Source organism: Micromonospora fiedleri (genome assembly GCF_016774385.1).
GTDB classification, from domain to species: Bacteria; Actinomycetota; Actinomycetes; order Mycobacteriales; family Micromonosporaceae; genus Micromonospora; species Micromonospora gifhornensis.
This window is the reverse complement of the sequence record NZ_JAETXL010000002.1, coordinates 57,672-115,096: the sequence shown is the minus strand read 5'-3', so window position 1 is coordinate 115,096 and position 57,425 is coordinate 57,672. Positions and strand designations below refer to the sequence as shown.

The 57,425-nt window shown below is 68.8% G+C and carries 55 protein-coding genes and 1 pseudogene (2 of these 56 cut by a window edge); 36 read left to right on the top strand and 20 right to left on the bottom strand.

The features are described 5' to 3' along the window. The 3 genes in view from ngcE to JMF97_RS04560 are tightly spaced (at most 35 nt apart) and all read left to right on the top strand, a layout consistent with a single transcriptional unit that may run on beyond the window. Positions 1–662, top strand: the end of a protein-coding gene (gene ngcE, locus JMF97_RS04570; RefSeq protein ID WP_013734838.1) for an N-acetylglucosamine/diacetylchitobiose ABC transporter substrate-binding protein. 742 nt of this gene lie to the left of the window's left edge; only the last 662 of its 1,404 coding nucleotides appear in the window; its start codon lies beyond the left edge, outside the window; the stop codon is at positions 660–662. Between the two features lie 35 nt (positions 663–697). Continuing rightward, positions 698–1,639, top strand: coding sequence for a carbohydrate ABC transporter permease (locus tag JMF97_RS04565; RefSeq protein ID WP_013734837.1), 942 nt, complete (start codon positions 698–700; stop codon positions 1,637–1,639). A 13-nt stretch (positions 1,640–1,652) separates the two neighbouring features. Continuing rightward, entirely contained in the window at positions 1,653–2,606 is a 954-nt protein-coding gene (locus JMF97_RS04560; RefSeq protein WP_203220398.1) for a carbohydrate ABC transporter permease, read from the top strand. A gap of 99 nt (positions 2,607–2,705) precedes the next feature. On the opposite strand, the gene JMF97_RS04555 is transcribed toward JMF97_RS04560, so the two are convergent. Further along, positions 2,706–3,161, bottom strand: a complete 456-nt coding sequence (locus tag JMF97_RS04555) for a carboxymuconolactone decarboxylase family protein (protein ID WP_203220397.1) — start codon at positions 3,159–3,161, stop codon at positions 2,706–2,708. Positions 3,162–3,305: 144 nt separating this feature from the next. Here JMF97_RS04555 and JMF97_RS04550 point away from each other — a divergent pair, with 144 nt between their 5' ends. The 7 genes from JMF97_RS04550 to JMF97_RS04520 all read left to right on the top strand — a co-directional run bounded on the left by JMF97_RS04550 (position 3,306) and on the right by JMF97_RS04520 (position 9,693). After that, positions 3,306–4,178, top strand: a complete 873-nt coding sequence (locus JMF97_RS04550) for a sigma-70 family RNA polymerase sigma factor (protein WP_203220396.1) — start codon at positions 3,306–3,308, stop codon at positions 4,176–4,178. 130 nt (positions 4,179–4,308) lie between these two features. Then, a complete protein-coding gene (locus tag JMF97_RS04545; protein ID WP_013734833.1) occupies positions 4,309–4,689 on the top strand; it encodes a hypothetical protein in 381 nt (126 codons plus the stop codon). Positions 4,690–4,716: 27 nt separating this feature from the next. After that, positions 4,717–5,106 carry a hypothetical protein gene (locus tag JMF97_RS04540; RefSeq protein WP_233579338.1) on the top strand — a complete coding sequence of 130 codons (390 nt, stop codon included), beginning with the start codon at positions 4,717–4,719 and terminating at the stop codon, positions 5,104–5,106. Positions 5,107–5,173: 67 nt separating this feature from the next. Next, positions 5,174–6,850: a bifunctional 3'-5' exonuclease/DNA polymerase gene (locus JMF97_RS04535; RefSeq protein ID WP_203220395.1), complete on the top strand. Its 1,677-nt coding sequence runs from the start codon at positions 5,174–5,176 to the stop codon at positions 6,848–6,850. A gap of 85 nt (positions 6,851–6,935) precedes the next feature. Next, on the top strand, positions 6,936–8,042 hold the full coding sequence (locus tag JMF97_RS04530; RefSeq protein ID WP_203220394.1) for a hypothetical protein: 1,107 nt from the start codon (positions 6,936–6,938) through the stop codon (positions 8,040–8,042). Positions 8,043–8,158: 116 nt separating this feature from the next. Continuing rightward, the gene (locus JMF97_RS04525; protein ID WP_203220393.1) at positions 8,159–8,656 is read left to right on the top strand and encodes a SigE family RNA polymerase sigma factor; all 498 of its coding nucleotides are present in this window, start codon (positions 8,159–8,161) and stop codon (positions 8,654–8,656) included. After that, on the top strand, positions 8,653–9,693 hold the full coding sequence (locus tag JMF97_RS04520; RefSeq protein WP_203220392.1) for a hypothetical protein: 1,041 nt from the start codon (positions 8,653–8,655) through the stop codon (positions 9,691–9,693). Before JMF97_RS04525 ends, JMF97_RS04520 begins: the two co-directional genes overlap by 4 nt. Positions 9,694–9,707: 14 nt before the next feature. On the opposite strand, the gene JMF97_RS04515 is transcribed toward JMF97_RS04520, so the two are convergent. Continuing rightward, positions 9,708–10,427, bottom strand: a complete 720-nt coding sequence (locus JMF97_RS04515) for an alpha/beta fold hydrolase (RefSeq protein ID WP_013734827.1) — start codon at positions 10,425–10,427, stop codon at positions 9,708–9,710. A 289-nt stretch (positions 10,428–10,716) separates the two neighbouring features. On the opposite strand from JMF97_RS04515, the gene JMF97_RS04510 reads away from it, so the two are divergent. Further along, positions 10,717–11,310, top strand: a complete 594-nt coding sequence (locus JMF97_RS04510) for a nucleotidyltransferase family protein (RefSeq protein ID WP_013734826.1) — start codon at positions 10,717–10,719, stop codon at positions 11,308–11,310. A gap of 142 nt (positions 11,311–11,452) precedes the next feature. On the opposite strand, the gene JMF97_RS04505 is transcribed toward JMF97_RS04510, so the two are convergent. The 4 genes from JMF97_RS04505 to JMF97_RS04490 all read right to left on the bottom strand — a co-directional run bounded on the left by JMF97_RS04505 (position 11,453) and on the right by JMF97_RS04490 (position 17,212). Then, on the bottom strand, positions 11,453–12,850 hold the full coding sequence (locus tag JMF97_RS04505; protein WP_203220391.1) for a GH1 family beta-glucosidase: 1,398 nt from the start codon (positions 12,848–12,850) through the stop codon (positions 11,453–11,455). Beyond that, on the bottom strand, positions 12,847–15,078 hold the full coding sequence (gene yicI / locus JMF97_RS04500) for an alpha-xylosidase (RefSeq protein ID WP_203220390.1): 2,232 nt from the start codon (positions 15,076–15,078) through the stop codon (positions 12,847–12,849). The genes JMF97_RS04505 and yicI overlap by 4 nt, the downstream gene beginning before the upstream one ends. Before the next feature lie 41 nt (positions 15,079–15,119). Further along, positions 15,120–16,229 (bottom strand): LacI family DNA-binding transcriptional regulator, encoded by a 1,110-nt coding sequence (locus JMF97_RS04495; RefSeq protein ID WP_203220389.1) that lies wholly within the window; start codon positions 16,227–16,229, stop codon positions 15,120–15,122. A 173-nt stretch (positions 16,230–16,402) separates the two neighbouring features. Then, positions 16,403–17,212 (bottom strand): metal-dependent hydrolase, encoded by an 810-nt coding sequence (locus JMF97_RS04490; protein WP_203220388.1) that lies wholly within the window; start codon positions 17,210–17,212, stop codon positions 16,403–16,405. A 572-nt stretch (positions 17,213–17,784) separates the two neighbouring features. Here JMF97_RS04490 and JMF97_RS04485 point away from each other — a divergent pair. The 5 genes and pseudogenes from JMF97_RS04485 (at position 17,785) to JMF97_RS04465 (ending at position 21,661) form a co-directional block, all read left to right on the top strand. Next, the gene (locus JMF97_RS04485) at positions 17,785–18,465 is read left to right on the top strand and encodes a hypothetical protein (protein ID WP_203220387.1); all 681 of its coding nucleotides are present in this window, start codon (positions 17,785–17,787) and stop codon (positions 18,463–18,465) included. Positions 18,466–18,716: 251 nt separating this feature from the next. Next, a pseudogene (locus JMF97_RS04480) lies at positions 18,717–19,010 on the top strand (DUF6244 family protein); the annotation flags it as partial. A 191-nt stretch (positions 19,011–19,201) separates the two neighbouring features. Then, positions 19,202–19,600: a CdiA C-terminal domain-containing protein gene (locus tag JMF97_RS04475; protein WP_203220863.1), complete on the top strand. Its 399-nt coding sequence runs from the start codon at positions 19,202–19,204 to the stop codon at positions 19,598–19,600. Continuing rightward, on the top strand, positions 19,600–20,052 hold the full coding sequence (locus tag JMF97_RS04470; protein ID WP_203220385.1) for a SitI3 family protein: 453 nt from the start codon (positions 19,600–19,602) through the stop codon (positions 20,050–20,052). The genes JMF97_RS04475 and JMF97_RS04470 overlap by 1 nt, the downstream gene beginning before the upstream one ends. 175 nt (positions 20,053–20,227) lie before the next feature. Continuing rightward, positions 20,228–21,661: a tetratricopeptide repeat protein gene (locus JMF97_RS04465; protein ID WP_203220384.1), complete on the top strand. Its 1,434-nt coding sequence runs from the start codon at positions 20,228–20,230 to the stop codon at positions 21,659–21,661. 7 nt (positions 21,662–21,668) lie between these two features. Here the strand turns inward: JMF97_RS04465 and JMF97_RS04460 are convergent, their stop codons facing one another. The 5 genes from JMF97_RS04460 to JMF97_RS04440 all read right to left on the bottom strand — a co-directional run bounded on the left by JMF97_RS04460 (position 21,669) and on the right by JMF97_RS04440 (position 25,605). Then, positions 21,669–22,277, bottom strand: coding sequence for a metallophosphoesterase (locus tag JMF97_RS04460; protein WP_203220383.1), 609 nt, complete (start codon positions 22,275–22,277; stop codon positions 21,669–21,671). Beyond that, positions 22,274–23,053 (bottom strand): nucleotidyltransferase domain-containing protein, encoded by a 780-nt coding sequence (locus tag JMF97_RS04455; protein WP_203220862.1) that lies wholly within the window; start codon positions 23,051–23,053, stop codon positions 22,274–22,276. Before JMF97_RS04455 ends, JMF97_RS04460 begins: the two co-directional genes overlap by 4 nt. A 76-nt stretch (positions 23,054–23,129) precedes the next feature. Continuing rightward, the gene (locus JMF97_RS04450) at positions 23,130–24,266 is read right to left on the bottom strand and encodes a hypothetical protein (protein ID WP_203220382.1); all 1,137 of its coding nucleotides are present in this window, start codon (positions 24,264–24,266) and stop codon (positions 23,130–23,132) included. A gap of 249 nt (positions 24,267–24,515) precedes the next feature. After that, positions 24,516–24,713: a DUF397 domain-containing protein gene (locus JMF97_RS04445; RefSeq protein WP_203220381.1), complete on the bottom strand. Its 198-nt coding sequence runs from the start codon at positions 24,711–24,713 to the stop codon at positions 24,516–24,518. Further along, a complete protein-coding gene (locus tag JMF97_RS04440; RefSeq protein WP_232510834.1) occupies positions 24,706–25,605 on the bottom strand; it encodes a helix-turn-helix domain-containing protein in 900 nt (299 codons plus the stop codon). Before JMF97_RS04440 ends, JMF97_RS04445 begins: the two co-directional genes overlap by 8 nt. A gap of 629 nt (positions 25,606–26,234) precedes the next feature. Between JMF97_RS04440 and JMF97_RS04435 the strand changes: the two genes are divergently transcribed. The 6 genes from JMF97_RS04435 to JMF97_RS04410 are packed head-to-tail and all read left to right on the top strand — an operon-like array spanning position 26,235 to position 30,703. Further along, positions 26,235–26,489, top strand: coding sequence for a hypothetical protein (locus JMF97_RS04435; RefSeq protein ID WP_307816764.1), 255 nt, complete (start codon positions 26,235–26,237; stop codon positions 26,487–26,489). After that, complete coding sequence (locus tag JMF97_RS04430; protein WP_203220380.1) at positions 26,486–26,713, top strand: hypothetical protein; 228 nt, start codon at positions 26,486–26,488, stop codon at positions 26,711–26,713. The genes JMF97_RS04435 and JMF97_RS04430 overlap by 4 nt, the downstream gene beginning before the upstream one ends. Further along, a complete protein-coding gene (locus tag JMF97_RS04425; RefSeq protein WP_203220379.1) occupies positions 26,710–27,444 on the top strand; it encodes a GOLPH3/VPS74 family protein in 735 nt (244 codons plus the stop codon). Before JMF97_RS04430 ends, JMF97_RS04425 begins: the two co-directional genes overlap by 4 nt. A 38-nt stretch (positions 27,445–27,482) precedes the next feature. After that, positions 27,483–28,976, top strand: a complete 1,494-nt coding sequence (locus JMF97_RS04420; RefSeq protein ID WP_203220378.1) for an APC family permease — start codon at positions 27,483–27,485, stop codon at positions 28,974–28,976. A gap of 13 nt (positions 28,977–28,989) precedes the next feature. Then, positions 28,990–29,646: a GNAT family N-acetyltransferase gene (locus JMF97_RS04415; RefSeq protein ID WP_203220377.1), complete on the top strand. Its 657-nt coding sequence runs from the start codon at positions 28,990–28,992 to the stop codon at positions 29,644–29,646. A 58-nt stretch (positions 29,647–29,704) separates the two neighbouring features. After that, entirely contained in the window at positions 29,705–30,703 is a 999-nt protein-coding gene (locus JMF97_RS04410) for an endonuclease/exonuclease/phosphatase family protein (RefSeq protein WP_203220376.1), read from the top strand. Between the two features lie 70 nt (positions 30,704–30,773). Here the strand turns inward: JMF97_RS04410 and JMF97_RS04405 are convergent, their stop codons facing one another. Then, positions 30,774–31,343 (bottom strand): TetR/AcrR family transcriptional regulator, encoded by a 570-nt coding sequence (locus JMF97_RS04405; RefSeq protein ID WP_203220375.1) that lies wholly within the window; start codon positions 31,341–31,343, stop codon positions 30,774–30,776. A 93-nt stretch (positions 31,344–31,436) separates the two neighbouring features. Here JMF97_RS04405 and JMF97_RS04400 point away from each other — a divergent pair, with 93 nt between their 5' ends. After that, positions 31,437–32,387, top strand: coding sequence for an NmrA family NAD(P)-binding protein (locus JMF97_RS04400; protein ID WP_203220374.1), 951 nt, complete (start codon positions 31,437–31,439; stop codon positions 32,385–32,387). A gap of 88 nt (positions 32,388–32,475) precedes the next feature. Here the strand turns inward: JMF97_RS04400 and JMF97_RS04395 are convergent, their stop codons facing one another. Together JMF97_RS04395 and JMF97_RS04390 are read right to left on the bottom strand one after the other, a co-directional pair. Then, positions 32,476–33,063 (bottom strand): DUF1707 SHOCT-like domain-containing protein, encoded by a 588-nt coding sequence (locus tag JMF97_RS04395; protein WP_203220373.1) that lies wholly within the window; start codon positions 33,061–33,063, stop codon positions 32,476–32,478. A gap of 90 nt (positions 33,064–33,153) precedes the next feature. Then, on the bottom strand, positions 33,154–34,482 hold the full coding sequence (locus JMF97_RS04390; protein WP_203220372.1) for a glycosyltransferase family 4 protein: 1,329 nt from the start codon (positions 34,480–34,482) through the stop codon (positions 33,154–33,156). 362 nt (positions 34,483–34,844) lie between these two features. On the opposite strand from JMF97_RS04390, the gene JMF97_RS04385 reads away from it, so the two are divergent. After that, complete coding sequence (locus JMF97_RS04385; protein WP_203220371.1) at positions 34,845–36,755, top strand: Xaa-Pro dipeptidyl-peptidase; 1,911 nt, start codon at positions 34,845–34,847, stop codon at positions 36,753–36,755. 72 nt (positions 36,756–36,827) lie between these two features. Here JMF97_RS04385 and JMF97_RS04380 read toward each other — a convergent pair whose 3' ends face one another. After that, positions 36,828–38,762 (bottom strand): amylo-alpha-1,6-glucosidase, encoded by a 1,935-nt coding sequence (locus JMF97_RS04380; protein ID WP_203220370.1) that lies wholly within the window; start codon positions 38,760–38,762, stop codon positions 36,828–36,830. 42 nt (positions 38,763–38,804) lie between these two features. Here JMF97_RS04380 and JMF97_RS04375 point away from each other — a divergent pair, with 42 nt between their 5' ends. From JMF97_RS04375 to JMF97_RS04360, 4 genes are all read left to right on the top strand, one after another. Further along, a complete protein-coding gene (locus JMF97_RS04375; protein ID WP_203220369.1) occupies positions 38,805–41,504 on the top strand; it encodes an MGH1-like glycoside hydrolase domain-containing protein in 2,700 nt (899 codons plus the stop codon). Positions 41,505–41,973: 469 nt separating this feature from the next. Continuing rightward, positions 41,974–42,546 (top strand): TetR/AcrR family transcriptional regulator, encoded by a 573-nt coding sequence (locus JMF97_RS31920; protein ID WP_307816762.1) that lies wholly within the window; start codon positions 41,974–41,976, stop codon positions 42,544–42,546. Positions 42,547–42,767: 221 nt separating this feature from the next. Beyond that, positions 42,768–43,463 carry an HAD family hydrolase gene (locus JMF97_RS04365; RefSeq protein ID WP_203220859.1) on the top strand — a complete coding sequence of 232 codons (696 nt, stop codon included), beginning with the start codon at positions 42,768–42,770 and terminating at the stop codon, positions 43,461–43,463. Between the two features lie 519 nt (positions 43,464–43,982). Beyond that, the gene (locus JMF97_RS04360; RefSeq protein WP_203220368.1) at positions 43,983–44,543 is read left to right on the top strand and encodes a cysteine hydrolase family protein; all 561 of its coding nucleotides are present in this window, start codon (positions 43,983–43,985) and stop codon (positions 44,541–44,543) included. 275 nt (positions 44,544–44,818) lie between these two features. Here the strand turns inward: JMF97_RS04360 and JMF97_RS04355 are convergent, their stop codons facing one another. The 3 genes from JMF97_RS04355 to JMF97_RS04345 all read right to left on the bottom strand — a co-directional run bounded on the left by JMF97_RS04355 (position 44,819) and on the right by JMF97_RS04345 (position 46,560). Continuing rightward, a complete protein-coding gene (locus JMF97_RS04355) occupies positions 44,819–45,088 on the bottom strand; it encodes a hypothetical protein (protein WP_013734790.1) in 270 nt (89 codons plus the stop codon). A 47-nt stretch (positions 45,089–45,135) separates the two neighbouring features. Then, positions 45,136–45,567 (bottom strand): RusA family crossover junction endodeoxyribonuclease, encoded by a 432-nt coding sequence (locus JMF97_RS04350; RefSeq protein ID WP_043725147.1) that lies wholly within the window; start codon positions 45,565–45,567, stop codon positions 45,136–45,138. Between the two features lie 414 nt (positions 45,568–45,981). Further along, positions 45,982–46,560 (bottom strand): DsbA family protein, encoded by a 579-nt coding sequence (locus tag JMF97_RS04345; RefSeq protein ID WP_126710585.1) that lies wholly within the window; start codon positions 46,558–46,560, stop codon positions 45,982–45,984. Between the two features lie 248 nt (positions 46,561–46,808). On the opposite strand from JMF97_RS04345, the gene JMF97_RS04340 reads away from it, so the two are divergent. The 5 genes from JMF97_RS04340 to JMF97_RS04320 all read left to right on the top strand — a co-directional run bounded on the left by JMF97_RS04340 (position 46,809) and on the right by JMF97_RS04320 (position 52,920). Next, positions 46,809–48,095 (top strand): ABC transporter substrate-binding protein, encoded by a 1,287-nt coding sequence (locus JMF97_RS04340; RefSeq protein ID WP_203220367.1) that lies wholly within the window; start codon positions 46,809–46,811, stop codon positions 48,093–48,095. Between the two features lie 28 nt (positions 48,096–48,123). Next, positions 48,124–49,125, top strand: a complete 1,002-nt coding sequence (locus JMF97_RS04335; protein ID WP_238358770.1) for a carbohydrate ABC transporter permease — start codon at positions 48,124–48,126, stop codon at positions 49,123–49,125. A 1-nt stretch (position 49,126) separates the two neighbouring features. Beyond that, positions 49,127–49,963 (top strand): carbohydrate ABC transporter permease, encoded by an 837-nt coding sequence (locus tag JMF97_RS04330; protein ID WP_013734785.1) that lies wholly within the window; start codon positions 49,127–49,129, stop codon positions 49,961–49,963. 11 nt (positions 49,964–49,974) lie between these two features. Beyond that, positions 49,975–51,177 (top strand): ABC transporter ATP-binding protein, encoded by a 1,203-nt coding sequence (locus tag JMF97_RS04325; RefSeq protein WP_203220366.1) that lies wholly within the window; start codon positions 49,975–49,977, stop codon positions 51,175–51,177. Between the two features lie 153 nt (positions 51,178–51,330). Then, positions 51,331–52,920, top strand: a complete 1,590-nt coding sequence (locus tag JMF97_RS04320; protein WP_203220365.1) for a hypothetical protein — start codon at positions 51,331–51,333, stop codon at positions 52,918–52,920. 164 nt (positions 52,921–53,084) lie between these two features. Here JMF97_RS04320 and JMF97_RS04315 read toward each other — a convergent pair whose 3' ends face one another. Beyond that, entirely contained in the window at positions 53,085–54,929 is a 1,845-nt protein-coding gene (locus JMF97_RS04315; protein WP_203220364.1) for an L-lactate permease, read from the bottom strand. A gap of 232 nt (positions 54,930–55,161) precedes the next feature. Here JMF97_RS04315 and JMF97_RS04310 point away from each other — a divergent pair, with 232 nt between their 5' ends. From JMF97_RS04310 to JMF97_RS04300, 3 genes are all read left to right on the top strand, one after another. Further along, complete coding sequence (locus JMF97_RS04310) at positions 55,162–55,575, top strand: pyridoxamine 5'-phosphate oxidase family protein (protein ID WP_203220363.1); 414 nt, start codon at positions 55,162–55,164, stop codon at positions 55,573–55,575. A 274-nt stretch (positions 55,576–55,849) separates the two neighbouring features. Further along, positions 55,850–56,755 (top strand): chymotrypsin family serine protease, encoded by a 906-nt coding sequence (locus tag JMF97_RS04305; protein WP_203220362.1) that lies wholly within the window; start codon positions 55,850–55,852, stop codon positions 56,753–56,755. A gap of 128 nt (positions 56,756–56,883) precedes the next feature. Next, entirely contained in the window at positions 56,884–57,294 is a 411-nt protein-coding gene (locus JMF97_RS04300) for a hypothetical protein (protein ID WP_203220361.1), read from the top strand. On the opposite strand, the gene JMF97_RS04295 is transcribed toward JMF97_RS04300, so the two are convergent. Continuing rightward, positions 57,278–57,425 carry the 3' portion of a winged helix DNA-binding domain-containing protein gene (locus JMF97_RS04295; RefSeq protein ID WP_203220857.1) on the bottom strand. The gene runs 923 nt beyond the window's last position, so 148 of the gene's 1,071 nt are visible here — the last part of the coding sequence; the start codon falls outside the window, past its right edge — the gene reads right to left on this strand; the stop codon is at positions 57,278–57,280. The two genes, JMF97_RS04300 and JMF97_RS04295, sit on opposite strands and share 17 nt — an antisense overlap.

Here is a 57,425-nt window from a genome sequence, read left to right as displayed (position 1 = left end):
ACATCGACAACCTGAAGGAGAACGCCTGGCGGGCCGAGGGCGTGCTGCCCGCGTTGGAGCAGTGGGAGAAGGTGGTCAAGGACAAGCTGGTGCTGCCCGGCCGGCTCGACCACACCCAGTCGCAGCAGGCCTGGCTGGACGGCAAGGCTGCCTTCATCCAGGTCGGCACCTGGCTGAAGAACGAGATGGCGGCGACCATCCCGCCCGGCTTCGAGATGAAGATCTCCGACTACTGGGGTCTGGGTGCCACCGACAAGGCCCCCAACGACGTCTACGCCGGTGCCGGCGAGAACATCGTGGTGCCGAGCAAGGCCCCGAACAAGGCGGCGGCGAAGGAGTTCCTGCGGGCGGTGCTCTCCAAGGCCGGTTCGGCGAAGTTCGCCGAGCTGACCAAGTCGCTCGCCTCGACCGCGGGCTCCGGCGACAACGTGGACGACCCGACGCTGGCCAGCGCCAACGAGCTGATGAAGAACGCGCCGAAGGACCTGATCTCGACCAAGTTCTGGGACTTCTACGCCGACCTGGACAAGGAGAGCCAGAACCTCTCCCAGGAGCTGATGGCCGGTCGGGTCACCGCCGCGCAGTTCGTCGACAAGATGCAGGCCGCCGCCGACAAGGTGGCCAAGGACTCGTCGATCAAGAAGCAGACCCGCAACGCGTGACATCCCGATCTGACCGAACGAGGAAGTGAGCGGAAATGCGGCACGGTGTTGCGCGTTTCGTCACGGGTTTTCTGGCGCTGCCGGTCGGGCTGTACCTCTTCTACGTGGTGTGGCCCTTCCTGCAGGCGGCCGGATACTCGCTGACCGACTGGGGAGGCTACTCCGACCGGCAACAGTTCGTCGGGCTGGACAACTACCTCCGGCTGTTCTCCGACGAGCTGATCAGAAAGGCGTTCTGGCACAACGTCTTCTTCCTGGTCACCGTGCCGCTGTTCACCATCGCGCTGGCCCTGTTCCTCGCGTTCCTGCTCAACGTGGGCGGACGCGAGGACAAGGCCGGCATCCGGGGTGTCTTCGGCTCCGGCCTGTACAAGGTGATCTTCTTCTTCCCGCAGGTGCTGTCCCTGGTCGTCATCGCGGTGATGTGGCAACAAATCTACCGCGCGGACGGCCAGGGGCTGATCAACGGCGTACTGATGAAGATCGGTCTGGTCGACCCGGACGACCCGATCACCTTCGTGTACGACCCGGAGCCGTTCCTCGGCGTACCGGCGGTGTTGTGGTGGCTGCTGGTGATCGCGGTCTGGAGCGGCGCCGGCTTCTACATGGTGTTGTTCTCCGCCGCCATGCAGTCCATCCCGAAGGACATCTACGAGGCGGCCATCCTCGACGGCGCGGGCCGCTTCCACACCTTCTTCCGGATCACCCTGCCGCTGCTGCGCGACACCGTCTCGGTGGCCTGGGTCTACCTGGGCTTCATCGCGCTGGACATGTTCGCGCTCGTCTACGTCATGACGCCCAGCCAGGGCGGCCCGAACCACGCCAGCGAGATCTTCGCGTCGGTGATCAACTTCAACGCCTTCCAGAAGGGCCAGTTCGGCTACGCCTGCGCGATCGCGGTGGCCCTGGCGATCTTCACGATCCTGCTGGCCGCGTTGCAGCTGCGGATCACCCGTCGTGAGCGCATCGAGTACTGAGGAGACACCGACGATGAGCACGGTGACCCACATCCCGGCCGGGTCCGACCAGGCCCCACCGCCGGACCGTACGCCGGGCCCACGCACCGCCGTCGGCGGCAGCCGCGCCGGGGCGAAGATCTTCAACGGCTTCTCGCATCTCTTCCTGGCCGTCTGGGCGATCATGGTGGTCTACCCGCTGCTGTGGGTGGTGATGTCGGCGCTCAAGACCGACTCGGAGGTCATCCGCAAGCCGCTGTCGCTGTTCCCCGAGACGTTGCAGTGGGGCAACTTCACCCGGGCCTGGACCGAGGGCCACATCGGCGACTTCTTCCTCAACACCGTGCTGGTGCTGACCGGCAGCGTCTTCCTCACCATGCTGCTCGGCTCGATGGCCGCCTACGTGCTGGCCCGCTACGACTTCCCCGGCAACCGGTTGATCTACTACATGTTCCTGTCCGGGCTGACCCTGCCGGTCTACCTGGCCGCGGTGCCGCTGTTCAAGGGCGTCTACAACATGGGCGTCACGCTGCCCTTCCTCGGCCCGAACAAGCACCTCATGCTGATCCTGGTCTACGTGGCCTGGTCGTTGGCGTTCACCGTCTTCTTCATGCACTCGTTCTTCCGTACCCTGCCGAACGCGATCGCCGAGGCGGCCCTGGTCGACGGGGCGTCGCACAGCCGGATGTTCTTCAGCGTCATGCTGCCGATGGCCAAGCCCGGCCTGATCAGCATCGGCATCTTCAACGTCCTCGGCCAGTGGAACCAGTGGTACCTGCCGACCCTGCTGATGCAGTCGGTGGCCGGCGAGCCGAAGAACCAGGTGATCTCCCAGGGCCTGATCGAGCTCTCGGTCAACCAGGGCTACAAGTCCGACTGGTCCGGCCTGTTCGCCGGGGTCACCATGGCGATGTTGCCGGTGCTCATCGTCTACATCGTCTTCCAGCGTCAGGTGCAGTCCGGCCTCACCGCCGGCGTGAGCAAGTAACGGGACCCGGTTGATCAACTCCGTTTCGGCGGAATGGCGGGTTCTGCGCGGGCGGAAGACCGCCATTCCGCCGAAACGGTTCCGCTTCGCGGTCAGGTGTCAGTCCCAGCTTGTCCCGGCGGGGACCCGGAGGGTGGTGTTGATGCGGTTGAAAAGGTTGGTGATGCCGACCATCAGCACCAGTGCTCCGAGCTGCCGTTCGTCGTAGTGCTTCGCGGCGTCGGCCCAGATGTCGTCGGTGACCGCGCCAGGCCGGTCGGCGAGCCGGGTTGCGGCCTCGGCGAGCGCCAACGCGGCCCGCTCGGCGTCGTCGAAGAGCGGATTGTCGTACCAGGCGGCGAGGGTGAGCAGCTTCTCGTGGCGGACACCGGCTTTGGCCGCGCTTGTGGCACCGGCGTCGACACAGGCGCTGCAGCCGTTGATCTGACTCACTCGCAGGTGCACCAACTCCAGCGTGTGACGCGGCACACCGCCGGCGTACACCTGCTTGAACAGTTGCTGAATGCCGGCGGTGAGGTCGGGTTGGCTCGCCGCGTTCTGGACACGTGCTGTCATGTCTCCTCCAGGAACAGGTGGTCGGATCGTCGATGGACGGCACTACGACGTCTGGCCGGGGTGGGGGGTAACACCGGCTCCGGCGTTACCTCACCGGCGTGCGCCACGTCATGGTGGTGACAACGCCGTCCGCCGAGGAGAACCGTGACCGAGGAAGAACAGCTCGCCGCGCAGTTCGACAGCCACCGCTGCTACCTGCACGCGCTTGCGTACCGGATGGTCGGCTCGGCTGCGGACGCGGACGATGCCGTTCAGGAGGCGTGGTTGCGGCTGGCCCGCACCGGTGGAGATGAGATCGAGCACCTGCGTGGCTGGCTCACCACGGTGATCACCCGGATCTGTCTGGACGCATTACGCAAGCGCAGGGTCCGAGGCGAGCAGCCGCTCGAGTTCGAGCTCGGCTCGCTGCCGTGGGAGGCGGTGACGGGCCCACGCATGGACCCGGAGGAAGAAGCCGTGCTGGCCGAGTCCGTCGGCCTTGCGCTGTACGTCGTGATGGACGCCCTCACTCCGGCGGAGCGGGTGTCGTTCGTGCTCCACGACGTCTTCGAGATCCCGTTCGAGTCGATCGCGGCCATCCTCGGCCGCAGCACCGCCGCCACCAAGATGCTCGCCAGCCGGGCCCGAGGACGGCTGCGGCTCGGTGTGCCGCCGGCCGGTTCCCAGAGCGCAGCCCGGGACATCATCGAGGCGTTCTTCGCGGCGGCGGGCAGGGGTGACGTCGCCGCACTGCTGGCCGTCCTCGCCCCCGACGTCGAGATGCGGGCACGCGGCCCCGAACTGAACGTCGTCGTGCGTGGCGCGTCTGTGGTGGCGGGCCGAGCGACGATGTTCGCGCGCCCGGACGCCCGGATACATCCGGCGATCGTGGACGGCGTTCCAGGTGTCCTGGTCACAGTCGAACGGCGGCCTGTCACGGTCATGGCCTTCACGGTCACCAGCGGTGTCATCACGGCGATCCGCACCCTGACCGCCCCGAGCTGGCTGGCTCAGATCGTCCCGTCGTGGGTCACCTGACGCGAACGCGGTCAGGTCGTGGCGCTTTTCGCTGTCGGTAAGCGGATCACACCAGGTTCTTGACTCGTCAATATCTTAACGAGTAAGTTCGATGGGCATCGATACTTGTCTCACGGAAAGCAGGTGAAGGATGCTCAAACGCTTCGCTGCCGCCGCGGCCGTCGCAGGCGTGCTGGTCGCCGCCCCGCCCGCCTCGGCGGCAACCGCCGAGTCGGGGTGGGGGAGATATCTGCCCGGAAACTGCCTGCCGGGCACGTTCTGCGGCTGGCCCAACTGGGACCACCCGCCGGAGGGGCCCACCGCGACGCCCTCCCTGGTGACCACCACCGACTGGTCCGGCAGCGTCACGGTGTTCAACTTCTACAACTACACCTCCCGCAACGTCGACATCGACTGGTACCTGCCGGGGACGTCCTACGCCGGCACCGTCTGCGCCACCCCTGGCGACGCGGACCTGTACGTGCCGATGACCGTGACGAGGGTGGTCTTCCACACGCGCAACTGCCGGTGAATCCCCACTACGACAAGTAGGTGAATCGTGCTGAAGACCATGCTCAAGTCCCTCGCTGTCGCCGCGGCTGTCGCAGGCGTGCTGGCCACCGCCCCGCCCGCCTCGGCGGCAACCGCCCAGGCCTCAGACGGAATGTGGCCGTCCGGGAACTGCCCGCAGGGCGTGTTCTGCCTCTGGCCCGAATGGAACGAATGGATGACGCCGGCCCTGACGACCAACACCGACTGGTCCGGCGAGATCCCGGGATACCTGTTCTACAACAACACCTCTCGCAACGTCGACATCACCTTCCGCTGGCAGCATGACTCGCCGTGGGGCCCCTTCACCATCTGTCTCACCCCCGGCAACGGGCAGGACACGTACTGGCCCGGGATCGTGACGAACGTGAAGGTCCACACGCAGCCCTGCGTGTGGTGATCCCGTAGCACCTCCCGGACGGACCGAGACGCGCGAGCGTGTCGGTGGGTACGGGCAGGATGGGGGTGTGCTGGTCGCGGTGGTGGCGGGGGAGGGCGGTGCGGGCGTGCTGTGCCCGCTGCGCGCCGACGGGCAGTGCGCCGGCCAGCCCGAACCCGTCACCGACCTCGCCGCCGTCGTCGCCGCACGGGAGGCCGCCGACCGGCCCCGCTGGGTCTGGGCCTGTGGCGCGACCCTCTACCCCACCCTGCTGCGCGCCGGGGTCCGGGTCGAGCGCTGCCACGACGTCGAGCTGACCGAGTCGCTGCTGCTCGGCCACGCCGGCCGCTGGGGCGAGCCGCGTTCCCTGGCGGCGGCCTGGGCCCGGCTGACCGGCGCACCGGTGCCACCCGATCCGCCGCCGCGTGCCCCCGCCCCACCCGGGGCCGGGCAGGCCGCACTCTTCGACGCCGTGCCCGGGCCGCCGGGCCCCGGCATCACCGCGTTGACCCGCGTGTACGCCGACCAGCTCGACCGCATCGCGGCCACCGGGCATCCCGGCCGGTTCCGCCTGCTGGTGGCCGCCGAGTCGGCCGGCGCGCTGATCGCCGCCGAGATGGGGGCGGCCGGGCTGCCCTGGCGGGCCGACGTGCACGACGCGATACTGGCCGAACTGCTCGGGGAGCCCTCCCCGGTGGGTGGCCCACCACGCCGGCTGGCGGACCTCGCCGCGCAGATCGCCGAGGCGTTCGGCGTACGACAGGTGCACGCCGATTCCCCGGCCGAGCTGCTGCGGGCGTTCGCCCGTGCTGGCATCGACCTGCCCAACACCCGGTCCTGGGTGCTGCGCGGGGTCGACCACCCGGCGGTGCCACTGGTCCTGGAATACAAGGAGCTGTACCGGATCTGGACGGCGCACGGCCGGGCCTGGCGGGACGCCTGGGTCCGTGACGGCCGCTTCCAGCCGGAGTACGTGCCCGGCGGGGTGGTGTCGGGCCGGTGGGCCACCCGCGGCGGTGGCGCGTTGCAGATCCCGAAGGTGATCCGCCGTGCGGCGATGGCCGACCCGGGCTGGCGGTTCGTGGTGGCCGACGCGGGCCAACTGGAGCCCCGGGTGCTCGCTGCGGTCTCCGGTGACGCCCGGCTGGCCGCCGCCGGCGCGACCGGTGACCTCTACCAGGCGCTGGCCCGGGACGCGTTCGGCGGTGACCGGGGTCGGGCCAAGCTGGCCCTGCTCGGCGCGATGTACGGGCAGACCGGCGGGGAGGCGGTGCCGGCGCTGGCGGTGCTGCGGCGCAACTATCCGACGGCGTTCGGTTACGTCGAGGCGGCGGCGCGTACCGGTGAGGCGGGTGGGTTGGTGCGTTCGTGGCTGGGGCGTACCTGCCCGCCGGGTTCGGCGGGGTTCGCCACCGACGAGGGGGCGGCCGATCCGGACGCGGCCGGCGACCCGCAGTCGCCCCGGGCCCGGGCGGCGCGGTCGCGGGGTCGGTTCACCCGCAACTTCGTCATCCAGGCCACCGCCGCCGAGTGGGCCTCGACGCTGCTGGCGGTGCTTCGCGGCGAACTGGCCGGCACCGAGGCCGAGCTGGTCTTCTTCCAGCACGACGAGGTCATCGTGCACTGCCCGGCCGAGCAGGCCGAGCGGGTCGCCGAGGCGGTGCAGCGGGCCGGTCGACGGGCCACCGTGCTGCTGTTCGGTGACACCCCGGTGCGGTTCCCGCTCGACCTGTCGATCGTCGAGTGCTACGGCGACGCGGCCTGAGCAAACCGACGCACCCACGCTTTGCGTGTTGTTCATGTCCGGCTGCCAACCTGACCACCGCGATCGACATGGTGAAGGAGGCGGCATGGCCAGACGCGTGTACCTGCACATCGGTGCGCCGAAGACCGGCAGCACCTATGTGCAGAACGTGCTCTGGAGCAACCGCGACCGGTTGGCGCAGACGGGCATCCTGTTGCCGGGCAGCGCGGTGGCGCAGGACCAGGCGATGGCCGACCTGCGGGCCGCACCGTGGCGGGACCCCGAGGTGTACTGGACCTGGGATCGGCTGGCCGAGAAGGCCCGGCAGTGGCCCGGCGACGTGATCATCAGCAACGAGGGGCTGGGCGCGGCCACCGGCGAGCAGGCGGCCCGGGCGGTGGCGAGTCTCGGCGCGGGCGAGATCCACGTCATCGTGGTGGGACGTGACCTGTGGCGTACCTTCCCGTCGTTCTGGCAGCAGAGCGTGCGGGCCCGCAGCGGATGGCGTTTCGAGGAGTTCCTGCGGGCGGTCGAAGAGGGCCGGTGCGAGGTCTTCTGGGAGAACCACACCGCGGTACGGATGCTGCGCCGCTGGGGTGACCTGGTGCCCGCACAACGACGACATCTGGTGACCGTGCCGGCACCGGGTGCCCCGCCCGAGGTGCTGTGGCACCGCTTCGCCGGCATCGTCGGCATCGACGACGGACGGTGCGAGCTGACCGTACCGGCCGCGAACCCGTCACTGGGCGCCGTCGAGATCGAACTGCTGCGCCGGGTCAACCGGAAGCTGGGCGACCGCTACCCGCTACGCACCCCCTACCGACGGGTGGTGCACCGCCACCTCGTCGACGCGGTGCTCAAACAGCGGGCCGACCAGCAGCGCTTCGGCATCGGCCTGGACCGGGCCGACTGGGTGCTGGACCTGGCCGAGGCGCAGATCAAGGAACTGCGCGACTACCCCTGCCAGATCGTCGGCGACCTGGACGACCTGCGTCCGGCGAAGCTGACGCCCGCCGGCACCCCGGATGCCGTCGACGACGATCACCTGCTCGACGTCGCCATCGAGACCATCGTCGACCTGCTCGGCCACGCCCACACCCTCGACGAGCGGGCGGAGCAGCAGCCCGACGACGTCCTCACCCGGCTCAAGAACCGGGCGGCCGGCGGCGTGAAGCGCCGGCTGCGGCGCGTCATCCGCCGCGACGGGCGGTAGCTCGCGGGCGGTGCCGGGGGTCCGGGTGGCGAACCGGATCACCGTGCCAGGCAACCTTTCCTCGGATGCGGCCGGTACTACCGGTGAGGCGTCTTGCGGGGGAAGGGCGGGCACGGGTGAACACACCGGAGGGTTTCGACGACTTCGTCGCGACCCGGTCATCGCGGTTGCTGCGTACCGCCTTCCTGCTCACTCGGGACTGGACGCTGGCCGAGGACCTGTTGCAGACCGCGCTGGCGCGGGCCTGGGAGGCGTGGCGGCGCATCGACGGCGACCCGGAGCCGTACGTGCGACGGATCATCGTCAACACGTACGCCTCCTGGTGGCGGCGGCGGTGGCGCGGAGAGCTGCCCACGGCCGAGCTTCCCGAGGTGAGGGTGGCGGCGGATCCGCAGACCGGCTTCGACGACCGCGACCAGCTCTGGCGGGCTCTGGGGCGGCTGCCGCGCCGGCAGCGGGCCGTCCTGGTGCTGCGCTATTTCGAGGAGTTGTCCGAGCACGAGATCGCTGAGGCGCTCGGCTGCTCGGTCGGCACGGTCAAGAGCCAGGCCAGCCGGGCGCTGGCCAAGCTGCGACTGGACGAAACGCTGGCTCCGGAAGGGATGCCGCGATGAACCTGACCGATCTCAAGCGGGTGCTCGACGAGCGCTCCCGGGAAACGGCCGAGCAGGCCGTGCACCGGTCCCGGCTGCATGGCGTACGCGCCAAGGTGCGCGCGCGTCGTCGGCGGCGGATCGCGGCCTGGGCCACCGCCGGGGTCGCCGTGGCGGCGGCCGTGACCTTCGTCCTCCCCGGACTGCGTCCGGACCTGACACCCACTCCTGCGGTCAGTCCCTCGCCGACCCCGACCATCGAGGGATTCCCGGAGTACGCGAACGGTGCCCGCGTGGTGGCCGCCCGCAGTGCCCCGCTGTCGGCGCGTCAGGTCGAGGTGACCGTGGTGCCGACCACGCTCGACCTGGTCATCTTCACCCGCTGCGACGGCGTCGACGAGAACATCGCGGTGGAGCGGACGGTGCGGGTCGGAAGCCGGGTCGTCGCCGACGGAACGTGCCACGACGGCAGCCTGCATCCGGCCGACTGGGCGGGTCTGGGCGTCACGGTCGGCCAACCGGCCACCGTCGTGCTGACCATCACCGGTGCCTATCAATCCGGCGACGCGGGCGAAATGGGGGTGCCGGTCCCCGAGCGCGGGGAGGTCGGGCTCGCCATCGGCGCGCGGATGCCGTTCGACGACTATCCGCTGCCGCCCCGGCCGGGCGTGCTCACCCCGCTGAACCAGGCGTCGTGGCCGGCCGGGTGCAGCGAGGCGGTGTGCCAGAACGTCATCGTCATCCGGTCGGACCCGGACGACCCGACCCGCCCGGTTAGCACGGAATTGGACTGGCCGACGGTCACGTCGATCGACATGGTTTCCCAGACACCCGGTCTGCTGCGCGTACAGGTCGCCGGTGTGCAGGTCGCCGTGGGCGAGTGGTGGGACTACCAGTTGACCGGTGCCCAGATGTACGGCGACGCGGACGGCCAGTGGAAGCGTGACTTCGACCTCGACCTGCGCCGCGGTGACCGGGTACGGATCGAGGTCGTACCCGCGCAGGTCACCGGTGCCTGGCAGGTCGTCCTGACTCCGGCAGTGAGCACCGGCGGATAGGCCCGACCCGCTCCCTATTTGCTGCTGTGCTGTTTCGTGCCCTGCGCCGCTTTCAGGATCAGATCCGCTATCGCCTCGGGGTGGGTGACCATCGCCAGGTGCGACGACTCGACTTCGATGGTGGTGGCGTGCATCCGTTGCGCCAGGAACCGTTCGAGTTCGGGTGCGGTGGTGCGGTCGAGGGTGGAGATCGAGTAGTAGCAGGGTTTGTCCCGCCAGGCGGCGGTGGTCGTACGGGCTTTGAACAGGTCACCGGCGATCGGCCCCTGCACCGCGTAGAGGGCCCGGGCGCGGGCCTCGTCCACCCCACCGGCGAAGTCGGCGAGGAATGCCTCTTCGCTGAGCTGGGCGAAGCCGTCATGGTGGACGAGTCCCGCGTTGGCCGGTGGGGTCGGATACTTGGCGGCGAGCGCGGCGTAGTCCTCGCCGACGTCCGGTGCCCGGGCGGCCACGTAGACCAGCGCGCTGACGTTCGGGTGGTCACCGGCCTCGGTGATGACGGTGCCGGCCCAGGAGTGACCGGCCAGCACTGTCGGACCGTCCTGGCGGTCGAGCGCGCGTCGGGTGGCGGCCACGTCGTCGGCCAACGAGGTAAGCGGGTTCTGCACCGCGGTGGCGTTCAGCCCGGCCCGCTGAAGGATGGGGATCACGTCGGACCAGGACGATCCGTCGGCGTACGCGCCGTGCACCAGTACGACGTTGCGGGCCGGTTCGGGCGGCGACACGTCACTCACGTCAACCTCCAGGTATCGGGTGGGCGGCGGGCGGTAACCCTTGTCCCGCACTGTCTCCCAGCCCCGTCGACCCGCGGAGCGAATCGCCAAGATTACGAACAGCCGGCGCGACGTTGCGCTAGGAGCACTCCGCCGGATGAGCAATTGGCGAAGGATACCCAATTTATGCGATTTGCCCCGCCACCCTCCTTTGGCACCAGTCGTTGCAATCGGTGTGCGCAGGAAGGGGACGGCCGGGGCCAGGCCGCCCCACGTGGGAGGGAGCCCGGCTCTGAACCGGATCGCAGGAATGATCATCGCCGCGGGGGGTGGTCGCCGCATCGGCGGCCCGGAAGCCCTGCTGCACCAGGACGGCAAACCCCTGGTCGACCAGATGATCGACACGCTGACCGAGGCGGGATGCGGGCCCATCGTGGTCGTTCTCGGTGCCGCGGCCGACCAGGTGCGCGAGACCGCTGACCTGGACCGCGCCACGGTGGTGGTCAACCGCGCGTGGGGTACCGGGGTGGGTTCCTCGATCCGCGCCGGCCTGGCCGGCCTCGACGACGACCGGATCGAGGCAGTGGTGGTGGTGCCGGTCGACATGCCCGGACTGACCGCCGCCGCGGTGCGCCGGGTGACCGCGCTGCCCTTCCCCGACGTGCTGGTCTGCGCCACCTACAACGGCCTGCGCGGCTACCCCATGCTGTTCGGTCGCCGCCACTGGGCCGGCATCGCCACCCTGGCCAGCGCCGACGTCGGTGCCCGCCCCTACCTGCTGGCCCACAAGGACCAGATCGTCGACATCGCCTGCGACTCCGTCGCCGACGGCAGCCGCGTCGACACCCCCGAACTCATGGCCCTCTACGGCCTCTCCGTCCCCGAACAACGCGTCCCCGCCTAACCCACCCTCCCACCCTCCCTCCCCCCACCCCGCCCCCCAGCCCCGTCGATCTTGCACTTTTGGTCGCCGAGATAGGCGAAATAACACCTTTGCGGGGACAGAAAGTGCAAGATCGACGGGCTCGGGGCCCGGGGGGAGGGGGTTAGGGGAGGGTGTTGGTGGTGGTGAGGGTGCGGTACCAGTGGGCGGAGTCTTTCCAGGTGCGTTGCTGGGTGTCGTAGTCGACGTGGATGATCCCGAAGCGGCGGTCGTAGCCGTACGCCCACTCGAAGTTGTCCAGTAGGGACCAGACGAAGTAGCCGCGCACGTCGGCACCCGCAGCCATGGCGTCGTGGGTGGCGGCGATGTGGCGGCGTAGGTAGTCGACCCGGCGGTCGTCGTGAACGGCGCCGTCGGGGGAGACCTCGTCGGGGAAGGCGGCACCGTTCTCGGTGATCATCAGCGGCAGATCGGGATACTCGCGGTGCAGCCGCAGCAGCAGCTCGGTCAACCCGGCCGGTTCGATGTTCCAGCCCATCGCGGTGTGCGGGCCGGGCTGCGGCAGGAACTCCACCTGCTCCGAGCCGACCCACGCCGAGTGCGCCGAACGGCCGTGCCCGTCGGAGTCCGACTTGGTCGACACCCCGTCCCAGGCGCGCACCAGGGTGGTCGAGTAGTAGTTGACGCCGAGCACGTCCAACGGCACCGCCGCGGTGCGCTCGTCGCCGTCGCGGACGAACGACCAGTCGGTGACCCCGGCGGTGTCGGCCAGCAGGTCGGCCGGGTACGCCCCGTCCAGCATCGGGCCGAGGAACGCCCGGTTGGCCAGCGCGTCGATGCGGCGTACCGCGTCGGCGTCGGCGGCCGACTCCGAAGCCGGCCGGATCACGTGCAGGTTCAACGTCACCGACAGCTGCGCGGCGGGCGCCAGCTCCCGGATCACCCGGCCGGCCAGCCCGTGCGCCAGGTTCAGATGGTGTACGGCGGCAAGCGCCGCAGCCGGCTCGGTGCGCCCCGGCGCGTGCACCCCGGAGGCGTACCCGAGGTACGCCGAGCACCACGGCTCGTTGAACGTGGTCCAGGTGTGCACCCGGTCGCCGAGCGCCCCGACGATCGCGGTGGCGTAGTCCGCGAAGCGTGCCGCCATGTCCCGCGCCGGCCAACCCCCGGCGTCCTCCAACTCCTGCGGCAGATCCCAGTGGTACAGCGTGGCCACCGGCCGGATGCCCAGCTCCAACAGCCGATCCACCAGCCGGGAGTAGAAGTCCACCCCGGCCTGGTTGACCGGCCCGGAGCCACCCGGCTGCACCCGTGGCCAGGCGATCGAGAACCGGTACGCCCCGACGCCGAGCGCGGCCAACTGGTCGAGGTCGTCGGCCCACCGGTGGTAGTGGTCGGCCGCCACGTCGCCGGTGTCCCCGTTGAGGGTGCGTCCCGGAGTGTGGCTGTAGGTGTCCCAGATCGACGGTCCCCGGCCACCCTCCTTCGCCGCCCCCTCGATCTGGTACGCCGCCGTGGCCGTACCCCAGACGAAACCCGGGGGGAACACCACTTCGCTCACGTTGCCACCTCCGTTACCTCGCAGCCGTATCCGGACGAGACCCCCGCCACCACCTCGGCGGTGGCCGTCCCGTCCTGGTAGCGCACCTCGAACTCGGTGCCCGGACCACCGTCGGGCGACGGGATCCGGACCCGGGTGCGTTGCCCCTGCGCCGGGGCGTACATCCGCAGCTGGACGCCGTCGGCCCACGGGTAGTCGGGTCGGTCGGTGACCGAGCCGAACGGGATGACCGCGCCGGGCCGGGCCAGCACCGGCACGGTGTCGAAGCCGTGCTTCTCGTTCACCCAGCCCGGACCGGTGACCTGCGCCCCGGTCATCAGATTCGTCCAGGTGCCCGCCGGTACGTAGTAGGTGACCTGCCCGTCGGGGCTCATCACCGGCGCGACAAGCAGGTCCGGGCCGAGCATGTACTGCCGGTCCAGGTAGGCGCTGGTCGGGTCGTCCGGGAACTCCAGGATCATCGGCCGCATCACCGGTATCCCCTCGCGGTGCGCCTCGTCGGCCGCCGCCGCCAGGTACGGCATCAGGCTCAGCTTGAGCCGGGTGAACCGACGCAGCACCTCCACGGCCTCGTCGTCGTACGCCCACGGCACCCGGTACGAGCCGGAGCCGTGCAGCCGCGAGTGCGAGGAGAGCAACCCGAAGGCGATCCAGCGTTTGAACACCGCCGGATCGGGGGTGCCCTCGAAACCGCCGATGTCGTGACTCCAGTAGCCGAAGCCGGAGACGGCCAGGGACAGCCCGCCGCGCAGCGACTCGGCCATCGCCACGAAGGTGGACTCGCAGTCGCCACCCCAGTGCACCGGGAACTGCTGCCCACCGGCGGTCGCCGACCGGGCGAAGACCACCGCCTCACCCGTCCCGCGCTCGGCCTCCAACAACTCGAAAACGGCCTTGTTGTACAGGTAGGAGTAGTAGTTGTGCATCCGCTGCGGGTCGGCGCCGTCGTGCCAGAGCACGTCGGTCGGGATGCGCTCGCCGAAGTCGGTCTTGAAGCAGTCGACACCCATGTCGAGCAGCACCTTGAGCTTGTCGGCGTACCATCGGGCGGCGTCGGGGTTGGTGAAGTCGACGAGCGCCATCCCGGCCTGCCACTTGTCCCACTGCCAGATCGACCCGTCCGGGTTGCGGACCAGGTAGCCGGCCTGCCGTCCCTCCTCGAACAGGTACGACCGCTGGGCGATGTACGGGTTGATCCAGACGCACACCTTCAGGCCACGCTCGTGCAGCCGACGCAGCATCCCCTCCGGGTCGGGGAAGGTGGCCGGGTCCCAGATGAAGTCGACCCAGTGGAACTGCCGCATCCAGAAACAGTCGAAGTGGAACACCGACAGCGGCAGATCCCGCTCGGCCATCCCGTCGATGAACTCGGTGACGGTCTTCTCGTCGTACGACGTGGTGAACGAGGTGGACAGCCACAGCCCGTACGACCAGGCGGGCACCCGGGCCGGGCGACCGGTCAGGGCGGTGTAGCGGCGCAACACGTCCTTGGGGCTGGGACCGTCGATCACGTGGTAGGTCAACGACTGCCCCGGCACACTGAACTGGGTCTGCGACACCACCTCGGAACCCACCTCGAACGACACGTGCTCCGGGTGGTCCACGAACACCCCGTAGCCGGCGCTGCTGAGGTAGAACGGCACATTCTTGTACGCCTGCTCGCTGGCCGTGCCACCGTCGGCGTTCCAGATGTCCACCGTCTGACCGTTCTTGACGTACGCCCCGAAACGCTCGCCCAGCCCGTAGACGGTCTCGCCGACGCCGAGCGCCAGCCGGTCGTGCACGTACTTCTGCCCGTCGGCGTCGGTGACCACGCCGATGCTGCGTTCGGTGGAGGAGGTGACCAGCCGGTCGCCGCGCAGGAAGTCGACCTGCCACGGCCCGGTCAACGCCACCCGCACGGTCAGCTCACCGGTGGTCAACCGCGCGCTGAGCCCGGTCACCTCGACCTGCACCGGATGATCCGGGTCCTCGGCGAGGACGAAGCGCGGCTGCTTGGGCAGCCCACCGCTGTGGTGCCCGACGGTCACCCCGACCACCCCGGGCGCGGGGGAGAAGAAGCGTACGGTGACCACCGGCCGGTTGAGGGTGTCGCCCCGACCGGTGATCCTGCCGATGGGCGCGAATACGGTGAACGAGCGTTCGTCGGGCTCCACCGATTCCACCGCGCCGGGTCGCAGCACCGTGACGCCGGGACGCAGTTGCCAGTACCCGTCGGTGAACTTCACTTGTCGGCTCCTGCCTGATGTGTGTCGAGCCCGTTCCTTCGTCAGGGCCGCCGTGCGGTGGCAGCGCTCCGGCGAGCTGCCCTGCTGCCCGGGCCTGGCCGCTGGCGGCCGCCGGCGCCCGGGTACGCCGTGCCTGCCGTACGCGGTGGGCCGCTGGAACCGCGGACCTGGAGCGCGCAGGGCAGAAGTTGCTGGTGGATCTCGCGGTGGCCGCCGTCGACGTGCCGCAGCAGCGTCTCGATGGCGATGCGGCCCAGCGCCGTTCCGGGCGAGTTCATCGCGGTCAGCGCCGGGGTGGCCAGCTCGGCGACCTGCGGCGAGGTGACCATCGAGATCACCGAGACGTCGTCCGGCACGCGCAGCCCCCGGCGGTGCAGCTCGCCGAGCAGCCCGAAGACGGCGCTCTCGTTCATCGCGAGGATCGCGGTCAGATCGGGTGCCTGCCGCAGCGCGGTGGCCAGGGCGCTGCGCCCGCCGGCGGCACTGTCCTCGGCGGGGATCATCAGCGGCTCCAGGCCGTGGGCGGCCATCGCGGCGGTGAACGCGTCGCGGGTACGCAACGCCGGGCCGTAGCCCTCGGCGATGGTGCCGGCGGAGTGGTTGACGTAGACGATCCGCCGGTGACCGAGATCCACCAGGTGACCGACCGCCTCGGCCACCGTCCGGTCGAAGTCGATGTCCACGTACGACAGATCGGTGGTGTCGGCCGTACGACCGATCAACACCAGCGGTACGCCCAGCTCACGCAGCACGTCCACCCGTGGATCGCGCAGCTGCACCTCCATCAGCAGCGCACCGTCGAACATCCGCTGGCTGGCCAGCCGCCGCAGCTCGTCGCGGTCGCCGACACCGATGGGGGCGAGCACCAGGTGATAGCCGGCCGCACTGGCACCGGCCGCCGCACCGGTGACGAAGGCGGTCTCGGTGGCACCCAGGCCACGCTCGTCCATCGGCAGCAGCAGCCCCACGATCCGACTGCGCCGACTGGCCAACCCACGCGCCATGGCGTTGGGCTGGTAATCCAGCTCCGCCATGGCCGCCAGCACCTTGTCCCGAGTGGCCTGGGAGATCGGCCGCGCACCGGTCAACACGTACGACACCGTGCTCACCGACACCTGGGCCAGGCGCGCCACATCCTGCATGGTCGCCATCGCGGCACCTCCCCGTGGTGAGCCGGCCGCCGTGCGTACGCCGTCGAAGCGGTTAGTCGAAGCGGTTCGACGAACGTATGTGACGGATCACGTCCCCGTCAATAGGCAACCACGAATGAAAGGCTGCGCTCGGCGAGGGCCTTGACCAGCGCGCGGGTGCCTTCCGGGCCTGCTCAGCCGTCGATGTTGAACTTGTCCAGCAGGGAGGGCGCGAACAGCCCGACGGAGGCCAGAATCGAGATGACGGTCAGTGCGGGGCGGACGATGGCCATCTCGGTGCGTCCGCCGGCCCGCATAGCGATCTTGTCGGGCAGGCTGATCGGCGTCCACATCCGGCGTTTGATCGGAATCGGCCAGAGAATCGGCACCCCGGCTCTGGTGATCATGTCGCCGATGATGTGCACGAAGGAGCCCACCCCGACCGCCAGCCCGATCAGCGGGTACCCCCGATCACCCGGCAGGTTGGCGGCGGTGACCACGGCCGCACCGGCCGAGATCAGGGTGACGATCAGCCAGCCCGCCCGCTCGGCCCACTTGTCGAACAACCCGCGCAGCGCCAGACCGATCATGAAGAACAGGATGCCGATGACCGCCCACTTGCCGAACCTCGCGCACAACGTGGTGGTGCCCCAGCCGACAAGCACGGTGAACGGAATCGTGTGGGTCAGCGTCCGGTGACCGTTGTTGCGCTTCGGGTCGCGGCTGAGCTTGGTGGCGTAGTAGACCCCCAGCGAGACCTTCTCCACCACCTCGGCGATGAACAGCGAGAAGACACCGAAGGTACGGGCCACCGTCGCGCCGCCCTTGTTGCGGGTCACCTTGCCGGACAGGTCGAGGTCGGGCAGCAACGCCCCACCCGCGCAGACAGCGGTGCCCACGGCGAGAGCCAACGGAGACTGCTCGTAGTCGTAGAACTGCTGCAGCGCCCAGGACCCGCTCAGCCATACCGCCGCGCCGGACAGCGCGTGCGACGGTCCCATCATTTCGGTTGCCCTCCCCAGGGATCTTGAGCGCCAAAACTACGTCACTGTAGTTCGCCGCACCGCCGCAGGGGCATCACTGTAATGTCCACATAGGACAACATCGGAGCGTGGTCCGGTGACCGAGCCGACCACCAGGGAGTATGGCAGTCAGAGCCGGCTCGCCAGGGCACTGTGTCGGCCATGGGACGCGGCCTGCCGCCCAGGCGCCATCCGAGGAAACCGCACGGTTCAAGACCTCCGCCCCATGCCCCGGCTCATCAAACAGCCGGTATGCCTGAGCAAGTCCCACAAACTTCATGCCGGGCTGCTCCGCCGCATACCCGAGCGCCTCGTCCTCCGCCAAGGCGATCGCCTCGTCGAAACCCTCAGCGCGCCACAACGTCAGCCGCTCCTCGTACATCCGACTCGCCGGGTCGCCACCCGAGCGAAAGACGCAGCGTACGCAGAACCAGCCAACCTCGCCCTGCGTCTCTTCGTCTGGTCCTGCCACCCACACATCCTCGCGCTCTTGACAGCAGGGCCCGCAGCGAGATCCCGTCTGCTAGACATGGCCACACTCAATCTGCCACCGAGTGAGCGTCGGGGTATCGACGAGCGTGGCAGGCATCGAGAGCAAACGGGGCGTGGCGATGAAGGACGGCTGGGCGTTAGAGCAGCTGGATCGGTGGGTGCGGCGGGGATGGGGCCGCTTTCTCCTGCTGGTGGTAGCGCTGACGATCGCCGGGACGGTCGTTGCGGTGTCACTGGTCGTCGTGCTCGCCGAGTCCAATGTCCTGATCAACGGCTCACGATTTTGGCGTGGTGACGGCCCGGACTGGGCGGGCGCCGTCGGGCTCCTGCTGTGCTTGCCTGGGCTGGCCTGGATGGGAGGCGGTCACTGGTGGCTGGCACGCAACGGCTACTACGAGCGCCACGCCCGCACTCGACGGTTGGCGCGGAACTGGTCGCATCGCCGACACCTGATCCGACAGGTACGCGGCACCACCGCACGCCGGGACGAGGACCGACCGATTCTGCCCCTCGTCGCGGAGAACCTGATCGATCAACCGAAATTCCTGGTGCCACTCTATGGCTTGACGCTGCTTCAGATCGGGCAGGTGTTTCGCCAGTGGGCGCCAGGCTTCGTTCTCATCGCGGTGTTCTTCGTCGGGATGATCGCCGTCGTGACCGTCCAGTCCCGTAGGGATGCGCGCTCGGCGAAAGCGTTCCTCGCCGAACACGCGAACAGCCAAATCCCACGCACCGACCGCTGACGGCGGTACCGCGATTCGGGCGGTCGGCAGCCGTGCTCGGCCCGGTCAGTCCTCGTACCTTCTACCACGCCGTCACCGATCCGTGGGTGAAGCGGTGAGTCGCCGAATCCTCGACACCAGCACCCTCATCGCCACGGATGTGACCCCGATTCCCGGCGAACTGGTCCCGCACGCCTCTTGGTCGACTGCCGCGGCTCTCGATCGTCCTGGAGCCTATGTGGCGGGTAGGTTGCTGGGTCCGGAGTCTGTTCTCGGTCGTGCCTCGGGAGGCTGCCACTCCGCAGGAGACCATCGCCGCGCTGGTGCAGGTGCAACAGGCCATCGCGGGTGCCCGCGAGGCGACCGCCGCGACGATCGGCCATGTCGATCAGGCCCGGCAACTCGTCGGTACGGTGCTGCGGGGTGGACAACCCGGTCCGCTTTTGCAGTCTCTTGACAGCGTCAAGCAGGTCTTGGTGCTTGTAGTGCAGCGTTGCGGCGCAGTGCAGCAGGCTGCAGAAGCGGCGGTCGGGCAGGCGCGGGGATTGGGGTCGTCGGGAAACTGATCGGGGCTGGTCCTCACCCACCGGCCAGCCCTGCGCCGATGATCCGCGGCGACGCGCCGCGTGTGGTGTCCGAACAGCAACAGGACGATCTTCCGACGTGGGGTAGGAAAGCCACCGGGATCGAGAATGGCACGCCGACTGGTCCGCGGACCCGAGTCGGGGCCAGGACGGACGACAGCACCCGTCGTGCTCTGGAGTTGGAGGACGACTGTGCCGACACCGTTGCCGGCAAGGGTTACCGGGTGCATCAGAATCCCACGGCACAGCAGGTCGGTGACGCCCGTGACCGTACCGGTGACCGTGGTAACCCGGACAAGGACCCCGACTATCTCATCGAGGGGCACGTCTTCGACTGCTACTCGCCGCAGGCCCGGACGTCGGTGCGCAACGTGTGGAGTCAGGTCCGGGAGAAGGTCGACGATGAGCAGACGCAGCGGGTGGTGCTCAACTTGAAGGATTGGGAGGGTGATGTGGCGGCTTTGCGGCGGCAGTTCGACAAGTGGCCGATCGGCGGGTTGAAGGAACTGGCGGTGGTCACCCGCGACGGTACGATCCGTCAGATCGTCCGTGAGACTGAGAGGGCGTCCTGATGGCCGTGGAGTTCCGCCTGGTCCTGGCCGGTGCCCCGCCCGTTGCAGAGGTAGCTGCCCTCACCGCTGCCGACCCTCGCGAAGTCCCACGTCCAGCGTCGAACCCGGCCCTTTTCTCCGCCCGTCTGTACGAGCAACGCGGCTACGCCATCACCGTCCGCGCCGGAACGGACGGCTATTGGGAGGCCGAAGCGGACGGCGAGGCCCGCTGGGAATGGGCACCCACGTCGTACGTTTCCGTGACGTTCTCCATGCGGGCCGACGACATCGTCGAGAAGGGAATCCCCAACATGATGGCGGCGGTCACCAGGGTCCTTGCAGGCCGCGATGAGGACGCGGCGCTGGTGCAGGACGGCAACTACCTTCTCTTGACCCGAACCGACGGCGTTGTTTACACCTACCGCCCGGACTGGTGGGACCACTACCACCTCGACCGTTCCTTTACCGGCTGACCTGCACCGCGTGCCGGACGCGGCTCATTGGCAGGCTCAGCACGGCGCGGATGCCGGTCAGTGCCGTCGATGGTCTGGTTGCGTCCAGGGAAGTGGGGTGCGCCGAGGCCCGGGTGCCTCGGCCGAAGCTCGGTGGATTGGGGCTTAGTGGGACTGTGCGACTATCGTCCATTCCATGGCCGATGCACTGCCGTTTCGGATCTTTCTGGCGTCGCCTGGCGACCTCGAGGACGAGCGCGAGGTCGTGTGTGCTTGCGTTGATGAGCACAATGCTCGGCGGAGAGGCCAGAGCAGCGTCACCTACGAGGTGGTCGGGTGGGACCGTGTCAGAGGGACAGCGAGGCGGCCGCAGGAGGCGATCAACGAGCTCATCAGCGAAAGCCACTTCATGGTGGCAATGTTCAAGGGAACATGGGGCAGCGAGCCTGGTAGCCCTTGGGGATACTCTTCCGGCACTGAGGAAGAGCTATTCACGGGTTTCCTCGAACTCGGGCGCGCCGAACAGCCAATGCGGGATGTATGGACGGCCTTCCTGAAGCATGACTCACCCGCAGATTCGATCGTGAGTCTTCGAGAGCAGATGTCCAGTCACCACTCGGTGATGTACGAGGCGGTAGCGGACACCCGAGAGCTACGGAACAAGCTAACGGAGCGCCTCTTGACATGGGAGGTGCTGGCAAATTCTAAGACTCCCCGACATATTGAACTGCTTCCCTCGTCTGGACGGGATGTCTTGCGCGCCGCCAACTTACGGCTCCGAGGGGAAAAACTGGTTGAGCTTGGTCAGGCCGACGCCGGGAGAATCGCACTGAGAGAAGCTGCGATCTTGGGCGGACCAGGCGAGCACCTGGCGTACGCTAGGTTCCTGGCGAGGGACGGCGATTTCGATGGCGCATACGCGTCGACACAGCACGCAATTGATCAGATTCTAGGCGGCGCTTCACACTTGTATTCGCCGCTTGCGGCGGAAGCGTTCGCAGCTCAGGCTGGATTGCTGCGACGGGTAGGCCGCGATGTCGATGCCATCGGCCGGCTTAGGCAAGCACTAACGCTCCTCGACGAAAACGACGCTTTCGGCCAAAGGGTCCGATGCCGCATTCTCGATGAACTTGGGCTCGCATACTTGAAAGTGGACAATCTTCCGATGGCTCGACGGAGCATCGAAGATGCATTGGTGGTCAGGCGACGCCTTGGGAACGAGCTGGATATTTGCCAATCGCTCGTAAACCTTGCGAGGCTGGAGGTACGTGCAAAAAATCTGCAGATGGCAGCCGACCATGCGGACGAGGCGGTCAAGAAGCTCTGCAGCATGCCTCCGACTGCACTGCATGCCAACGCCGAGGTGCTCGGCGCCCAGGTGCGTCTTCGACAAGGCCGGCCGAACGAAGGCTTGCCGTTTGGTGAGCGGGCGCTGTCTCTGAACCGCCAGATCGGAAACAGACGTGGTGAGGCAATCGCGTTAAAGCTGCTTGCGCAGTGTTACCGCGCGTCCGGGAAGCGAGTTGAGGCAGAATCGTACGCACGGGCATGTCTTGAACTAAACAAATCGATGTGCAACACGCAGGGTGCGCAAGAGGCGCAGTGGATCCTCGATCATCTCAATGAGTGATCAAAGTTCACTCGATCAGAGGTGCCCCCCTGGCATCGACTTGGACGACGTCGCGGCTAGGCCACAGGAGGGCGCTAAGCCGACCGTATTTATCGCCGCAGCCGGTATCGAGTTGCGCGAAGTTGCGCCCGACACGTGGCAGTTTCCCGACGGGAAGATGCCCGCTGATTCGGAACTTCTTCACAGAGGCAGGAGGCGGCAAATGTTGGGCGATCAGGTCGTCCGTCTCGTAGGTTTGAGGCATGCGCCGTAACGCTTCCAAGTGCTCGCTTGGAAAGCTTGCCCTGAATTCTCTGAGGACATCCGCGCCTACTCTCCCGTTCACGTACGAACGGATCGTCATCGCTCCGCCCATCTTGAGGAACGCCGTTAGGTTCTCCGCCTCAAAGGCTTCACGTAACACGGACTCGTGGTTGCCTGCAAGGAGAGTCGCCCGGCCGTTCCGCGATTGTTCAAGGAGCTCGCGCATCACCGCAGCAGACTCCGATCCCTTATTGATGTAGTCGCCTAGGAACACCATGTGCGGGCCGCCGCGAGACGTGAGCAGATCGCAAAGTCCCCGGAGGGCGTTCACGTTCCCATGAACGTCGCCGACAAACGCAACCTCGACATTCACAGCAGAATCTTCTCCACTTCGGCGTAGTCGGATCCGTTCCCGGTGGCTCCGAGTGCCATGAAGGCCATCGAAAGTGTGTCGCTCGGGCGCCCCCACTCATTAACCACGGTAGCCTCGAGAGAGCCATTCTCGCTCAGGGGAAAACCGCCGATGAGCCTGCGCAGCCAGGACAAACAGGCGGTCAAGTCGGCAACGGTTGCGTCGCCCTTCTGCCGCGAAGCCAGGAGTTGCACAAGATTCACATCGTTGTGGCGGATCGCCAACTCACGAACGGAGAAGCATGGCCTGCCGGCGTCTATGGATTGTGCGTAAAGGCAACTGCGCAGCAAATAGCGTGCCTGCCTTAGAAGACCTGGAAGATACTTAGGAAGGTCATAGTCCAGATTAGTGAATAGCGTTGACATCTCGCGCGCCCGTGAGAAAAGCCGATCCGTGTCGACCTCGCCCATCGATGCGACGACTCGGGACAACTTACCGTGCTTGTCCCAAGCAATTCTCGCGTCTCGCCTGAGGTGTGACCCGAAAAGAGTGCCTATCCCAGACTCCAGTTGCTGGATGGTGTAGTAGCTGACGCTCACTAACCCGGAGTAAGAGGTGGCGCGAGCACTGGCCACCAGCGCGAGGACGTCCAGATCGGAGCCGGGTACGGCATCCCCGCGTGCTTGGCTTCCATAAACGAGAAGAGCTTCGACATCTCCAGGAAGACCAGGAAAATCGCTGAGAACCTCGTTGGGTACACCCAGCTTCAGCAGCGCGGAAACCGCATCCTCCCGCATCACGCTCGACCGCCTTTCGGTGACATCGCCCCAGAAATCTCGCTTCTGCGTAGCAGATTACGGGCAGGTCATCTATCTACGGGCTCTGCGAATCGACTATGCGATTTGTGAGTTCAACCGTGGCGAGGTAAGTCCAGAATATCCAATCGAGGTAGAAATCATCATACTCCCGCTTCTGCTTTGCATCCTGATGACGCACATGGAAGTTGTTAGCGATGTCAAAGAGCGCCCCCCGGTCACTCTTCGCGAGCGCATCGGTAAGGACGTTGTGTCGACGCTCCTCAAGTACCAGAGCCAGGGCAGCAATAGCTGATCGTTTTTGGTTGCGGTCAGCCCCACGTTGCCTGAAGAGCGCTATTGCATGGCGGACCTGATCGGAGGGGCCGCCATCCTCGCGACTTGCAACCGCATGCATTAGTTCAGTTCGAGCATCATCAGTAACGCTGACCAACCTTCCGACGTCCTCGCCGTCGTCAGCTAGCCTAAGATCGAAGGCGCTCTGAGCCAAGATTTTGTTGACTCGCCATCGATAGACAATACGTCCCGGATCCGCCTCAAACGTCATATGATGCCAACCGCATCCCGCGTAATTATGCAGCCATCGCGTCGTCGGGAGAGAGGCATGGTCGTGCAGTAGTTCCACAATGTCAAAGAACAGATCAATATCCTCGACCAAGGTAGCCTGGTTCAGAGGCCAAACTCGTTCGACGCCTAACTCTCGCTCAAAAAGAGCGTCAGGCTCGTCATCGCGGGGATCGTCGACGCAATCCTTGCCAAATTTATTCTCGAAGTAGCCCGCATTGTCAAGCTCATTGACAAGACGAACAAATTCTCGTATAACGGCCGTTTCGCTTAGAGCGATGCTGTGGTATTGGCCGGCTTTGCGCTCGCGCCAGTAGGGGCGACGCCACGGTCCATCCTCCCGAAGATGATCGGCGTTGCTTAGGAGGTTGCGTAGGAATTGTTGTCTCGCCGTCAACGACGACGCCTTCGAGGGAGGGTTTCCCCATATGTGGTCGCTGTCGGCGGTATTGCGAAACTCGGCGGCCGGACCTCCTTTATGGCCGCCGGCGAATGCATGCTCCAGCAACAATTCGACGCTTTCGTTCCAGTTGTCTCTAGCGCGCTGATTTAGCAGCTTCGCTGCCTGGGCCTTGAACACGGTGCGTGGCCAAACTAGCTGGAAGTCTGCATCGGAGTAGCGAGATGTCACCGCTTCATCCTCTCGCAGCTGCAAGCGTTGGGCCACAGAAGGTAGGTGTGCGGCACGGACACGTCGTCGCCGACCGGCGCCTGTCGTTCGAGCATCGGCGCGTGCTCTCATGCCCGCAGATCGGTCACTACGGCCGGTGGCCGCCAATGCTTAACCGACGAGGTTCCGTGCTGGAACCAATCGGAGATGAAGGGCTGGTGGTGGCTGCTGGGTCAGCGGCCACCACCAGCACAGGGACGGGGTTGTGGGTTACGGGGTGGCGGTGCGCAGGCTGGTGGTGAAGGTGGTCCAGGAGGTGGGGGAGAAGGTCAGTACGGGGCCGTTGGGGTCCTTGCTGTCGCGGACGCCCACGCCGCCACCGGGCAGCGCGTCGGCGACTTCGACGCAGTCGCCCTGGTTGCCGCTGCGGCTGCTCTTGCGCCACCGGACAGTCGTCGTGTCAGCCACGGGTAAATGCCTCCATTGTTGCGGTTATCAACGTCCTCGACGATTCCTCGTCGAGTGCTCGTGAGGTCACGTCGTCCCACGCGAGTTTGTACGCCGCGACCTCGGTTGCCTTGTCGAGGTAGAGCGCGCCGGTGAGGCTGTCGACGTAGACCAGCGGGGGTTCGAGCGGTTCCGAGGTGCCCGGCATGGGCGGGAACTCCAGGATGGTGAACGCGGACGTCATCCCGCCGTGCACACCGGCCTCGAACGGAAGGATCCGCAGCCGCACGCTGGGCGAACGGGTGACATCGAGCAGGTGCTGGAGTTGGGCGGCCATGACCTGCGGGCCACCGACGGCTCGTCGGATGACCGCTTCACTCAGCACGACCGAAAGGTGCGGCGGTCGAGGACTCGCCAGCAGGCGTTGACGCTCCATCCGGAAGTCCACTTGCCGCTCCACCTCCTCGGCATCAATCAGGCCGTGCGGTACGCCCGTGACCTCCCTGGCGTATTCGCGGGTCTGGAGGAGTCCGGGCACGGCCTCCGGCTCGTACTTCTGGATGCACTCGGCACTGCTTTCCAGCCTTACGAACAGACCGAACCAGCTCGGCAGGCGGGTGTTGGTGTAGTCGTGCCACCAGGCGCTCGCGCCCTTGGTGCGGGTCTCGCCACCGAGGGCGAGTAGTTCGGCGCGGTCTTCGGCGCTGGCCTCGTACAGCTCGCACATCGCCTTGATCTCGATGTCGCGGAACTTGATGCGGGGGTCGCCGGCTTCGATCCGGTGGATGGTTGCGGGGCTGCGCTGGAGAAGGATGGCGGCCCTCTCCTGACTCATCCCTGTCTCTTTGCGGAGGGCTGCCATCTTGCGGCCGATCCTCCGCCTCAACAGGGCCGATCCGTCCGTGTCGGACACGGAGCCTCCTATCACCACTTTGCCAAACAGCAGCATACAAACGATGGGCCACTTGATCACGTTCTACGCATTGCTGCCCTGACCAGGGCTAACGTCCTGTGACTGCGCTAATGTGCAACCCCTTTCATGATTTCAATCGACGTGCTGCATTGCATTCTGCCCTATTGCAGCCAGACGATGACTCTCAGCAGGTTGTCGGGCATTCCCGGCGACAGCGAATCCTCGCTTGTAGACGGCCAACTGCTGTCCGTTGAGGACTTATCCGCCCCGCCGTGTCGCCCACAGGTGCCACGAGCCGGGTGCGGAGCCCGCGATCGTCCCCCCGCTCGGGCGGTATCGCACCCCCAGTCGGGGTGCGCGGTCGGTGCCGGGGAAGGCCCGGCCGCGCATCTCTCCCAGAAAGGTGATGGCAGTGCGCCTCAAGTGGTTCGTACCGGCCAACGCCGACCACCCGTTCCCCCCGTTCGGCCTCCACCCCACCGGGACCCCCACCCGCCCGGGTGATCAAGAGGTTTCGGGCTTCGGAGATGCCCATCGAAGACCAGAACCTCTCGATCAACCCCGAAGCGGCGGGGGCGACGACCAGGGCAAGCGCGGTGGGCGGGAGGGGGTGGGGCATGGGGCGGGCGGTGCCTGAGATCGCGGCGGGGACGCTGCTGCGGCTCGATGCGGGTGACTGGTCGTACGGCCGCGACCTGACCCCGGGCACCGCCGTGGCCGTGACCGTCGTCTGCGTCCGTGACCTGCCGAATCGGGCGGACGAGTGGGTGTGGGTGCTCGGTCACCGGCCGGAGTGCGACTACCCGCACGTCGACCGGCATCCGCCCTGCATGGAAGTGCGGGTCAAGGTCACCGCCCTGCATGACCAAAGGCAGGCGAGGTGACCGGCACAGACGAGAGCGACCGGGATGTGGATCGCTTCGAGTCCGCGCGCAACACCGTGCTCCAGCACCGCAACGGCGGCACCTGCTTCCACTGTCAGGGCGGCGGGTGCGGGCAGGACGCCTGGGCGATCGAGGAACTCGGTCGCCATCCCGGCGGCCGAAAGCTCCTTCGGCAGCTCGGGTTTCCCATCGACGACTCGACCGAGGAAGGCCAGCCGCGGTGAACAGCACACCCCACGGCGACGACCATGCCCCACACCTGCGCGAGCATCCGACGCCGGCCCGGCCGGTGCGCGCCGTCGGCAGCGCCGCGATGCCGAGCACCGTACGTCTCGCCGACGAGTTCTTCTACCTGGCGCACGACGACCAGACCGGCCGGTCGCGGCTGTTCGAGTCGGCGACCGCGTACGGTCTGGCTGCCGCGCTGCTCGCCGAGCTGTACGGCGAGGGCCGGGTCACCTTCGAGGGCAGGCGCCTGCGGGTGAGCAACACTGTCCCCCCGAAGGACTGGCTGCAACACCTGGTCCTCGATCGCCTGGTGGCGGAGCCGCGTCACACCGAGACCCGTACCTGGTTGGCGTATTTCGCCACCGCCGCCTACCAGCAGGTGGCCACCCGGATGTGGCAGCTCGGGCTGCTCCGCCAGCAGCAGGTCGGTCGGCTGTGGCGACAGCGCACCGTCTACGTGCCGGCGGACATGAACACGGCCGCCTGGTCGTGGGCCCGGCTCTCCTTCCAGCTGCGCAACCACCAACGCCTCAACGCCTTCGACGTTGCCCTCGCCGGTCTGGCGATGCACACCCAGCTCGATCCGATCCTGCTCGACGGCACACCCGTCGCCGTGCGTGCCTTCCTGCGCCAGCAGGTCGAGCAGGCCCCGCCACCGCTGCGGGACCTGCTGGCCGACCTCGGTGCCGTCGTCGGCAGCGCCGTACTGAGCCACCGCACCACCTGACCGTCCGGCATTCATCCCTTCTCGTCGAGAGAGAACCCATGTCCCACTCGAAACCCGACACCGTCTCCGCCGTCCTCGCGCGCGGGCGGCTCGGTATCCCGTCGGTGGTGTTCTTCGTGATCGCCGCCGCCGCACCACTCACCGTCGTCGCGGGCGGCGCGACCACCGGGTACGCCGTCACCGGAGTCACCGGCATCCCCGTGTCCTATCTGCTGGTGGCGGCCGTGCTCGCGTTGTTCGCGGTCGGCTACGTGGCCATGTCCCGCCGGATCGTCAACGCGGGCGCCTTCTACACCTACGTCACCCGGGGGCTCGGTCGCCCGGCCGGGGTCGGCGCTGCCATGGTCGCGCTGCTCGCCTACAACGCCATGCAGATCGGGCTCTACGGTGGGGCCGGTGCCGTCACCGCCCAGTTCCTCAACGACCGGTACGGCGTCGGCCTGACCTGGTGGAGCTGCGCCCTCGCGGTGTGGGCGGTCGTCGCGGTGCTCGGCGTCGCCCGGATCGACCTCAACGGCCGGGTCCTCGCCGTCGTCCTCGTCGCCGAATGCGTCGTCGCCCTGACCTTCGACGCCATCATGGTCACCCACCCGGCCGACGGGACGGTCAGCTTCGACACCCTCGCCCCCTCGCACGTCTTCGCCGCCGGCATCGGCGCGGCGCTGGTCACCGCGATCACCGGGTTCGTCGGTTTCGAGGGCACCGTCGTGTTCAGCGAGGAGACGAAAGACCCGCGGCGCACCATCGCCCGCGCCACCTACATCGCGGTCGCCGTCACCGGCCTGCTGTACGGGCTGTCCGCCTGGGCGATGTCGGTGGCCACCGGCCCGGACCGCATCGTGGCGGCGGCCCGCGCCGACGGCACCGACCTGATCTTCAACCTGGTGTCGCCGTACCTGGCCGACAGCATCGTCACCGTCGCCCGGGTCCTGTTCATCACCTCGCTGTTCGCCGCGCTGCTCAGCTTCCACCACACCGTGGCCCGGTACCTGTTCGCGCTCGGCCGGGAGCGGGTGCTGCCGGCCGTGTTCGGTCGCACCAGCCGGCGTACCGGTGCCCCGAAGGTCGGCTCCCTCGTCCAGAGTGGGCTCGCCTTCGCCGTGCTCGTCGGCTACGCCGTGGCCGGGGCCGATCCGATCGTGCACCTGTTCTTCTGGGTCACCGTCACCGGTGGGCTCGGGGTGCTGATCCTGATGACGGTCACCTCCGCCGCCGTGATCGGCTTCTTCGCCCGCAGCACGCACACCGAAGGACCGTGGCGGTCACTTGTCGCGCCGGGCCTGGCCACTGTCGCGCTGGGCGGGATCCTCACCGTGACGCTGCGGGAGTTCGCCACGCTGCTCGGCGTCGCGCCGGACTCGCCGCTGCGCTGGGCATTCCCCGCCGCGTACGCCGCCGTCGCGCTGCTCGGCGTCGCGTGGGCGCTGGTCCTGCGCACCACAAACCCCGAGGTGTACGCCGCAGTCGGGCTGGGCGCGGACCGCGACACCGGCCCACTGCGCGCCCCCGACACCGTCCGCCAACCCGCCTGACCAGGGAGCTGCCGTGACCGTCAGCAATCACGATCTGCTCGTCCGCCCCGCCACCACCGCCGATGCCGGGCCGCTGATCGGCGTCCTCGCCGAGGCGTTCCACGAAGGCCCGCTCGCCGACTGGCTCATTCCCGATCCGACCGACCGGCGGACCGTCTACTACAGGTACTTCAAGGACGCCGTGTATCACGGGCTGGAGCACGGGCAGGTGTACACCACAGGCGACCAGACGGCCGTCGCGATCTGGTACCCCCGCCTCGAACCCGCCCCGGTCGACACCCGCAGCCGGCTGGCCACGTTGGAACACACCGCAGGCCCGTACGCCCCGAAGTTCGTGCTGCTGGAGGAGATGTTCGACGCCTTCCACCCCGACGAGCCGCACCACTACCTCGCCTACCTCGCCGTCGACCCGACCCGGCAGAACCAGGGCATCGGCGCCGCGCTGCTCGCCGACCAGCACCGTCGTCTCGACCAGCTCGGCCTGCCGGCGTACCTGGAAGCCAGCAACATGCGCAACCGGCGGCTCTACCTCCGCCTCGGCTACCACGCCGGCCCCACCATCGTGCTGCCCACGGACGGGCCCGTCATCTGGCGGATGTGGCGCGGCGCACCCACCGGCGGCGGCCGGAGCCCGTTCCCGCGCACCCGGCCACACCGGCGCTCCCTGTGACCGCCGCCCTCGGCAACGTCCTGCTCGTCGCCCCGACTCGTCGGCTGCACTCCACGGCATGCCGACCACTGACATCCGCGAGGTCACCCGAATGCGTTTCGTCACCTACAACCTGCTCGACCTGACCCTGACCGCCGACAACCTCCGGGAGGCCAACCGGCAGCGGCGGGTCATCGACACCATCCGCAACCTCGAACCGGACGTCATCGCCGTGCAGGAACTCAAGAGCCCACCCGCCAGCGCCGCCCGCCTCGCCGCGGAACTCGCCGACCGCACCGGCCTGACCAGCACCGTCGCCACCAACGGGAGCGCCCGCGCGATCCACGCCGTCGCGGTCGGCGACCACACCGTGCACACGGCGCTGCTCTGGCGGCCCGGCCTCACGCCGCTACCGCACACCTTCCGGACCTACAGCCCCGCCGTCCACTACGACGGCGGGTGGCGCGGCATCGGCTACGGCTCCATGGTCCGGCTCGCCTTCCAGATCGACGGCCAGCCGATCACGTTCGCCTCCTACCACGCCCCCGCCTACGGCCGGCACCGCCGCATCGACCAGGCCGAAGCGGTCCTCGCCGCCCTCACCCGCCCGCACGAACTGGCCCTGATCGGCTCCGACTTCAACTCGATCGGTGCTGCCCGCACCAATGGCGCCGACTACGACCCCGACCCCTACACCGGCCGACCCTGGTGGCCCGACCTCGTCCACCAGTGCCACGAACCCACCCACCCCAGCCAACGGCACCGCGCCGACCGCCGACCCGCACAGGTCTGGGAAGCCGGCGGTCTCCACGACGTCGCCGCCGCCACCCGCAGCCCCTGGAAGGCCACCACCGGGCACTGGCCCACCTGCCCCTACGGCGTTCGGGGCATCGCCCGGCGCGTCGACACCATCCACGCCACCCAGCCGGTTCTCCGGGCGGTCAGGTCGCTCACGGTCGTCGACAACCCCACCACCCGCGCCGCCAGCGACCACCTACCCGTCACCGTCGACCTCGACCCGCGCAAGCTTGTCGTCAACCCGGGTGATTCACGGCTGGTCGGCCAGCGTGGCAGGTGATCAGGCACCGGACAGTGTCGGGAAACGGTCGCAGTCGGAACCGATCAGCGGACGGCGTGCCGGCGCGACGTCATCGCGCCGGGCTGATGCCGGTGATGGCCAGGTCGAGCAGGCGGGCGGCCGCGGCGGCGGGGTCGGGGTGGTGGGTGGTGGCCAGGGCGATGCCGGTGATCAGCGTGAGCAGGTCGTCGATCGTCACGCCCGGTGCGAGGGCACCGTCGGCGGAGGCGCGCCGTACCAGTGGCTCGCCTGCGGCGGTGAGTTGCGCGCAGGCGCAGTAGACGTGGGTGTCGTCGGGGCCGGCCACCCGGTCACGATTCAGGGCCTCGGCCAACCCGCTGATGGTGGTGGCGGAGGCGATGACTGCCTGGAGCCACTCCAGCAGCGCGGCACGTGGGTCGGCTCGTTCGGCCCGGTCGGCGGCGTGCGCCGCGAGGGCCTCGACGCGCTCGCGGAAGACCGCCGCCAGCAGTGCGTGACGGCTGGGGAAGTGCCGCCGTACGGTGCCGGAGCCCACGCCGGCGACGCGGGCGATCTGCTCCAGGGACGCGTCAGCGCCGTGTGCGGCAACCTCCTCCACCGCGACGGCGAGCAGGCGTGCGTAGTTGCGCCGCGCGTCGGCGCGCTGCGCAGCGGTCATGGTCTCTCACCTCGGAGGTTGCTAAGTGGCGGGGTCCGCCGTATCTTACCGAAGTGAAAACGGCGGGCCACGCCGTTTAGTGAGAGGGGCCTCATGTCCAACGAACCCGCACCCGTCCTGGTCGTCGGCGCCACCGGGCGACAGGGCGGCGCGACAGTCCGCGCGTTGCGCACAGCGGGCGTACCCGTCCGGGCGCTCGTCCGTGACCCGGAGACCGACCGGGCACGCGCCGTCGCCGCGCTCGGCGCGGATCTGCGGGCCGGTGACCTCAACGACCGTGACTCCCTGATCGGGGCCGCGAAGGGTGCCCGCGCGGTCTTCTCGGTCCAGATGCCCCAGCTGAAGGGGGAGTCCCTCGACTTCGACGGCGAGGTGACCCAGGCCGTCAACCTGATCGAGGCGGCGCGTGCCGCAGGCGTGCCACAGTTCGTGCACACGTCGGTCTCCGGTGCCGGGCAGCACGTCGAGGCCCCCGGCTGGGGCGAAGGCCGGTGGGCGGGCCTGCGGCCCTACTACGACGCCAAGACCGCGATCCAGGATCGGGTACGCACGGCCGGATTCACGCACTGGACGCTGATCAAGCCGGGGTGGTTCATGGAGAACTTCCTGCCCTCGATGGCCTATCTGCTTCCCCGAGGCGTCGAGGGTGGGCTGGTGACCGTGCTGCGGCCCGAGACCCGGTTGTCCCTGGTCGCGGTCGACGACATCGGTCGGGCGGCCGCGGCGGCTGTCGCGGCACCGGCGCGCTTCCACCAGGTCGAGCTGGAGTTGGCCAGCGACTACCGGACGATGACCGAGATCGCCGACGTTATGTCGCGCGCCCTCGGTGTGCCGCTGACCGCGCCGAGAATGACCGACGAAGAGGCGCTGGCGGCCGGGATGCCGGCCTTCGGCGCGGTTTCCCACCGCTTCGTGGAGGTGGCCGGGCAGCCTGCCCGGCCGGAGTTCGCCCGGGACCTCGGCATCCCGCTCACCTCCTTCGAACAGTGGGCCGCGCAGTACCTGTCCCGCGATGCCGTCGCGCCGGCCGGTGCGGCCGGTTGACGCGATGATCGACTCCGTTTCGCCGAAACGGCGGGTTCCCACCGCGTCGAACCCGCCGTTTCGGCGAAACGGCGGCGGGGCCGTCAGATCACCACCAGCGCTTGCGGGGCGGGCGGACGGTCACGTCACCGAAGACGACGCGGCAGCGCACCTCGACGACCGGACCGCCGGGGGTGACCGGGCCGCTCATCTTGGACTTCTTGTCGCCGAAGACCGCGGAGCCGGTGAGCCGGACCTCGGTGCCCTCCGGTACCACGATGGTGATGCTGCCGAAGATCACGTTCGCGTCGACGGTGGTCACCTGCCGGGGCAACTGGGCCTCGTGCAACTCGATCCGGCAGTCGCCGAAGACGGCCCGTGCCTCGATGTGTTCCGGTACCGGCCAGGCGCCCTTGCGTACGTCGCTGCCGAAGACCGCCAGCAGCTTCTCCGCCGCCGGCGCGAGTCCCCCGCCCGACCGGGCGGGGGAGCGGCCGGGCGCTCCCGGCAGATCCGTGGTGAGCCGGGCCAGCTCACCCCGGGTCTGTGCGGCGTGGGCCGCACCGACCCGCTCGGTGTATTCGTCAAGGGTGAGCCGGCCCTCGGTGGTGGCCTTGCCGAGCAGTTCCACGACCTCCTCGCGCTCCCGGTCGGAGACGCGCAGCCGGTCATCGTCGTTGTGCCGTTCCCACTCCACGAGGCGAGCCTACTGGTGCCCCGCACCCGCCTCACCAGCCGCTGCTGGCAGCGGCGGGCACGGAGTCAGCAGGCAGCGGCGGGCACGGAGTCAGCAGGCGGCGGTGCCGACGAGCAGGTTGCCGTGCGGGATGGCGATCGGTCGGCGGGGGGCCGGCAGGTCGACGGCGGGACGGCGGGCCTGCGCCGGGGCGTGTTCGCGGCGGGCGACGGCGTAGCTGTGGGCGGTGCGGGCGGCGATGGTGGCCCAGCCGTACCGCCGGCCGACCATGCTGCGGGCCTGCCGGGCTACCCGGCGGGCGAACACCTCGTCGCCGATGAGTTGGCCGACCGCGCCGGCCAGCGCCGGTGGGTCGCTGTGCGGGAAGGTCACCCCGGTGACGCCGGGCTCGACGATCTCGGCCAGGCCGCCGGTACGGGCCACGGCCAGGGGGGCGCCGGCCGCCGCCGCCTCCAGGGCCACCATCCCGAACGGCTCGTAGAGACTCGGTACGACCGTCGCGTCGGTGGCGCCGAGGACCGCCGGCAGCTGGGTGTTGTCGAGAAAACCGGCGAAGCGTACGGTCCCGCCGAGCCCGAGTTGCCGGGTCCGCTCCTCCAACTCGCCCCGGTACGGCCCGTCACCGGCGATCAGCACCCGCAGCCCCGGGTGCCGGTCCCGCAGCTGCGGCACGGCGTCCACCAGGTGCTGCACGCCCTTCTCGTAGACCAGCCGGCCGGCGTACCCGATCAACGGGCCGTCGCCGGCGAAGCGGGCGCGGGCCGAGGCGACCGCGCGGGGGCGGGCCCGCCAGGCGCGGTCGTCGACGCCGTTGGGCACCACCGCCACCTTCTCCTCCGGCACCTCGAACAGGGTGGTGACCTGGTCGCGCATGTAGCCGGAGCAGGCGATCAGGCGGGTGGAGGCGTTGCTGAGCCAGTGCTCGACGCCGTGGATGGTGCGGTTCATCTCCTCGGGCAGCCAACCCTGGTGCCGGCCGGCCTCGGTGGCGTGCATCGTGGTCACCAGCGGCAGGTGCAGGTGCTCGGCAAGCGTGATGGCGGTGTGCGCGACAAGCCAGTCGTGGGCGTGGATGACGTCGAACTCGGCGGTGTCGGTGGCGTGCAGCGCGGCCCGGGTAAGCGTGTGGTTGAACGCCATCGTCCAGGCCAGCAGCGATCCGGTGGCCAGCGGGAAGGTGACCGGATCCTCGGCGGCCCGCAGGATGCGTACGCCGTCGCGGCGTTCGGACAGCGGTGCCCCGTCGGCGTGGCGGGTGACGACGGTGACCTCGTGGCCGGCGGCGGCCAACGCCACCGACAGGGCGTGCACGTGCCGACCGAGGCCGCCGACGAGGACCGGCGGATACTCCCAGGACAACATCAGCACCCGCTGCGGGCGTACGGGGTTGATGTCGATCACGTCGGCGTTCGTTGACATACGCGCCCCCTTTGAGTTGTCTGCGCGCAGCCTCGTTCCGCCCCCGGCGGGCGGTGTCACAGCTGGCGCGGCCGGACCACGACCCATCCTGCTGGTAACCGGATAACCAGCGGAGACATCCCGGTTGCGGGGCTGTAAAGCCGGCCGGTACTCCCGATCACATCGCCAGGAACGGACGCGACCCGACATTGCGGCCACCTCTGCGACAGGCGTAGCACCGGGCGGCCCGCACCTCCCACAACTGTCTGATGACCTGCCACGGCCTGGTTCGTAGGTTCTATCCGGACGCAGCATCGAGGCTCGTGGTCCGCGCGTCAGCACCGGCGTGCGGCGGTCGGCGCCCGGTGCCTGGAAGGAGAAGCATGCGAACCACGAGGCGATGGTTGGGCACCACGGTGGCGGTCGCGGTGACCGCCGCTGTGCTGCCGGTGACCCCTGCGCTCGCGCAGCCCGTGCAGGCAAACCAACTGGTCATCGCGGACGGTGTCACGCAGCCGGTCTTCGGCTACGCCGACGCGATCCGCGAACGGATCTTCGTCACCTCCGATGTCGACACCGACTCCAACGGTGAGCTCGACATCGTGGCGATGGACATCATCCGCCCGAAGGCCAGCGACGCCGGCCTGCGGGTGCCGGTGGTGATGGACGCCAGCCCCTACTACTCGACGGTGTGCCGCGGCAACGAGACCGAGTGCAAGGCCGACCTGGACGGCGACGGCCTGCTCGACAAGTGGCCGCTGTTCTACGACAACTACTTCGTGCCGCGCGGCTACGCGGTCGTGCTGCTCGACATGATCGGCACCAACAACTCGACCGGCTGCCCGGTCACCGGCGGTCTCGGGGACAACATCAGCGCTCCGACCGCCATCGACTGGCTCAACGGCCGCCGCAAGGGCTTCGACGCCGACGGCAACGAGGTCGTCGCGAACTGGCACAACGGCAAGTCCGGCATGATCGGCAAGTCGTACGACGGCACCCTGGCCAACGCCGCCGCCGCCACCGGCGTCGACGGACTGTCCACCATCGTGCCGATCTCGGCCATCTCCAGCTGGTACGACTACTCGCGTAGCAACGGTCTGGTGACCCGGGCCAACAACTACTCGGGCAGCCTGTCCAACACCGTCACCAACCCGAACCGTCGGGCGTACTGCGCCCCCGTGCGGACCCAGCTCGGCGTGGGTGCCGACGACGCCACCGGTGACTACAGCGACTTCTGGGCCGAGCGGGACTACGTGCCGCACGCCGACAAGGTGAAGGCCAGCGTCCTGCTGGTGCACGGCATCAACGACGACAACGTGCGGGCCGACCACTTCAGCAAGTGGTGGTACGCGCTGGCCGAGAACAACGTCCCGCGCAAGCTGTGGCTGACCGGCACCGGTCACATCGACCCGTTCGACTTCCGTCGCGCGGAGTGGGTGAACACCCTGCACCGTTGGTTCGACTTCTGGCTCCAGGGCATCAACAACGGCATCATGCGTGAGCCGATGGTCGACCTCGAGCGGCTGCCGGACGTCTGGGAGACCCACGCCAACTGGCCGATCCCCAAGTCCCAGCCGACCCAGGTCTGGCTGCGCCCCGGCACCAACGGCAACCCCGGCGACATCTCGGTCAAGCCCGGCCCCGGCAACAAGAAGGCCACCTTCACCGACACCCCGTCGATGAGCCAGGCCAACGCGATCCGGCACCCCTCGGACCCGGCGGCGAACAAGGACAACCGGCTGGTCTTCCTGTCCGAGCCGCTGAAGGCGCCGCTGCACATCTCCGGCACCCCGATCGTGCGGATCAAGGCTTCGGTCAACGGCGAGGACACCAGCTTCGCCGGTCTGCTCGTCGACTACGGCACCCGCCAGCGGTTCAGCACCTCCGGTGACGGCGTCCGCACCGTGACCACCGAGGACTGCTGGGGCGAGTCGGCCACCTTCGGCGGCCACCACGAGGAGGCCTGCTACCGGCAGGTCGTCAAGAACGTGGCCAGCAACCCGCAGGAGCTGGTCACCAAGGGCATCTACGACGGGCTCAACCTCGACTCGCTCTACACCTCGACCCCGCTGGTGCCGGGTGAGAAGAACGCCGTCGACATCCCGCTGCAGCCCGAGGACTACGTCTTCGAGGCCGGCCACCAGATCGGTGTGGTCCTGCTCGGCTCGTACTCCGGCTACAGCAGCCGGGCCAAGCAGACCCGCGCCGAGATCACGGTGCACTTCGACAGCACCCGGATCACCCTGCCGATCGTCGGTGGCCGTCAGGCCGCCGTGGCAGCGGGTCTGAACTGATCGGTTGGTGGGGCGCCCGGGGGGCGTCCCACCAACGCCGCGCTCAGTAGCGCGAGGGCCCGTCGGTGCGCGTCACCGGCGGGCCCGCAGCAGTTCCGCCACCGACCAGGCCTGGAAGGGGCAGCCGGTGGCGGTGTGCGGGGCCGAGCCGTCGGCGGTCTCGCTGACCGAGCCGAGGCCGTACTCGCTCAGGTGCGCCTCCAGACCGACGAACAACTCGCCGACCGGCAGCCCGGCCCGGCGGGCGGCGTCGGCGTACGGGCCGATCAGCCACGGCCAGACGGTGCCCTGGTGGTAGGCGCCGTCCCGCTCGGCCGGCCCACCCCGGTGCCCGCCGAGGTAACCGGGGCACTCGGGGGAGAGGCTGCGCAGGCCCAGCGGAGTGAGCAGCGCGGCACCGACCAGGCCGACCGCCCGCGGGTCCGGCGCAAGTGGCGCGTTCGGCAGCGACCAGGCCAGCAGCTGGTTCGGTCGCAGCAGATCGTCGTCGTGAAAGGCCGCACCACCCAACGGGTACGCGGGCGCAGGCGCGTCGAGCACGTCGTGCAGCCAGCCCGCCGGGGCGGGGAAACGCTGACGGAACGCCTTGACCGCCTGCTCGTGCAGCCGGTGCAGCCCGTCGGCGTCCTGCCCGGCCAACTCGGCCAGCTCGGCGACCCCGGCCACCCCGTTGATCCAGAGTGCGTTGACCTCGACCGGCTTGCCGTGACGCGGGGTGACCGGCACCCCGTACACCCGGGCGTCCATCCAGGTCAGGGCGGCCCCCGGGGCACCGGAGGTGAGCAGCCCGTCGGCCGGGTCGACGGCGATGTCGTACCGGGTGCCGGCCAGGTGGGCGTCGACGACGCAGCGCAACGCCGGCAGCAGCTCGTCACCGAGGTCGGTGTCGCCGGTGACTGTCACGTGCCGGCTGACCGCGTGCAGGAACCACAGGGTTCCGTCGACGGTGTTGTACTCGACCCGACCGGTGTCGGCGGTGTTGGCGAGCATCCCCTCCGACAGCGTCGCCGCGTACGAGCGCAGCAGCTCCCGGCCGAGATCCGCGCGACCGGTGCACAGGAACAGGCCCTCGTAGGAGATCATCGTGTCCCGCGACCAGGCACCGAACCACGGGTAGCCGGCGACCACGTCCACCGCGGCGTCGTTCGTGCGTACGACGAACGCGTCGGCGGCCAACGCCAGGGTGGCCTCGACGTCGTCGGCGGGCTTGGCCGACGCCACCACCTCCCGGTTACGTCGCCGCGCCGCCGCCACCACCTCGGTTGCCGGCGGAGGGGCCGGGGCGGGATCGTGGGCCCAGGCCAGCACCGACACCGTGTCGCCCGGCTGGCGCAGCGTGTCGCGGAACTGACCCGCGTACCACAGGTCCTCCTCCGGATGCAGGCCGCGCGCCGCCTCCTCCCGGTGGTAGGCGCCGCGCCACCAGTGACCCTGCGGCGTCCAGCCCGGCCCGGACAGCCGGTACGCCCCCTCGATCACCGCGCCACCGTCGACCGGATCCATCCGCAGCGGCGGACCGTCGGCCCGACGCTCGCCGTGCGCGTCGCGCCAGGTGCAGGCGGCGGCCAACTTCAACTCGACAGGCCCGCCGCTGATCAGCCGGTGCACCACTGCCACACAGGAGCGACCCGGCACCATGGCCAACTCCCGTTCGATCACCACGTCACCGATCCGCCACCGCCAGCGGGGCAGCCCGTCGGTCAGGTCGAACCGCTCCAGCAACTCGAACCCGCGCGGGTCGACGTCGCCGGAGGCCCACTCGTGCGCGCCCAGGCGCACCCGGGCACCCGAAGGCAGCAGCACCGCCGGATCGAGACTGGCCAGTCCCACCTTGCGGGAAGCCGGGGTTTCTCCGGGAACCACCAGAAGCCCGTGATACCGGCGGGTACGCAGCCCGGCGACGGTGCCCATGGCGTACCCGCCGAGACCGTCGGGCACCAGCCATTCCCGGCTGGCAGCGCTGGTCAGCTCCCCGCAGACCTGCGAACCGAAGCGAATCTCGATCAACTTTCCTCCACCGGCGGCGAGGTGTAACACGACACGACGACAATGGTCGCTGTGGTGAAGTACCCCAGCGGCATCGAAGATGTAAAGGTGATCACTGACGGTTCGCCCTCCGCCCCGGACGCCGAACGCCTCCGACTCGCCCAGGCCGACGCCGGCGAGCAGGACTGGCGCGCATGGGGTCCCTATCTGTCCGAGCGGGCGTGGGGCACGGTACGGGAGGACTACAGCGAGCACGGCACGGCCTGGGACTACTTCCCCCACGACCACGCGCGGTCCCGAGCCTACCGCTGGTCCGAGGACGGCATGGCGGGCGTGTGCGACGACCGGCAGACGTTCTGCTTCGCCCTCGCGCTGTGGAACGGGCGCGATCCGATCATCAAGGAACGGATGTTCGGCCTCGGCGGCGACGGCGGCAACCACGGCGAGGACGTCAAGGAGTACTGGTGGTACGAGGACTCCACACCCACCCACTCGTGGATGCGCTGGCGCTACCACTACCCGCAGGCCGCCTTCCCGTACGACGAACTCGTCGCGGTCAACGCGCTGCGCGGCCGCGACGACACCGAGTACGAGCTGGTCGACACCGGCATCTTCGACGACGACCGGTACTGGGCGGTGACCGTCGACTACGCCAAGGCCACCCCGACGGATCTGTGCATCGTGGTGACCGTGGCCAACCGGGGCGAGCAGGCCGACCGGCTGCACGTGCTGCCGCACCTGTGGTTCCGCAACACCTGGGGCTGGGGGCTGCCCGGCACCGACGACCGGGTGCCCCGCCTCGTCGGGCAGGGCAGTCGGCTGCTCGGCGACCACTGGGTCCTCGGGCAGATCGTGCTCGAAGGCGACGGTGAGCCGACCCCGCTGCTGTGCGACAACGACAGCAACGCCGAACGGCTGTGGGGGCTGCCCAGCCGCACCCCGTACCCGAAGGACGGCATCAACGACCACGTGGTCACCGGAGCCGACACGGTGAACCCGGAACTGACCGGCACCAAGGGGGCGCTGCACTACGTCCTGGACGTGCCGGCCGGCGCGCAACGGCAGATCCGGCTGAGGCTGACCCGTACCGCCCCACCGCCCGGCGACGGCGACCCGCCGCCCGCCGACCTGGGCGACGGATTCGACGCCGTCATCTGGGCCCGCCGCGCCGAGGCGAACCGCTTCTTCGCCGGGATCATCCCGGCCAAGGCCAGCGCCGACGAGGCGTCCATCGCCCGGCAGGCCATCGCCGGGCTGATGTGGGGCAAGCAGTTCTACCACTTCGACGTCAAACGGTGGTTGGAAGGCGACCCGGGCTCCACGCCGCCGGCCGGACGCCGGCACGGGCGCAACAGCGCCTGGTGGCACATGACCAGCTTCGACGTCATCTCCATGCCCGACCCGTGGGAATACCCCTGGTACGCCGCCTGGGACCTGGCCTTCCACTGCGTGACAATCGCCCGGGTCGACCCCGGCTTCGCCAAGGAGCAACTGCTGCTCCTGCTGCGCGAGTGGTACCTGCACCCCAACGGCCAGATCCCGGCGTACGAGTGGGCCTTCGGTGACGTCAACCCGCCGGTGCACGCCTGGGCCGCGTTGAAGGTCTTCGAGATCGACGGCAGCCGGGACCACGACTTCCTGGCCCGGATGATGCACAAGCTGCTGATGAACTTCACCTGGTGGGTCAACCGCAAGGACACCGGCGGCAACAACGTCTTCGAAGGCGGCTTCCTCGGGCTGGACAACGTCGGCCCGTTCGACCGGTCGGCGGCGCTGCCCGTGGCCGGGACGCTGGAGCAGTCCGACGGCACCGGCTGGATGGCGATGTACGCCCTCAACCTGCTCGACATCGCCATCGTGCTGGCCGAACACGACCGCACCTGGGTGGACACCGCGACGAAGTTCTTCGAACACTTCGCGTACATCGCCGCCGCCGCGTACGACCAGGGCTTGTGGGACGACGAGGACGCCTTCTTCTACGACGTACTGCGGCTGGCCGACGGCACCAAGGTGCCGCTGAAGGTGCGCTCGGTGGTCGGGCTGCTGCCACTGGCCGCGGTGACCCGGCTGCCCGCGCGTACCCTGCACCGGCTGCCCGAACTGGGCGCCCGGCTGCGCTGGTTCCTCACCAACCGCCCCGAGTACGCCTCGGTCATCGGCGCCCGCCGCATCGGCCCCGACGGCCGCCAGCAGCGACTACTGTCCATGTGCGGCCCGGAACAGATCGTCCGGCTGCTCGCCCGGATGCTGGACACCGACGAATTCCTCTCCGAGTACGGCCTGCGTACGCTCTCCCGCGCCCACCTGGACAAGCCGTTCACCGTCACCCTCGGCGGGCAGGAATTCTCCGTCGGCTACGAACCGGCCGAATCGACAAGCGGCCTCTTCGGCGGCAACTCCAACTGGCGCGGCCCGATCTGGATGCCCACGAACTTCCTGCTGATCAGCGCGCTGCGCGACCACGCGGCGTTCTTCGGCGACGACCTCCAGGTCGAGTACCCGACCCGGTCCGGCGTGAAGCGCACCCTCGACGAGATCGCCGACGATCTGTCCGCCCGACTGATCGCGCTGTTCACCCGGGACGGCTGGGGACGTCGGCCGATCTACGGTGCGGCGCAACTGTTCCAGACCCACCCGGACTGGCGGGACCTGATCGCCTTCCCGGAGTACTTCCACGGCGACAACGGCGCCGGCCTCGGCGCCTGGCACCAGACCGGCTGGACCGCCCTGGTCGCCGACCTCATCCTCACCCTGCGCCGCTAACCCGCCCTGCCGCCGGCCTGCGCCTGCGTCCGGTCTGCGCCTGCGTCCGGTCTGCCCCTGCGTCCAGCCTGTGCCTGCGTCCGGTCTGCGCCTGCGTCCGGTCTGCGCCTGCGTCCGGCCTGTGCCTGCGTCCGGTCTGTGCCTGCGTCCGGTCTGCGCCTGCGTCCGGTCTGCCCCTGCCCCGGTCTGCGCCCCGCCTCGGCCTGGGTCTGCCTCGGCCCGGTCTGCGCCTGCGCCCGCCCGGGTCTGCGCCTGCGCCCGCGTCTGCCCTGGCCTGCGCCCGCCCGCGGTGGGCTGGGGCGGGCTGGTTTGGGGGTGATCGACTCCGTTACGCCGTAGTGGCGGTGTTCCGGCGGGGTCGACACCGCCACTACGGCGTAACAGAGTCGATCACTCACCAGCCATCGCGGAGAGTCGCCAATCCGTCGCGAAGAGTGGCGTGGGGGGTGTCGCCACTAGGCTCGGCGGGGTGTCCGGAGCTGAGCACGGGGACGTGGAGCCGGGTGGCGATGCGATCGTCACCACCGCCTGGCAGTTGGCCGAGGCCGAGGGTTGGGCGGCGGTGACGGCCCGCCGACTGGCGGAACACGCCGCTGTCGATCTCGGTGAACTCTACGAACGCTTCGCCGACCGCGACGCGGTGGTAGCTGCGGTCGCGGTGCGCGGCTTCGCCGACCTGGCCGCCGCGCTGGCCGCCGCACGTACCACCGCCGACACCCCGACCCAGGGCTGGCCGGCGGTGGTGGCGGCCTACCTGGATTTCGCGTACGCCAACCCCGAGGTGTACGACGCCATGTTCGCCCACACCCCCGACCTGACCCTCGGCGCCGAACAGACCCCCGAGACGGTCGCGGCGACCTTCAGCGAACTGCGCGCAGCATTGGCGCCCCTGGCCGCCGGCCGGGACGAGGACACACTCTCCGAACTCGGCTGGAGCCTCCTGCACGGCATGGTGATGCTCACCCGCGGCGGCCGCCTTCGCCCCGAAGCCCAAGACCACCGCGAAACCCTCCTGACCCACCACCTCTTCCCCCCTCCCTAACCCCACCCCACGCAACCCTGCTCCCGCTCCCGCTCCGCGATCTTGCACTTCTGGTCGCATTTGTGTCCCGTTTTAGGCCGCTTCGTAGAGGCAAGAAGTGCAAGATCGCCGGGCCGGGCCGGGCCGGGCCGGGCCGGGCCGGGGTGGGGTGGGGTGGGGTGGTTATCGGGTCGTGGGGATTGGGGTGGGTCTTCTAGAGTCGCGGCGTGATTGTTGACGGGGTGGGGATCGAGCCGGGTCGGGTCCTTGTGTTCGATGCCGACGACACGCTGTGGGAGAACAACGTCGTCTTCGAGCGGGTCATCGACGACTTCCTGGCCTGGCTGGATCATCCGACGCTGGACCGGGTGCAACTTCGGGCCGTACTCGATGACATCGAGCGGGCCAACGCGGTTGCTCACGGGTACGGCAGCAAGGTCTTCCTGCGGAGTTTGCGGGAGTGCCTGGAGCGGCTACGGCAGCGACCGGCCACCGCGGCGGAACAGCGCGACATCGACGAGTTGGCCGTGGCGTTGGTGAACCACCAGGTCGAGTTGATGCCGGGGGTGGCCGACGCGTTGGACGAGTTGGCCGGCCGGCACGAGTTGTTGTTGCTCACCAAGGGAGAACGCGAGGAGCAGCAGCGCAAGTTGGACGCCTGCGGACTGTTGCACCATTTCCGATCCGCTCACATCGTGGCGGAGAAGAACGTCGAGACCTACCGCTGGCTGGTCCGGGAACATGCGATCGACCCGGCTCGGGCCTGGATGATCGGCAATTCGCCACGGTCGGACATCCTGCCGGCTCGTGCCGCCGGGTGGCGTGCCGTGTACATTCCGAACGCCAACACCTGGGTGCTGGAGCACGACGAACTGGACCCGGCGGACGAGGGCGTGCTGCACCTCAGCACCTTCCCCGAACTGCTGCGGCACTTCTGACTGAACAGTTCAGCGTGGTCGAGCTGCACGCCCGGCTGCGCGCCTGGGGTCCGATCTTGATCAGCGCCAATGGGTGGTCGGGTGTTACAGCGACCTGCCACTTTTTCGCTGTGCTGGTAATCGTCCAGTCTGGAGAGCGCGCATTGTTGTCCGCCTTCGTAGCGCCGCCTACCCTCGCCTTCGGCGCCGCGACTCGCCGGGGTGTGTCGCGGCGCTGCGGTTCGGTGTGGGGCACCGTGGAGCTGAGTGCGGGCGGGCCGGCCACCGTGCTGGGTTGGTCGACACACCAGGTCAGCGCAAGGCCAGGCCCGCTGCCACGTCGAACTGGGGGTCAGGGCCGGGACGTGCGGGCCCGGTCCTGACCCGGTCACCGGACCCTGCGCCATCGGCGGCCGATCTGGTCGGTCAGGGCCGGAACGTGCGGTCCCGATCCTGGCCGAGATCATCATTTCAGGACGGTGAGCTGTTTGTCGGAGGCCTCGTTTAGCGTGGGCCGCACATCGAGCCGACGGGGGAGTCATGAGCACTCTGGAGAACCGCCCGCACACCGCACTGCTGGTCATCGACGTGCAGAACGGGGTTGTCGCCGGGGCGACCCGACGGGACGAGGTCGTCGCCAACATCGCCGTCCTGGTCGACCGAGCCCGCCGGGAGAGCGTGCCGGTGGTCTGGGTTCAGCATTCCGACAACGGGCTGGCCCGGGGCAGTGATGACTGGCGGATCGTCCCGGAGTTGGAACGGGCCGACACCGAGCCGCTCGTGGAGAAGAGCTACGCGGACTCGTTCGAGGCGACTGACCTGGAGACCGTCTTGTCGGGGCTCGGTGTCGGGCGGCTCGTGGTCACCGGCGCGCAGACCGACGTGTGCATCCGTTCGACCCTGCACGGTGCGCTCGTGCGTGGCTACGACGCGACCCTGGTCAGCGATGCGCACACCACGGAAGATCTCACGGCCTGGGGCGCGCCGCCGCCGGAGCAGGTCATCGCGCACACCAACCTGTACTGGGCGCACCACTCCGCGCCGGGTCGCACCGCCGGTACTGTCGCCACCGCCGACGTCACCTTCGCCGAAGCATCCTGACCCGGGCCGGTCCGACCTGCCGCGCCTGTCTTCGGTGTCGGTCGGGCTGCCGGTCCGCGATGATCGGTCGGGCTGCCGGGCGGCGATGATCGGTCGGGCTGCCGGGCGGCGGTGACGGGTCGGGGTGCCGGTCCGCGAGGGCGGGTCGGGCTGCCGGTGTGCGAGAACGTGCCGCGCCGGCCCGTACCGTGGCTGACCGCGCTGCGCTACCCGAAACGGAAACTGGTGGCGGTGCCGACGGAGCGTGAGTGGTACGCCCCGGTCCGCGTGCTTTCTCAGGGGGCTTCGCCTCGGACGATGGCGACCGCGACTCGGCAGAACTCGTCCATGTCGGGTTCGAAACCGGCGGCGATGTCGGGGTGCAGCCCGGACCGGGTCTCGTCCAGGAGCCGTTGGCACACCTGCTCCACCGGCTCGCCGGCGTAGTCGCTGCGGACCCGGACGGCGGCTGCCTGAAGCGCCGAGGTCAGCTGCTCCTCCAGTGGCCCGCGCAGCTTCTCCTGCACCGGGTCACGAGGTTCGAGCGTGACATGTGGCTCCGACATCGGCGCTCCCTTCGTCGGCGGCTGCGGTACCCCACCGCGGCCGTCGGTCAAACCGCCTCTGGTACGGCCGCGACCCGAACCTGGTACGAGAATTCCTCGGCCGGTTCCTCGGCGTACGACAGCCGGCGGATCTGCTTGTCGTCGCCGTAGACGGCGACATCGACCAGGACACCGAGATGGGCCAGCCCGATGTTGGCGACCCGCTTCTTGTCCTGCAACACCGCGCACACCCCGCCCAGCAGTGTGCTCGCGTCGGAGGTGCGATGTCCGGGCGGGCAGCGCAGGGTCAGGTCCACCTCGATCGGCCCGGACAGTGGGGTCCAGCCGGTACGCTGCGCCGCCTCGCAGGCAGCCTGCAGCAGTGCGCGTACTCTCGTCGCCTGCCGGTGTCCGGCGGCGAAGATGGACAACGCCTCGGTCTTGACCGGTGGCAGGCCGCTCACCTCGAACGTCAGGGCGAGAGTGCGGGTGTCCTGCACCACGACGGCACCTCCTCATTGGAGATGATCCTGCCCAACCGGTGCAGCGGTGGCGTGCTGTTCCCGGGAGAACCAACCGATCGGGCGGATCGGGGGTCGGCCGGTGGCGTATCGACGGCGACGGCGAACGCGCTGACGGCGATGCGCGTCAACGCTAGTGCACCCGACGGCCACCTCGGTAGCACCCCGCACCACTGCGCCCCGACGCCGCACGAACGGCCACCCCACACAACCCACCAGACGAACCACCATCCACCACTCGCCCACCCCGCTCACCCCGCAGCCGGAGACAACTTCGGGGAAGATGTCGCCTTCTCGCGTGGCGAGGCGACATCTTCCCCGAAGTTGCTGGGCGATCTTGGCCGGAGGAGGGGAGGGGGAGGGGAGAGGGGGAGAGGGGGAGAGGGGGTGGAGTTAGCGGCGGGCGCGTTTGATTTCGTGGAAGGCTGGCATGCGGAGCAGGGGGAGCAGGTTGTCCCAGAGGGTCAGGGCGTCGTCGGTGGCGGGGACCTCGGTCAGGATCGGTCCGTGGATGCCTCGGTCGGCGTCGGGGACCATGAGCACAGGTGAGCCGATGTCGGGGCCGGCGGATCCGTACGCCAGGGCGTGCGAGGCGTGCACGGCCTCGTCCCAGCGCTCGTCGTCGAGGGCGGCTGCCAGGTCGTCGAGCCCGGCTGCCTCGACGGCAGCGTCGACGATCTTCCCGCTCGGCGGGTTGCCGGCGTCGTGGGTGCGGGCACCCAACTCGGCGTAGAACCGACCGGCGTCGGCGTGGCGGCCCTCCGCGCGCAGCGCCTCGACCAGGCGCAGCGCCCGGGTGGAGGCGGCCACCGCGTCGGCGTACTCCGGTGGGATGTTTCCGCCGTTGAGGATGCTGAGGCTGAACGCCCGCCACTCGATGCTCAAGCCGCGAGCTTCGGCGACGGCGACCAGCCAGCGGGAGGTCCGCCAGGTCCACGGGCATGCAGGGTCGAAGAAGAAGGTGGCATCCACCGCCCGAGGGTAGCGCCGACCGCGCGTCCCCACCGAGGCGTGTGATCTGGGCCACCGGTGCGCTGGCCCGGCGCGTCTCACCTGGGTCAGGTTTCGCGACTTCGCAGGTCGGGCAGTGTTGTCGCCACGAAACGTGGGGCCGAGAAACCAGCAGGTCACGGGCCTTGATCGTCTCGCCGTGCGCCGGGGCACGGGTGCCTTCCCCCGGCTGTTGGCCGACCTAGGAGGAGGGGGAGGGGGATGCCGACATGAGTGACCCAGACCAGGGCGAGCGCCGGCGCCGACCCCGGGTACGCGTGGCGGCGGCGGCCGCAGCGCTGACGTTGGTGGCACCGATGGCAGCCTGTGCCTCCGGCGACGACACCGGTGTGCCCGTGATCAACCTGTACTACCCGCCGGAGCAGAACCTTCAGCAGGTGGTCGACCGGTGCAACACCGAGGCCGCCGGGCGGTACCGGATCGTCAACCGGGTGTTGCCGCGGGAGGCCGACGAGCAGCGGGTGCAGTTGGTCCGGCGGCTGGCCGCCGAGGACGACGGCATGGACGTGCTCGGGCTCGACGTGACCTGGACGCAGGAGTTCGCGAGCGCGAAATGGATCCTGGAGTGGACCGGATCCGACCGTGCCGAGGTGGAGGAGGGCACCCTCGAGGGCCCGTTGGAGACCGCCCGGTACGAGGACAAGCTCTACGGGGCGCCGAAGAACACCAACGTGCAGTTGCTGTGGTACCGCAAGGACCTGGTGCCGGAGCCGCCGACCAGCTGGGACGAGATGATCTCGACGGCGCAGCAGCTCAAGGAAGAGGGCAAGCCGCACCAGGTGCTCACCATGGGGGCCCAGTACGAGGGCCTGGTGGTGCTCTACAACACCCTGGTGGCCAGTGCCGGCGGCAACCTGCTCAACGAGGACGGCACCGAGGCCGTGGTCGACGAGGGTGCCGTGCGGGCCCTGGAGGTGCTGCGTACCTTCGCTACCTCGGGGGTGGCCTCGCCGTCGTTCAGCAACGCCACCGAGGATCCGGTACGGCTGGAGTTCCAGTCCGGCTCCGGGGCGTTCCAGGTGAACTGGCCGTTCGTCTATCCGGCCATGCAGGAGGCCAACCCGCAGCTCGCCGAGCAGGTCGGCTGGGCCCGGGTGCCGGGCGTCGACGGCAACACCCCGAGCCGGGTGACCATCGGCGGGGTCAACCTCGCGGTCAGCCGGTACTCCAAGCATCCCGAGGAGTCCTTCGAGGCGGCCAAGTGCCTGCGCAACGCGGAGAACCAGAAGTTTTCCGCGATCAACGACGGGGTGCCGCCGACCATCGAGAGCGTCTACGACGACCCGGAGATGGACGAGGCGTATCCGATGAAGGAGACCATCCTCGAACAGCTGCGGGATCCGGCCGTCCGGCCGCTGACCCCGGCGTACCAGAGCATCTCCACCGTGACCTCGGCGATCCTGTCGCCGCCGGCGGCGATCGACCCGCAGAAGACCGCCGACGAGCTGCGCGAGGCGATCGCCGACGCCCTGGAGTCGAAGGGGGTCCTGCCATGAGCCGGCGACACCACACGGGGGTGAGAGCATGAGTGTCAACGCCACCCCGGCGGGCGCGGACGTGGCCGCCGACGGGACCGACACCCGCAGCACCGGTCGGCACGCTGCGGTGCCCGCGCAGCGGGACAACCGACGGCGCAAGGCGCCGCTGAGTGAGAACAAGCGGGCCGAGCGTCGGCTGGGTCTGCTGCTGTGCGCACCGGCCGCGCTGGTCATGCTCGCGGTGACCGCGTACCCGATCCTCTACTCGGTGTGGTTGTCGTTGCAGCGCTACGACCTGCGTTTCCCCGCCGAGCGGGAGTTCGTCGGTCTGCAGAACTACGTCACCGTGCTGACCAACGAGTTCTGGTGGACCGCGTTCGGGGTGACCATGCTGATCACGGTGGTCACCGTGGCCGTGGAACTGGTCCTCGGCATGGGCCTGGCGCTGATCATGCACCGTACGCTTGTCGGTCGCGGCATCGTTCGGACCTCGGCGCTGATCCCGTACGGCATCGTCACGGTCGTCGCCGCGTTCTCCTGGCGGTACGCGTGGACGCCCGGCACCGGCTACCTGGCCAACCTCTTCTCCGACGGCGCGCCACTGACCGAGCGGGCCAGTTCGCTGGCGATCATCATGCTGGCGGAAATCTGGAAGACCACCCCGTTCATGGCGTTGCTGCTGATGGCGGGCCTGGCCCTGGTGCCGGAGGACCTGCTCAAGGCGGCCTCCACCGACGGTGCCACCGCCTGGCAGCGGTTCACCAAGGTGATGTTGCCGGTGATGAAGCCGGCCATCCTGGTCGCGCTGCTGTTCCGCACCCTTGACGCGTTCCGGGTCTTCGACAACATCTACGTGCTGACCTCCGGGGCCAACGAGACCTCGTCGGTGTCGATGATCGCCTACAACAACCTGATCCGGGGCCTCAACCTCGGCATCGGCTCGACCATGTCGGTGCTGATCTTCATCACCGTGGCGATCATCGCGTTCGTCTTCGTGAAGCTGTTCGGTACCGCTGCCCCCGGCAGCGACGACGGGGAGAGGCGTTGACATGGCTGACACCACCGCCCGCCGCGCCAAGCTGCAATGGGGCCTGCTGAACGCCGTCGTGGTCGTCTTCGCCCTGATCCCGGTGCTGTGGATCATGTCGTTGTCGTTCAAGACGCCGGCCACCCTCACCGACGGGAAGTTCATCCCGCGGGAGTGGACGCTCGACAACTACCGCAACATCTTCGGCACGGATCAGTTCGTCCGGGCACTGATCAACTCGATCGGCATCGCGATGATCGCGACCGTGATCGCCGTCGTGCTCGGCGCGATGGCCGCGTACGCGATCTCCCGGCTGGACTTCCCCGGCAAGCGGCTGCTGATCGGGGTGTCCCTGCTGATCGCGATGTTCCCGCAGGTGTCGCTGGTCTCGCCGCTGTTCGAGATCGAGCGGCAGCTGGGCCTCTTCGACACCTGGCCGGGCCTGATCCTGCCGTACATCACCTTCGCGTTGCCGCTGGCCATCTACACGCTGTCGGCGTTCTTCAAGCAGATCCCGTGGGATCTGGAGAAGGCGGCCAAGATGGACGGCGCGACCCAGGCGCAGGCGTTCCGGCGGGTGATCGCTCCGCTGGCCGCGCCGGGGCTGTTCACCACGGCCATCCTGGTCTTCATCTTCTGCTGGAACGACTTCCTGTTCGCCATCTCGCTGACCTCCACCGAGCGGTCCCGCACAGTGCCGGTGGCGCTGTCGTTCTTCACCGGCGCCTCGCAGTTCGAGGACCCGACCGGGGCCATCTGCGCCGCCGCCGTGGTGATCACCGTACCGATCATCCTGTTCGTCCTCTTCTTCCAGCGCCGCATCGTCTCCGGCCTGACCTCCGGCGCCGTCAAGGGATAGGTGGGTTTCTCATGGCTGACATCGTGCTCGACAAGGTGAGCAAGAAGTTCCCGGACGGCACCACAGCGGTACGGGACGTCGACCTGGAGATCGCCGACGGCGAGTTCGTGATCCTGGTCGGCCCGTCCGGCTGCGGCAAGTCCACCACCCTGAACATGATCGCCGGGCTGGAGGACATCAGCTCCGGTGAGCTGCGCATCGGCGGCCAGCGGGTCAACGACAAGGCGCCCCGCGACCGGGACATCGCGATGGTCTTCCAGTCGTACGCGCTGTACCCGAACATGACCGTGCGGGAGAACATGGCCTTCCCGCTGCGGCTGGCCAAGCTGGATCGCGCCACCATCGACCAGAAGGTCGAGGAAGCGGCGAAGGTGCTGGAGTTGACCTCGCTGCTGGACCGCAAGCCGGCCAACCTCTCCGGCGGCCAGCGGCAGCGGGTGGCGATGGGCCGGGCCATCGTGCGTCAACCCAAGGCGTTCCTGATGGACGAGCCACTGTCCAACCTGGACGCCAAGCTGCGGGTGCAGATGCGGACCGTGGTGTCCCGCCTCCAGAAACAGCTCGGCACCACCACCGTCTACGTCACGCACGACCAGACCGAGGCGATGACCCTCGGCGACCGCGTCGTGATCATGCGAGGAGGGGCGATCCAGCAGGTCGGCCCGCCGCAGGAACTGTACGACCACCCGAACAACCTCTTCGTGGCCGGCTTCATCGGCTCACCGTCGATGAACTTCCTGCCCGCGACGGTCGAGGAGGGTCGTCTGCGTACGGCGTTGGGTGACCTGCCGATCGGCGACCGGATCCGTCGCGAGCTCTCCGAGGCGGATGCCCCCCGGGAGCTGATCGTCGGCATCCGCCCCGAACACTTCGAGGACGCCGAACTGGTCGACGAGCAGACCCGCGACCGGGGCATGGAGTTCACCGCGCCGGTGGACATCGTCGAGTCGATGGGCTCGGACAAGTACGTCTACCTGACCGTCGAGGGAGGCCGGGCCACCGCCGCCGAGCTGGAGGAGTTGGCCGCCGATGCCGGTGCCGCCGACCTCGCCGGCTCGAACCTGGTCACCCGGCTGTCGGCCGAGTCCACGGTGACCGAGGGGGAGGACCGGCGGGTCTGGTTCAACCTGGAGAAGCTGCACCTGTTCGACCCGTCGAACGGTCGTAACCTGACCCTGCACGAGGGCCGCTCGGCAGGGGCGCTGGCCGGCTGAGACCCGCCTCACGGGGGTGCACCTGCTGTCGTCGGAGCAGGTGCACCCCACGGCGTTGTATCGCGCGGTGAACCGACCCGCGCCGGGCCACGTCATGGGGGTACGCACCGTCAAGCCTGCGCCGACATCGAGCGCCAGATGCGGAGGATTGGTATGGACCCTGTGCAACAGATAGGCGCCCGCCAGAACGATCTCAACGATCTCTACCGGATCACTGCCGAACGGCTGCACTGGATCACCGATCGTGACCGGCTCCGGCGCATCACCGCTGACCCGGCCAAGGTCAGTGCCATCACGAAGGCCGTCAGTAACTGGCAGGAACACAACATGCAGCGGGCGGGGGAGGATGAGCGGATCTACGAGGCTGGTTCGACGGAGAGTCGGGACTACGCCTATCGCCAGAAGCACTTCGAGACCGCCGTGCGTGATCCGCTGCGGAGCGCCTTGAAGACCCTCAAGGACAAGGCTGGTGAAAAGGGCAACGACAGGTCCTACAACAAGATCAGCTCTGCCCTCGACGGGCTGAAGTTGATCGACAAGGGTGAGCGGGAACTCTTCAAGCTTCGGACGTCGGTCATGGCGCCCGTCCAGGCGGAGCTGTCCGAGCGGCGCAGGCCGAACCAGGGGCCGGACTTCGAGGTGAGCGAGGGGACGGTCTACGCGGACCGGGAGCCGGTCGAGGAGCTTCAGGAGCGCTTGGACGACGAGCGACCCACCATGCTGCGAAGCTTCGCCCAGACCGATGTCCTCTCCGCCGCAACCGGCCTGGCCACCTGCAACGACATGGCCGACTCCACCATGGCGGCGGCCAACGCCACGCTCTACGATCCGGTGTCCCAGTACGGCGACCCGATCTACCGGGTCACCTACGACCGGGATCACGACGGCGAGGACATCGCACCGGAGTACGCCTTCCCGCACACGAACGTCGTCGTCGGGCCACCGGAGTATCCCGGGTCGGTCCAACTCGATCCCTGGGTGATGGATCCCCAGATGGTGAATCCGGCGCAATCGACCATTCCCGAACCGCATCTCTACCGCAGGTACGGCGGTGCGGCGACCGGAGTCGACTTCCGGCAGGAGGTGCGCGACGACATGCCGGAGTCGAGCGTCGACACGCCACTGACCCGGGAACAACTGCGTTCCTTCGAGGTGGAGCGCGACGCGCGCGAGGAGCACATCAGGGACCAGGTGGGCCAGGGCTTCGTACCTGTGGATCACCAGACCCAGATGACCTGGCTTGCCGATCGCGAGGACGCAGCCGACATCGTCCACATCCATACCAACAGTCAGGCTGCCTACGACTCCTACCACGGGCCGGGGCAGCCGTTGAGCCCGGCGGGGTTTCTGGCAAACCTCGGCAACGGATACCAGGTGCCGCAGGACCACGGCATGGCGACCAACGAGTACGAGGCCCCCGCTTCGCCCACCGCGTCGGAGATCGAGGACGTCCGGGCCAGGTTCCAGGCGACTCGGGTCTCGTCGATCGGCTCGACCACCGACTGGAGTTCGAGTTCCTCGTCCGAGGCGGATTCGGTCGTCAACATGTCCGGGCCGCAGTTCACCCAGTTCCAGGTGCAGCGGCAATCGCCTCCCCGGCAGCCGGACGTGGCCGCTGCCGCCCGGGCCGTCAGTGGCGCCGCCTCCGGCAGCCGCCCCCTCGCGGGTAGCTCGCGCTCGGGTGAGCAGAGTCAGCCAGGTCGGCAGCACCCGCAGCGGCAGGCCCGCCGCAGGGGTCACTGACCCGCACCTGACCACCGATGTGCGTTGACTGGCCTTTCCGGGTGCATCTGTTGTTGCCGTGGGCACAACAGATGCACCCAGTAGGGTGTGCCGCCAGCACCGCTGGGGGTGATGCGCCGGTGCGGCCACGTCTTCCGCACCGGCACGGCAACCCGGCGGAGCCGTTACGGCACCATCCAGCTCAGCACCGGGGTCGCCTGCAAACCGACCAGCACCGCCATCGCACAGATCAACACCACGCTCCAGCCGAACATACGCCGGAACAGATCACCCTCGCGGCCGTTGAGCCCCACCGCGCTCGCCGCGATCGTCAGGTTCTGCAACGAGATCATCTTGCCGACCACTCCGCCTGACGCGTTGGCCGCGGCGAGCAGCACCGGGTCCAGACCTGCGCGCTGCGCGGCGGTGACCTGGAGCGCACCGAACAGCGAGTTGGACGAGGTGTCCGAGCCGGTGAGCGCCACACCCAGCCAGCCGAGTACCGGCGAGAGCAGCGCGAACAGGCCACCGGCACCGGCCATCCAGGTGCCCAGAGTCGCGGTCTGCCCGCTGCCGTTCATCACGAAGGCCAGCGCCAGCAGTCCGCACACGGTGAGGATCGCCCAGCGCAGCGAGGCCAGCGTCTGCCCGTACGTGACAAGTGCGGTGCGCGGAGTGACCCGCAGGATCACCATCGTCACCAGTCCGGCCAGCACCAGCAGTGTGCCGGTCGAGGAGAGCCAGTTGAACCGGAAGACCGGCAACGTCGACGGCGCGCCCGAGGTGGTCAGCAGGTGCAGCCCCGGCCAGTTGAAGGTCACCGTGACGGCGTTGAGCGCGTCCGCGATCACGGGCACCTGCGACAGGCCGAAGATCGCCACAATCACCAGGTACGGGGCGTACGCCCGCCACACCTGAGCCGAGCTGTCCGGCGGGTCCGACCCCACATCCGTGCGGCCGACGACCCCCACCGTCTGCTCTGTCGACCCGCCGGGGCCGCTCGGTGCTCCGGGTGCTCCCAACCCTCCGGGCCCGCCCGGCCCGCCGGGTGCTCTCGATCCGCCGGAGCCGCTCGGCGCTCCCTGCGCTACTGGTGCTCCCAGCCCTCCGGGCCCGCCCGGCCCGCCCGGCCCGCCCGGCCCGCCCGGCTCGTCCGGCGTTGACGTCGTACCGGGTTCTGCCGGGTCGGCGGGGTCGATCGTCGGGTCGTCGTGGCGCCGAGGTGGCCACATCCGCGCGGTCACGGTCACCACCACGGCGCTGACCAGCCCGGCGACGATGTCGGCCAGGGCCATCGCGAAGTAGTTCGAGGTGAGGAACTGGGCCAGCGCGAACGACACGCCGCAGGCGAGGGCGATGTGCCAGGTCCGGCGCAGCCCTCGGCGACCGCCGACCATGCCGACGAGCAGCAGCGGAATGAACAGTGCGATCACCGGTACCTGTCGCCCGGCCATCGCGCCCAGGTCGCCCGTCGGCAGGTCGGTCACCCGGGCCAGCGTGGTGATCGGCAGGCCGAGCGGCCCGAAGGCGGCCGGCACGGTGTTGGCCACCAGCGCCACGGTGGCCGCCTTCATCGGATGGAAGCCCAGCGCCAGCAGCATCACCGTGGTGATCGCGACCGGTGTGCCCTGGCCGGCCAGCCCTTCCAACAGCGAACCGAAACAGAACGCGATCACCAACGCCTGCACCTGCTGGTCGTCGCTGACCCGGGCGAACGAGCGCCGGAGCACGTCGAAGTGCCCACTCGTCACGGTCATCCGGTAGATCCAGATGGCGGTGCCGAACGTCCACACCAGCGGGAACAGCGCGAACGTCGCGCCCTGACTCGCGGTGAGCAGCGCCTGTCCGGTCGGCATCGAGTACGCCAGGACGGAGACCAGCAGCGCGACGGCGAGTGCGCCGAGAGCCGCCAGCCACGCCCGTACCCGCAGCACACCGAGCAACAGGAACAGGGTGACGATCGGCAACCCGGCGACGAGGGCGCTCAACGCCAGCGAATCGGCGAGCGGGTCGAGGGTCGGACGGTACACGCACACCTCCGGGCAGCATGTCGGCCGGCCGATCGCCGTACGAATGCGCTCAGTGTGCTTGGTCGACTACGTCGCGTCCTCCTCGCGATTGCGCTGTCTGCGCACAAGAAGAGTCGCCCCGACCGGCGGTCGGACTGCATGAGGCGAGCCGCTCGGTGCGACGCGCCCGGGATGCCGTACGGCTGCCTTGAGGCCCGAGCCGGATCGGGTCGCCGGTCGTAGGCTGGGCGATATGTTCCGTGATGAGGATCTTGCTCTGCTCGTCCGCCCGTTGTTCGCCTTCCTCACTGTGGCGCCCCGCGCCGGTCGTTGGCCCGCGCCGCGTCCAGTGTGGTTCGAGGTGACCGACGGCGGTGACCTGGCGATGTTCTCGGAGTCGGGGTCGCCGAAGCTCAGCCGTCTCCGGGAACAGTCCCGTGCCTCCGTCGTCGTCGCGGCACCACCCGGTGAGCCCGAACACTGGGTGGCGGTGGAAGGCGCGGTCACTCTCCACGACCAGGGCGGTGCCGACCTCGCGGCCCGTCTCGCCGACCGCTACGGCTTGTCGAGTGACCCGAAGTACCAGGCGCTGATCGAGCAGTGGCGTGCCAGCGGAGTAGTACGCATCGTCCTGCACCCGGAGAAGGTGAATCGCTTCTCCGCCTGACCCGCCAGGTGGACCTTGGTGCGAAACGGCCTCCAGAGGGGCGTCTTCGCACCAAGAGCCGAGGAGAACGGCCATGACCGATCCGCAGGTCTGGGTGGGGGGCGACCTGTACGCGGCTCCCCGACCTTCTCGCCGCCGCGCCCGCCGAGACGTGGAACGCACAGTCGCTGTGTGACAAGTCGCTCGTCCGCCATATGGCGGCGTACGTGACGATTCCGCGCGGCTGACCGCCGAGCAGTTCGGTGCGGACCTGGGCGCGGTCGGTGGTGAGGCGGTGACCGTTGTGCTCGACCAGCTCACCGCCGCCGACGGTGCCATCTTCGGGATGGATATGACCGGTCTGCGGCTCGAGGCCACCGACACCGGCTGGGGTTGGGGGCAGGTCTACTCCATAGTGCTGCTCAGTGACGGCAGCGGTCTGGAGGTCCGCACCAACGATCCGGCTCGGGCGGCCTCGATCGCGTCGAGGTCGCTGTCGGTAAGCGCTCTGGACGCGGCGGATATTCGGTACGTCAAGGGCAGTCCGGTCCGTCCTGCCGACCGACACAGTCCGTCTGCTCCCTGGCAGGGGGGAATCCCCATCCGACACGACGTCAACATCTCCGGCTATCAATGCACATCGGCCTTCGGTGTTCGCGACCGGACCTACAACGCCGAATATCTCGTCACCGCCGAGCACTGCTTCAGCGTCGGAAACGGAATCGAGGCGCAGGGTGGCGCGGGAATTGGCCGGGTTCAGCAGGAGAACAATCCGCACGATGCGGCGATCATCAACGCGAACGCGTCGTCCCAGGTATGGGTCAACGACGACTACGTATTCAACTTCGGTGCCGCCCAGTACTCATGGGACGGCGAGTACGTGTGCCACAGTGGATACACCAGTTACCCCAACCGCTGCAATATCGTGGTGACGCACGAAGCCGTCCAGTGGGACTTCGGTGACGGCAAGGGCGTACGGCTGGGAGTTGAAGGCTGGCAGTGCTCCGGTTGCGCGGCGGTCGCGAAGGGTGACAGCGGTGGGCCGGTCTGGGCGATTCGCTCCGATGGCGTGTTGACGAGTCGAGGAATCGTGAGCGGATTCCACACCGATGTCGATCCTGGACGGTCCGGCGAATATATTCTCTGGACAGAGACCCCGTCCGTGTTGACGGTGCTCAACCTGTCACTACAAACGTCGTAGCTGGCTCGGCGGTGCCGGCAGGTTCTGCCACCGACACCGCCGAATTGACCGAGCACGGCGCCGACCGAGGGTCCGCCCCGGTCAGCGCCGTGCACGTGTCATGGCCCGCACACCCGTGGGAAGACGTGATGTCGAAGGTGCTCATTCGAGTCGCTGCCGTCGTCGGCGCGGCAGGAAGCCTCGTCGCGGTCTTCGGCCTGCCCTGGGCCTGGTACGGCGACCGGGCCGTACGCCTCACCGAGTTTCCGGGGTGGGCCTGGTATGTCGGCGCGGCCGTCCTGCTCAACCTGGTCACTGCGGGGACGATCATCGAGCGGGGCCGTCGAGGGTGGCTGCTGCTGGTGGCGGGTGGGCTCGGTGTCGTCACGATCGTGGCCGCTGTCGTTGTCATGGCCCACTACGCCGACGTGTTCCTCGGCCCGGTCGTTCCTGCGGTCCGTCCGTCGGTCGGACCTGGCGGACCGGTCGCGGTGCTGGCCGCGCTCGCCAGCATGACCGCCACCGGCTTGCGCTACCCGCGGTTCAGTCGCTCCAGCTGACCCGGGGCGGCAGGGCGAGGAAGTCGGCGTACCGGTGCAGCGCCTGCTCGATCTGCTCGCGGCAGGCCGGACCGAGGTCGGTCAACGGATGCACGGTGAGAGTGACGCGGGTCTTGGCCAGGCTTCGTTTC

Coding starts and splice junctions, on each gene's coding strand:
- JMF97_RS04400 (WP_203220374.1), top strand. CDS start 31,437: ATGTCCAACGAACCCGCACCCGTCCTGGTCGTCGGCGCCACCGGGCGA.
- JMF97_RS04405 (WP_203220375.1), bottom strand. CDS start 31,343: ATGACCGCTGCGCAGCGCGCCGACGCGCGGCGCAACTACGCACGCCTG.
- JMF97_RS04470 (WP_203220385.1), top strand. CDS start 19,600: ATGGCCGTGGAGTTCCGCCTGGTCCTGGCCGGTGCCCCGCCCGTTGCA.
- JMF97_RS04530 (WP_203220394.1), top strand. CDS start 6,936: ATGGCCAGACGCGTGTACCTGCACATCGGTGCGCCGAAGACCGGCAGC.
- JMF97_RS04360 (WP_203220368.1), top strand. CDS start 43,983: ATGAGCACTCTGGAGAACCGCCCGCACACCGCACTGCTGGTCATCGAC.
- JMF97_RS04410 (WP_203220376.1), top strand. CDS start 29,705: ATGCCGACCACTGACATCCGCGAGGTCACCCGAATGCGTTTCGTCACC.
- JMF97_RS04565 (WP_013734837.1), top strand. CDS start 698: ATGCGGCACGGTGTTGCGCGTTTCGTCACGGGTTTTCTGGCGCTGCCG.
- JMF97_RS04545 (WP_013734833.1), top strand. CDS start 4,309: ATGCTCAAACGCTTCGCTGCCGCCGCGGCCGTCGCAGGCGTGCTGGTC.
- JMF97_RS04495 (WP_203220389.1), bottom strand. CDS start 16,229: ATGGCGACCATGCAGGATGTGGCGCGCCTGGCCCAGGTGTCGGTGAGC.
- JMF97_RS04310 (WP_203220363.1), top strand. CDS start 55,162: ATGTTCCGTGATGAGGATCTTGCTCTGCTCGTCCGCCCGTTGTTCGCC.
- JMF97_RS04330 (WP_013734785.1), top strand. CDS start 49,127: ATGGCTGACACCACCGCCCGCCGCGCCAAGCTGCAATGGGGCCTGCTG.
- JMF97_RS04300 (WP_203220361.1), top strand. CDS start 56,884: ATGTCGAAGGTGCTCATTCGAGTCGCTGCCGTCGTCGGCGCGGCAGGA.
- JMF97_RS04420 (WP_203220378.1), top strand. CDS start 27,483: ATGTCCCACTCGAAACCCGACACCGTCTCCGCCGTCCTCGCGCGCGGG.
- JMF97_RS04390 (WP_203220372.1), bottom strand. CDS start 34,482: ATGTCAACGAACGCCGACGTGATCGACATCAACCCCGTACGCCCGCAG.
- JMF97_RS04325 (WP_203220366.1), top strand. CDS start 49,975: ATGGCTGACATCGTGCTCGACAAGGTGAGCAAGAAGTTCCCGGACGGC.
- JMF97_RS04355 (WP_013734790.1), bottom strand. CDS start 45,088: ATGTCGGAGCCACATGTCACGCTCGAACCTCGTGACCCGGTGCAGGAG.
- JMF97_RS04455 (WP_203220862.1), bottom strand. CDS start 23,053: ATGCGGGAGGATGCGGTTTCCGCGCTGCTGAAGCTGGGTGTACCCAAC.
- JMF97_RS04335 (WP_238358770.1), top strand. CDS start 48,124: ATGAGTGTCAACGCCACCCCGGCGGGCGCGGACGTGGCCGCCGACGGG.
- JMF97_RS04560 (WP_203220398.1), top strand. CDS start 1,653: ATGAGCACGGTGACCCACATCCCGGCCGGGTCCGACCAGGCCCCACCG.
- JMF97_RS04555 (WP_203220397.1), bottom strand. CDS start 3,161: ATGACAGCACGTGTCCAGAACGCGGCGAGCCAACCCGACCTCACCGCC.
- JMF97_RS04320 (WP_203220365.1), top strand. CDS start 51,331: ATGGACCCTGTGCAACAGATAGGCGCCCGCCAGAACGATCTCAACGAT.
- JMF97_RS04465 (WP_203220384.1), top strand. CDS start 20,228: ATGGCCGATGCACTGCCGTTTCGGATCTTTCTGGCGTCGCCTGGCGAC.
- JMF97_RS04490 (WP_203220388.1), bottom strand. CDS start 17,212: ATGATGGGACCGTCGCACGCGCTGTCCGGCGCGGCGGTATGGCTGAGC.
- JMF97_RS04385 (WP_203220371.1), top strand. CDS start 34,845: ATGCGAACCACGAGGCGATGGTTGGGCACCACGGTGGCGGTCGCGGTG.
- JMF97_RS04375 (WP_203220369.1), top strand. CDS start 38,805: ATGGTCGCTGTGGTGAAGTACCCCAGCGGCATCGAAGATGTAAAGGTG.
- JMF97_RS04520 (WP_203220392.1), top strand. CDS start 8,653: ATGAACCTGACCGATCTCAAGCGGGTGCTCGACGAGCGCTCCCGGGAA.
- JMF97_RS04340 (WP_203220367.1), top strand. CDS start 46,809: ATGAGTGACCCAGACCAGGGCGAGCGCCGGCGCCGACCCCGGGTACGC.
- JMF97_RS04510 (WP_013734826.1), top strand. CDS start 10,717: ATGATCATCGCCGCGGGGGGTGGTCGCCGCATCGGCGGCCCGGAAGCC.